General features: G+C 68.9%; 53 protein-coding genes and 1 pseudogene (2 of these 54 only partly in view). 22 read left to right on the top strand and 32 right to left on the bottom strand.

The features are described from left to right. Together C3B61_RS17795 and C3B61_RS17790 are read left to right on the top strand one after the other, a co-directional pair. Nucleotides 1-34, top strand: the 3' end of a protein-coding gene (locus C3B61_RS17795; protein ID WP_103461801.1) for a flavin monoamine oxidase family protein. Its footprint begins 1,403 nt before the window's first position; 34 of the gene's 1,437 nt are visible here — the last part of the coding sequence; the start codon falls outside the window, past its left edge; its stop codon occupies nt 32-34. Between the two features lie 277 nt (nt 35-311). Beyond that, a complete protein-coding gene (locus tag C3B61_RS17790; protein WP_104162633.1) occupies nt 312-581 on the top strand; it encodes a hypothetical protein in 270 nt (89 codons plus the stop codon). Between the two features lie 25 nt (nt 582-606). Here C3B61_RS17790 and C3B61_RS17785 read toward each other — a convergent pair whose 3' ends face one another. From C3B61_RS17785 to C3B61_RS17775, 3 genes are all read right to left on the bottom strand, one after another. Beyond that, complete coding sequence (locus tag C3B61_RS17785; RefSeq protein WP_088456952.1) at nt 607-1,377, bottom strand: Pr6Pr family membrane protein; 771 nt, start codon at nt 1,375-1,377, stop codon at nt 607-609. A 61-nt stretch (nt 1,378-1,438) separates the two neighbouring features. Next, nucleotides 1,439-1,708 carry an acylphosphatase gene (locus tag C3B61_RS17780; RefSeq protein ID WP_370290109.1) on the bottom strand — a complete coding sequence of 90 codons (270 nt, stop codon included), beginning with the start codon at nt 1,706-1,708 and terminating at the stop codon, nt 1,439-1,441. A 187-nt stretch (nt 1,709-1,895) separates the two neighbouring features. After that, the gene (locus C3B61_RS17775) at nt 1,896-2,918 is read right to left on the bottom strand and encodes a LacI family DNA-binding transcriptional regulator (RefSeq protein ID WP_103461799.1); all 1,023 of its coding nucleotides are present in this window, start codon (nt 2,916-2,918) and stop codon (nt 1,896-1,898) included. 138 nt (nt 2,919-3,056) lie between these two features. On the opposite strand from C3B61_RS17775, the gene C3B61_RS17770 reads away from it, so the two are divergent. From C3B61_RS17770 to C3B61_RS17745, 6 genes are all read left to right on the top strand, one after another. Continuing rightward, complete coding sequence (locus C3B61_RS17770; RefSeq protein ID WP_103461879.1) at nt 3,057-5,120, top strand: beta-galactosidase; 2,064 nt, start codon at nt 3,057-3,059, stop codon at nt 5,118-5,120. Further along, complete coding sequence (locus tag C3B61_RS17765; RefSeq protein WP_088456948.1) at nt 5,117-6,058, top strand: carbohydrate ABC transporter permease; 942 nt, start codon at nt 5,117-5,119, stop codon at nt 6,056-6,058. Before C3B61_RS17770 ends, C3B61_RS17765 begins: the two co-directional genes overlap by 4 nt. A gap of 41 nt (nt 6,059-6,099) precedes the next feature. After that, a complete protein-coding gene (locus tag C3B61_RS17760; RefSeq protein WP_198415085.1) occupies nt 6,100-6,969 on the top strand; it encodes a carbohydrate ABC transporter permease in 870 nt (289 codons plus the stop codon). 100 nt (nt 6,970-7,069) lie between these two features. After that, on the top strand, nt 7,070-8,401 hold the full coding sequence (locus C3B61_RS17755) for an ABC transporter substrate-binding protein (RefSeq protein ID WP_088456947.1): 1,332 nt from the start codon (nt 7,070-7,072) through the stop codon (nt 8,399-8,401). Nucleotides 8,402-8,576: 175 nt separating this feature from the next. Continuing rightward, the gene (locus C3B61_RS17750) at nt 8,577-10,676 is read left to right on the top strand and encodes an alpha-galactosidase (protein WP_103461798.1); all 2,100 of its coding nucleotides are present in this window, start codon (nt 8,577-8,579) and stop codon (nt 10,674-10,676) included. A gap of 208 nt (nt 10,677-10,884) precedes the next feature. After that, nucleotides 10,885-12,000, top strand: a complete 1,116-nt coding sequence (locus tag C3B61_RS17745; protein ID WP_165791215.1) for an NmrA family NAD(P)-binding protein — start codon at nt 10,885-10,887, stop codon at nt 11,998-12,000. A 19-nt stretch (nt 12,001-12,019) separates the two neighbouring features. Here the strand turns inward: C3B61_RS17745 and C3B61_RS19975 are convergent, their stop codons facing one another. The 5 genes from C3B61_RS19975 to C3B61_RS17720 all read right to left on the bottom strand — a co-directional run bounded on the left by C3B61_RS19975 (nt 12,020) and on the right by C3B61_RS17720 (nt 16,622). After that, nucleotides 12,020-12,688, bottom strand: coding sequence for a PepSY domain-containing protein (locus C3B61_RS19975; RefSeq protein ID WP_208858855.1), 669 nt, complete (start codon nt 12,686-12,688; stop codon nt 12,020-12,022). 111 nt (nt 12,689-12,799) lie between these two features. Beyond that, nucleotides 12,800-14,140 carry a sensor histidine kinase gene (locus C3B61_RS17735; RefSeq protein WP_244285991.1) on the bottom strand — a complete coding sequence of 447 codons (1,341 nt, stop codon included), beginning with the start codon at nt 14,138-14,140 and terminating at the stop codon, nt 12,800-12,802. Next, nucleotides 14,133-14,810, bottom strand: a complete 678-nt coding sequence (locus C3B61_RS17730; RefSeq protein ID WP_088456943.1) for a response regulator transcription factor — start codon at nt 14,808-14,810, stop codon at nt 14,133-14,135. The genes C3B61_RS17735 and C3B61_RS17730 overlap by 8 nt, the downstream gene beginning before the upstream one ends. A gap of 94 nt (nt 14,811-14,904) precedes the next feature. After that, nucleotides 14,905-15,729: an ABC transporter permease gene (locus C3B61_RS17725; RefSeq protein WP_103461796.1), complete on the bottom strand. Its 825-nt coding sequence runs from the start codon at nt 15,727-15,729 to the stop codon at nt 14,905-14,907. Then, complete coding sequence (locus C3B61_RS17720) at nt 15,726-16,622, bottom strand: ABC transporter ATP-binding protein (RefSeq protein WP_208858854.1); 897 nt, start codon at nt 16,620-16,622, stop codon at nt 15,726-15,728. Before C3B61_RS17720 ends, C3B61_RS17725 begins: the two co-directional genes overlap by 4 nt. A 129-nt stretch (nt 16,623-16,751) precedes the next feature. On the opposite strand from C3B61_RS17720, the gene C3B61_RS17715 reads away from it, so the two are divergent. The 4 genes from C3B61_RS17715 (at nt 16,752) to C3B61_RS17700 (ending at nt 20,995) form a co-directional block, all read left to right on the top strand. Then, the gene (locus tag C3B61_RS17715; RefSeq protein ID WP_208858853.1) at nt 16,752-18,086 is read left to right on the top strand and encodes a sensor histidine kinase; all 1,335 of its coding nucleotides are present in this window, start codon (nt 16,752-16,754) and stop codon (nt 18,084-18,086) included. Further along, entirely contained in the window at nt 18,077-18,739 is a 663-nt protein-coding gene (locus C3B61_RS17710) for a response regulator transcription factor (RefSeq protein ID WP_103461794.1), read from the top strand. The genes C3B61_RS17715 and C3B61_RS17710 overlap by 10 nt, the downstream gene beginning before the upstream one ends. A gap of 89 nt (nt 18,740-18,828) precedes the next feature. Beyond that, nucleotides 18,829-19,752: an ABC transporter ATP-binding protein gene (locus C3B61_RS17705; protein ID WP_244285990.1), complete on the top strand. Its 924-nt coding sequence runs from the start codon at nt 18,829-18,831 to the stop codon at nt 19,750-19,752. Between the two features lies 1 nt (nt 19,753). Next, on the top strand, nt 19,754-20,995 hold the full coding sequence (locus C3B61_RS17700; RefSeq protein ID WP_103461792.1) for an ABC transporter permease: 1,242 nt from the start codon (nt 19,754-19,756) through the stop codon (nt 20,993-20,995). 77 nt (nt 20,996-21,072) lie between these two features. On the opposite strand, the gene pdxR is transcribed toward C3B61_RS17700, so the two are convergent. Then, complete coding sequence (gene pdxR / locus C3B61_RS17695; RefSeq protein ID WP_241990431.1) at nt 21,073-22,509, bottom strand: MocR-like pyridoxine biosynthesis transcription factor PdxR; 1,437 nt, start codon at nt 22,507-22,509, stop codon at nt 21,073-21,075. Nucleotides 22,510-22,620: 111 nt separating this feature from the next. Between pdxR and C3B61_RS17690 the strand changes: the two genes are divergently transcribed. Both C3B61_RS17690 and arsM read left to right on the top strand, forming a co-directional pair. Further along, complete coding sequence (locus C3B61_RS17690; RefSeq protein ID WP_208858852.1) at nt 22,621-23,460, top strand: pyridoxamine 5'-phosphate oxidase family protein; 840 nt, start codon at nt 22,621-22,623, stop codon at nt 23,458-23,460. A 226-nt stretch (nt 23,461-23,686) separates the two neighbouring features. Continuing rightward, entirely contained in the window at nt 23,687-24,451 is a 765-nt protein-coding gene (gene arsM, locus C3B61_RS17685; protein WP_103461791.1) for an arsenite methyltransferase, read from the top strand. A gap of 56 nt (nt 24,452-24,507) precedes the next feature. Here the strand turns inward: arsM and C3B61_RS17680 are convergent, their stop codons facing one another. The 9 genes and pseudogenes from C3B61_RS17680 to C3B61_RS17640 all read right to left on the bottom strand — a co-directional run. Continuing rightward, on the bottom strand, nt 24,508-25,410 hold the full coding sequence (locus C3B61_RS17680; protein WP_244285989.1) for a carbohydrate ABC transporter permease: 903 nt from the start codon (nt 25,408-25,410) through the stop codon (nt 24,508-24,510). Then, entirely contained in the window at nt 25,407-26,378 is a 972-nt protein-coding gene (locus C3B61_RS17675) for a carbohydrate ABC transporter permease (protein ID WP_103461790.1), read from the bottom strand. The genes C3B61_RS17680 and C3B61_RS17675 overlap by 4 nt, the downstream gene beginning before the upstream one ends. A 133-nt stretch (nt 26,379-26,511) precedes the next feature. After that, nucleotides 26,512-27,882, bottom strand: a complete 1,371-nt coding sequence (locus C3B61_RS17670; protein ID WP_103461789.1) for an ABC transporter substrate-binding protein — start codon at nt 27,880-27,882, stop codon at nt 26,512-26,514. Between the two features lie 42 nt (nt 27,883-27,924). Continuing rightward, nucleotides 27,925-29,631: a glycoside hydrolase family 13 protein gene (locus C3B61_RS17665; protein ID WP_103461788.1), complete on the bottom strand. Its 1,707-nt coding sequence runs from the start codon at nt 29,629-29,631 to the stop codon at nt 27,925-27,927. 157 nt (nt 29,632-29,788) lie between these two features. Further along, the gene (locus tag C3B61_RS17660) at nt 29,789-30,802 is read right to left on the bottom strand and encodes a LacI family DNA-binding transcriptional regulator (RefSeq protein WP_103461787.1); all 1,014 of its coding nucleotides are present in this window, start codon (nt 30,800-30,802) and stop codon (nt 29,789-29,791) included. Between the two features lie 79 nt (nt 30,803-30,881). After that, nucleotides 30,882-31,670, bottom strand: coding sequence for an alpha/beta fold hydrolase (locus C3B61_RS17655; RefSeq protein ID WP_103461786.1), 789 nt, complete (start codon nt 31,668-31,670; stop codon nt 30,882-30,884). A gap of 32 nt (nt 31,671-31,702) precedes the next feature. Continuing rightward, on the bottom strand, nt 31,703-33,397 hold the full coding sequence (locus C3B61_RS17650; protein ID WP_103461785.1) for an alpha-amylase family protein: 1,695 nt from the start codon (nt 33,395-33,397) through the stop codon (nt 31,703-31,705). Further along, complete coding sequence (locus C3B61_RS17645; RefSeq protein ID WP_103461784.1) at nt 33,394-34,374, bottom strand: TIGR03885 family FMN-dependent LLM class oxidoreductase; 981 nt, start codon at nt 34,372-34,374, stop codon at nt 33,394-33,396. Before C3B61_RS17645 ends, C3B61_RS17650 begins: the two co-directional genes overlap by 4 nt. 240 nt (nt 34,375-34,614) lie before the next feature. Next, nucleotides 34,615-35,844: pseudogene (locus tag C3B61_RS17640) on the bottom strand (MFS transporter); the annotation flags it as partial. Nucleotides 35,845-36,245: 401 nt separating this feature from the next. Between C3B61_RS17640 and C3B61_RS17635 the strand changes: the two are divergent. Further along, a complete protein-coding gene (locus C3B61_RS17635; protein ID WP_208858851.1) occupies nt 36,246-37,046 on the top strand; it encodes a nuclease-related domain-containing protein in 801 nt (266 codons plus the stop codon). Nucleotides 37,047-37,105: 59 nt separating this feature from the next. Here the strand turns inward: C3B61_RS17635 and C3B61_RS17630 are convergent, their stop codons facing one another. After that, on the bottom strand, nt 37,106-37,591 hold the full coding sequence (locus tag C3B61_RS17630; RefSeq protein WP_103461782.1) for a ribosomal maturation YjgA family protein: 486 nt from the start codon (nt 37,589-37,591) through the stop codon (nt 37,106-37,108). Nucleotides 37,592-37,712: 121 nt separating this feature from the next. On the opposite strand from C3B61_RS17630, the gene C3B61_RS17625 reads away from it, so the two are divergent. Further along, entirely contained in the window at nt 37,713-38,288 is a 576-nt protein-coding gene (locus C3B61_RS17625; protein WP_088456934.1) for a dihydrofolate reductase family protein, read from the top strand. 127 nt (nt 38,289-38,415) lie between these two features. Here C3B61_RS17625 and C3B61_RS17620 read toward each other — a convergent pair whose 3' ends face one another. The 5 genes from C3B61_RS17620 to C3B61_RS17600 all read right to left on the bottom strand — a co-directional run bounded on the left by C3B61_RS17620 (nt 38,416) and on the right by C3B61_RS17600 (nt 43,688). Further along, nucleotides 38,416-40,728 (bottom strand): putative bifunctional diguanylate cyclase/phosphodiesterase, encoded by a 2,313-nt coding sequence (locus C3B61_RS17620; protein WP_165791214.1) that lies wholly within the window; start codon nt 40,726-40,728, stop codon nt 38,416-38,418. A gap of 155 nt (nt 40,729-40,883) precedes the next feature. After that, entirely contained in the window at nt 40,884-41,864 is a 981-nt protein-coding gene (locus C3B61_RS17615; protein ID WP_103461780.1) for a hypothetical protein, read from the bottom strand. A 3-nt stretch (nt 41,865-41,867) separates the two neighbouring features. Continuing rightward, entirely contained in the window at nt 41,868-42,218 is a 351-nt protein-coding gene (locus tag C3B61_RS17610) for a GntR family transcriptional regulator (RefSeq protein ID WP_103461779.1), read from the bottom strand. A gap of 130 nt (nt 42,219-42,348) precedes the next feature. After that, nucleotides 42,349-42,648 (bottom strand): CDGSH iron-sulfur domain-containing protein, encoded by a 300-nt coding sequence (locus tag C3B61_RS17605; protein WP_103461778.1) that lies wholly within the window; start codon nt 42,646-42,648, stop codon nt 42,349-42,351. Beyond that, nucleotides 42,645-43,688, bottom strand: a complete 1,044-nt coding sequence (locus C3B61_RS17600) for an iron-containing redox enzyme family protein (RefSeq protein WP_244285988.1) — start codon at nt 43,686-43,688, stop codon at nt 42,645-42,647. The genes C3B61_RS17605 and C3B61_RS17600 overlap by 4 nt, the downstream gene beginning before the upstream one ends. 280 nt (nt 43,689-43,968) lie before the next feature. Here C3B61_RS17600 and C3B61_RS17595 point away from each other — a divergent pair, with 280 nt between their 5' ends. Next, nucleotides 43,969-44,856, top strand: a complete 888-nt coding sequence (locus tag C3B61_RS17595; protein WP_103461776.1) for a MerR family transcriptional regulator — start codon at nt 43,969-43,971, stop codon at nt 44,854-44,856. A 163-nt stretch (nt 44,857-45,019) separates the two neighbouring features. Here C3B61_RS17595 and C3B61_RS17590 read toward each other — a convergent pair whose 3' ends face one another. The 4 genes from C3B61_RS17590 to C3B61_RS17575 are packed head-to-tail and all read right to left on the bottom strand — an operon-like array spanning nt 45,020 to nt 48,952. Then, nucleotides 45,020-45,829, bottom strand: a complete 810-nt coding sequence (locus C3B61_RS17590; RefSeq protein WP_103461775.1) for an ABC transporter ATP-binding protein — start codon at nt 45,827-45,829, stop codon at nt 45,020-45,022. Next, complete coding sequence (locus C3B61_RS17585; protein ID WP_103461774.1) at nt 45,826-46,881, bottom strand: FecCD family ABC transporter permease; 1,056 nt, start codon at nt 46,879-46,881, stop codon at nt 45,826-45,828. Before C3B61_RS17585 ends, C3B61_RS17590 begins: the two co-directional genes overlap by 4 nt. Then, on the bottom strand, nt 46,878-47,879 hold the full coding sequence (locus tag C3B61_RS17580) for a FecCD family ABC transporter permease (protein WP_244285987.1): 1,002 nt from the start codon (nt 47,877-47,879) through the stop codon (nt 46,878-46,880). The genes C3B61_RS17585 and C3B61_RS17580 overlap by 4 nt, the downstream gene beginning before the upstream one ends. A 44-nt stretch (nt 47,880-47,923) precedes the next feature. Further along, nucleotides 47,924-48,952, bottom strand: a complete 1,029-nt coding sequence (locus C3B61_RS17575) for an iron-siderophore ABC transporter substrate-binding protein (RefSeq protein ID WP_103461772.1) — start codon at nt 48,950-48,952, stop codon at nt 47,924-47,926. A gap of 244 nt (nt 48,953-49,196) precedes the next feature. Between C3B61_RS17575 and C3B61_RS17570 the strand changes: the two genes are divergently transcribed. Genes C3B61_RS17570 through C3B61_RS17550 form a run of 5 tightly spaced genes read left to right on the top strand, consistent with a single transcriptional unit; the run spans nt 49,197 to nt 52,184 of the window. Beyond that, on the top strand, nt 49,197-49,952 hold the full coding sequence (locus C3B61_RS17570) for a hypothetical protein (RefSeq protein ID WP_103461771.1): 756 nt from the start codon (nt 49,197-49,199) through the stop codon (nt 49,950-49,952). Next, nucleotides 49,949-50,164, top strand: a complete 216-nt coding sequence (locus C3B61_RS17565) for a hypothetical protein (protein WP_103461770.1) — start codon at nt 49,949-49,951, stop codon at nt 50,162-50,164. Before C3B61_RS17570 ends, C3B61_RS17565 begins: the two co-directional genes overlap by 4 nt. After that, nucleotides 50,161-50,544 carry a GntR family transcriptional regulator gene (locus C3B61_RS17560; RefSeq protein WP_103430130.1) on the top strand — a complete coding sequence of 128 codons (384 nt, stop codon included), beginning with the start codon at nt 50,161-50,163 and terminating at the stop codon, nt 50,542-50,544. Before C3B61_RS17565 ends, C3B61_RS17560 begins: the two co-directional genes overlap by 4 nt. A 9-nt stretch (nt 50,545-50,553) precedes the next feature. Continuing rightward, nucleotides 50,554-51,519 carry a TIGR03557 family F420-dependent LLM class oxidoreductase gene (locus C3B61_RS17555; RefSeq protein WP_103461769.1) on the top strand — a complete coding sequence of 322 codons (966 nt, stop codon included), beginning with the start codon at nt 50,554-50,556 and terminating at the stop codon, nt 51,517-51,519. Further along, nucleotides 51,516-52,184 carry an HAD family hydrolase gene (locus C3B61_RS17550; RefSeq protein WP_103461768.1) on the top strand — a complete coding sequence of 223 codons (669 nt, stop codon included), beginning with the start codon at nt 51,516-51,518 and terminating at the stop codon, nt 52,182-52,184. Before C3B61_RS17555 ends, C3B61_RS17550 begins: the two co-directional genes overlap by 4 nt. A 106-nt stretch (nt 52,185-52,290) precedes the next feature. Here the strand turns inward: C3B61_RS17550 and C3B61_RS17545 are convergent, their stop codons facing one another. The 4 genes from C3B61_RS17545 to C3B61_RS17530 form a co-directional block, all read right to left on the bottom strand. Continuing rightward, a complete protein-coding gene (locus tag C3B61_RS17545; protein WP_208858849.1) occupies nt 52,291-52,788 on the bottom strand; it encodes a hypothetical protein in 498 nt (165 codons plus the stop codon). Between the two features lie 207 nt (nt 52,789-52,995). Further along, on the bottom strand, nt 52,996-54,129 hold the full coding sequence (locus tag C3B61_RS17540) for a hypothetical protein (protein WP_103461767.1): 1,134 nt from the start codon (nt 54,127-54,129) through the stop codon (nt 52,996-52,998). Nucleotides 54,130-54,214: 85 nt separating this feature from the next. Continuing rightward, a complete protein-coding gene (locus C3B61_RS17535; RefSeq protein ID WP_103461766.1) occupies nt 54,215-55,363 on the bottom strand; it encodes a hypothetical protein in 1,149 nt (382 codons plus the stop codon). Between the two features lie 84 nt (nt 55,364-55,447). Further along, on the bottom strand, nt 55,448-55,937 hold the 3' portion of the coding sequence (locus C3B61_RS17530; protein ID WP_133160356.1) for a hypothetical protein. The gene runs 32 nt beyond the window's last position; 490 of the gene's 522 nt are visible here — the last part of the coding sequence; the start codon falls outside the window, past its right edge; the stop codon is at nt 55,448-55,450.

Below are 55,937 nucleotides of genomic sequence, written 5' to 3'. Positions count from 1 at the left end.
CGCGGTCGTCGCCACGGCCACCCCGGCGCCCTGACCGGCCCTTCTGTTTGGGGCTCCGGGCGGAGTGATTCGCCGTCGGAACATTAACGAGCAAAGCTCAGAGTTCCGGTGTAAGCTCCACGAAACGTCTAGTCGGTGAAGGGGCCGCCCATCTCAGGGACACCCCCACGGGGAGATCCAGTCGTTTCCCGACTGGACGTGCCGACGGAGTCCGGGTGGGTGCTTTTCGCCGTCGGTCATCGGGTGCGGTCGCGATCCTGGTGTCCCACCTGCACCGCGGCCAATGCCAATTCTGATTGACCGTGTGAAACATGTATATTCTGACAAGTCTTGATTCAGTGTCGCTGCTCGACTTCGACACCAACCTGCCCTGCGAGGGCAGCCACCACCACCGGAGCCTGAGCGGCCACGCCGCCGCCGAGCCCGGCGCTTACATGGTGATCTCCCCGTGCTGCGGTCCCAAGGTGATCCAGTGTTCGCCGCGGGTCTCGGCGATGCAGGCCTCCGGCGTGCTCTACTGCGGTACCTGCGAGTCCGAGCACCTCACCAGCCAGTACACCTTTCTCCCCGTCGAGCAGTAGCGGGTCGGGCGCGGCCGGGCCGGTTCTAGTTGGGCACCGATGACGCGCGGTCGCCGCGCGGGCGGGGACGCCAACTGAGCCGCGACGTGGCCACGAGCACTGCCGCGATGCCGAGGAACAGCAGTACGGCGATCAGGCAGTAGAACGCGGTCTCGAGCGGGCCGCTGACCTGGGCCGGGTCGAGGAAGAAGTACGGGTACCAGCCCACGAACGAGCCTCGCACGAACGTGAAGATGCCCCAGGCGATCGGGTACGGCAGGATCCAGCGCAGAAAACGCCAGGACAGCCGGGCCTTGCCGGTGTCGGTCAGCCAGTCCAGCAGCGCCAGGGTGGGGATGTAGAAGTGCAGCACCTGGCTCGGCCAGGGCACCTCGATCGAGTAGTCGCGCGATGACGACTGGATGACGATGGTGAGGAACACGATTCCGGAAACCAGGATGTACGTGGTCACGAGCGCCCGGAACACGTCCAGCCACTGTGGGTCCTTCGGCTGCCGGAACGCCACGATCGCGCCGAGCACGAACGCGATCACCGCCGCGATCGCACTCTGCACCGTGAAATAGGTGAACACGTTGTACGCGGCGAAGGTGGGGAACAGCAACACGTACTCGTAGTTGCCGATCAGCCCCGCAATCCCGGCGACGGCCAACAGCAGCCGGCCGATACCGTAACTGGACCGCATGGACAGGCGTTTGCGCGCGCGGAACGGCTCGCGCGCCTGTGGTTCCTCCCGTTGCGGGGAGGATTCGCGCACCGTCGGTCCCGTCCGGCCGGGACCGGATGCCTGCGCGCCCATACTCCCACGGTACGCCAGAGTGCCGGTCGCCCGCGGCCATCACCGGCATCGCGGTGGGTCGCTACAGGCGGATGCTGAAACTCGCCTCGCCGTGTTCGGCCAGGTCGGTCACCTGCACCGATTCCACGCTCGCCGAACGCGGTCCGGTGTGCAGCCAGGCCAGCATCCGTTCGACCGCGTCGTCGTCACCCTCGATCTCGGCTTCGACGGCGCCGTCGGACCGGTTGCGCACGAAACCGCCCAGGCCGAGGGTGCCGGCCTGCGCCTCGGTGTAATACCGAAACCCCACGCCCTGAACCATCCCGTTGACGATCACTCGCTTGCGACTCACGCTCCCCATTCTGGGCGCACGCCACCGCCCCGACAACCCCGCCCGCCCGTCAGGTCTGCGGTTCGTTCCCATCCCATTGGTTGGGCTTGTCGAGACCGGGGGACATGCGTTGAAAAGTCGGCTCGCGGAGTCTCGACAAGCTCGACCGACGAATAGGGTTGGCTTCTCGAGATCGACCCGCCGGCGGTCAGGCGGAGTCGCGCCAGACTATTTGGGTGTCGAGCAGGATGCCGCCGAGCTCCGGCGCCTCACCGCGCAGCTGGCTGAGCACCGACTCGGCCGCGCGCTGGCCGAGGCCGTTGGCGGGCTGGCGCACCGTGGAGAGCAACGGCTGGCACCGGAGTGCCCAGGCGCTGTCGTCGAAGCCGACGATGCCCACGTCGCCCGGCACGCTGCGGCCGTCCTCACGCAGAGCGTTCAGGGCGCCGGCGGCGATCACGTCGGAGGCCGCGAAGACCCCGTCGATCAGCGGTTCGCGGGCCAGTAGGGCGCGCATGCCGTCGCGGCCGTCGGCGTAGGTGTACAGCGGCACCGGGGCCACCAGCGCGGGGTCGAACCGGTCGCCCAGGGCATCCGTGAAGCCGGCCAGCCGGTCGGCGCCGGAGTCCCGGTCCAGGGCCGCGGCGATCATGCCGATGCGGCGGCGGCCGGTGCCGATCAGGCGCTCGGTGATGGCGCGGGCCGCGGCGCGGTTGTTGATACCCACGTACGGCAGGTCGCGCAGGTCCTGCGGATGCCCGACAAACGCCGCCGGCAGGTCGAGCCGTTCGATTACCCGGGTGATCGGGTCTTGTTCCCGGGCCGACACGACGACGACACCGTCGACGAAGCCACCGCTGAGGTACCGCGCCACCCTCTCGGTGTCGCGCTCGGACTCGATGACCAGGCTGACCATCTGGTAGTCGGCCAGGGAGAGCGCCGAGTTGGCGCCGAGCAGGATCTCGCCGATGTTGGGGTCTTCGAGGAACAAAGAATGCGGTTCGTGCACGATCAGGCCCACGGCCTGGGAGCGCTGCATGACGAGGTTGCGGGCGGCGGTGTTCGGCACGTAGCCGACCTTCGCGATGGCCGCCTCGATGGCCAGACGAGCCTCGGCCGACACGTAGGGTTCGTTGTTCACCACCCGGCTCACGGTGCCGCGAGACACGCCGGCCTCCGCGGCGACGTCGTGGATCGTCGCACGCTTGCGCCGCCCCGGAATTGTCACCATTCGATAACTGTACCCGTCCCCGAGCTTGACATCGTGGGCAGGCTGTACTTACTCTGTGTACGTTCACAGACACTCAACGGGGAGTCATTTGCTCCTCGATCTGTGCACGTTCACAGACGTAGCATGAAGCAGGAGCAGATGACCACGCCAGTAGCCACCCCGGCCGTGACCCGTCAGGTCACCCCGACGACACCGTTCGTGCAGAACGGCATCGCCTACGGCTGTGACTACAACCCCGAGCAATGGGGTCCGGAAGTCTGGGCCGAGGACGTGCTCCTCATGCAGCAGGCCGGCGTCGACCTCGTCGCGATCAACATCTTCGGCTGGTCCGCCCTGGAGCCGGCCCCGGGGGAGTACGACTTCACCCTGCTCGACACCATCGTGGACCTGCTGCACGCCCACGGTATCCGGGTGAACCTGGGTACCGGCACGTCGTCGCCGCCGCCGTGGTTGACCACCCTGCACCCCGAGATCCTGCCGCAGACCGAAGACGGCACCACCCGCTACCCCGGCGGCCGCCAGGCCTGGTGCCCCAGCTCGCCGGTGTTCCGCGAGCACGCGCTGCGCCTGGTGGAGCAGGTCGCCACACGCTTCGGCGACCATCCCGCCGTGGCCCTCTGGCACGTCTCCAACGAACTCGGCTGCCACAACGCGCTCTGCTACGACGACGACACCGCCGCCGCGTTCCGGCTCTGGCTCGAGGCCAAGTACGGCAGCATCGCCGCCCTCAACGCCGCCTGGGGCACCAGCTTCTGGAGCCAGCGTTACACCGACTGGGCCGAGGTGCACACCCCCAGGCTCACCCTCTCCAGCCGCAACCCCGGCCAGGTGCTCGACTTCCAGCGGTTCAGCTCCGACGAGCTGCTGGGTTACTACAAGGCCGAAGAAGCCGTCATCCGCCGGCACAGCAGCCTGCCCGTCACGACGAACTTCATGGTCGCCGCGCACATTCGCAACCTCGACTACTGGTCCTGGGCATCCGCCGTTGACGTGATCGCCAACGACCACTACCTCGACCACCGCCTCGCCGACCCCACCACCGAGCTGGCCTTCGCCGCCGACCTCACCCGCGGCCTGGCCGGCGGCGGCGCGTGGCTGCTGATGGAACAGGCCACCAGCGCCGTCAACTGGCAGCCGCTGAACCTGGCCAAGACGCCGGGGGAGCTGACCCGCAACTCGCTGGCCCACGTGGCCCGCGGCGCCGAGGCGATCTGCTTCTTCCAGTGGCGCGCCTCCCAGCAGGGCTCGGAGAAGTTCCACTCCGCACTGGTGCCGCACGCCGGCACCGACACCGTGCTCTGGCGTGAGGTCGTTGAGTTGGGCGCCACCCTCGACAGGCTCGACGAGATCATCGGCACGCGCGTCGTCGCGGATGCCGCGATCCTGTTCAGCTGGGAGGCCTGGTGGGCCGGCGACGGCGAATCCCGGCCGTCGCAGTCGGTGACCTACCTCGAGCAGGTGCACGCCGCGTACACCGCGCTGCACAGGCTCGGCGTCACCGTCGACATCGTCTCCCCGGATGCCGACCTGGCCGGCTACAACCTCGTCGTGGTGCCCGCTCTCTACCTGGTCACCGACGCCCAGGCCGACAACCTGGCCGGTTACGTCGCCGCCGGTGGCCACACCCTGGTCACGTTCTACAGCGGCATCGTCGACGAAGACGACAGGGTGCGCCTCGGTGGCTACCCCGGCGCGTTCCGCGACGTGCTCGGCGTGCGCGTCGAAGAGTTCGTGCCGCTCCGCCCCGGCACCACCGTGGGCCTGGGCGCCCCGATCGGTCTGGCGGCCGGTGCCGCCGGGACCCTGTGGACCGAACGCCTGCAGCTGACCGGCGCGGAGGCCGTGGTGCACTACACCGACGGCGCCCTGCCCGGTGTGCCCGCGCTCACCCGCAACCGGCACGGCGCCGGCACCGCCTGGTACCTGGCCACCGCGCCAGACGCCGACACCTACCGCGACGTGCTCCGCACCATCGCCGGGCACGCTCACGTCACCGCGGTCGGTCCGGAGGGCGACGGCCTCATCGAGGTCATCCGCCGCGCCGCGCCCGGCCGCTCCTACCGCTTCATCATCAACCACGGCGACACCGACCTGGAGGTGAGCGCGGCGGGGGTCGAGCTCGTCACCGGCGCCGACATCGCCCGCACCCTGCGCGTACCGGCCGGAGCCGTACGCGTTCTCAGAGAGGACACCGCATCATGAGCGCACCAGCCCTTCCGGCCGCGGATGCCCGGCGTGCGGGTTCCCGCAGCCCGGCGCCCCGGCCCCGCAAGATCAAGGTCTCGCACCCGGGCGCGATCGCGATTTTCATCGTGCCGTTCGCCATCCTGTTCACCCTGTTCTACCTGCTGCCGATCGGCTACGCGATCTACCAGTCGCTGCTCGTGGTGGAGCGCGACGGCACCTTCGGCAAGGCCACCGAGGTGTTCGGCGGCCTGACCCAGTACATCCTGGTGTTCCAGAACGGACCGTTCTGGGAGTCGATCACCCGGGTGCTCGCCTTCGGTGTGGTGCAGGTTCCGGTGATGCTCGGCCTGGCGCTGCTGTTCGCGCTGCTGCTGGACAGCCCGCTGCTGCGCGGCAAGCGCTTCTTCAGGCTCGCCTTCTTCGTGCCGTACGCCGTGCCCGGCGTCATCGCCGCGATCATGTGGGGCTTCCTCTACTCACCCAACCTGTCGCCGTTCACGGCACTGACCAGCAACGTCAGCTTCCTCTCCGCCGACCTGGTGCTCTGGGCCATCGCGAACGTCGTCACCTGGGTCTACGTGGGCTACAACATGCTCATCATCTACTCGGCACTGTTGGCCATCCCCACCGAGATCTACGAGGCCGCCCGCCTCGACGGCGCAGGGCAGTTGCGCATCGCCTGGTCGATCAAGATCCCGCTGATCATGCCCGCGATCGTGCTCACCGGCATCTTCTCCATCATCGGCACCCTGCAGCTGCTCGCCGAGCCGCAGGTGTTCCGCTCCTTCAGCTCCGCGGTGACCAGCACCTTCACCCCGAACCTGATGGTCTACTCCACCTCCTCGATCCCCAACGTGAACCTCGCCGCCGCGTTCAGCGTGGTGCTGGCCCTGGCCACCTTCGTGCTCTCGTTCTCGTTCCTCAAGTTCACCCAGCGGAAGGAAGGCAAATGAGCGCCCTCACCGAGCCCGTCGCCGTCCCGACCAAGCGCGCGATGCGCCGCGCCGAGAACACGCCGAAGGGACCCAAGGAGAGCCCGCTCTCCCGCGTCGGCGCGATGACCGTGATGCTGGTCTTCACGCTCTACTTCCTCATCCCGATCTGGTGGCTGTTCGTCGCCGGCACCAAGAGCAGCTCCCAGTTCACCAGCACCAACCCGCTCTGGTTCGCCGACTTCAACCTGTTCGCCAACATCGGCAACCTGATCGCCTACCGTGACGGCGTCTTCCTCAAGTGGATGCTCAACAGCGCCCTCTACGCCGGCGCCGGCGCCCTGCTGGCCACCCTGTTCGCCGCCATGTGCGGTTACGCCCTGGCGAAGTACCGCTTCCCGGGCCGGGAACTCCTGTTCAACATCGTCCTCGGCGGGGTCCTCGTGCCCGCCACCGCGCTGGCGCTGCCGCTGTTCCTGATCTTCAGCCAGGTCAGTCTCACCAACACCTTCTGGGCGGTGTTCCTGCCCAGCCTGGTCAGCCCGTTCGGCGTGTACCTCACCCGCATCTTCGCCTCGGCCAGCGTGCCGGACGAACTGATCGAGGCCGCCCGCCTGGACGGCGCCGGCGAGGTGCGCACCTTCTTCACCGTCTCGGTGAAGCTGATGTTCCCCGCCCTGGTCACGGTGTTCCTCTTCCAGTTCGTGGCCATCTGGAACAACTTCTTCCTGCCGCTGATCATGCTCCGCGACGAGACCCTGTTCCCGGTCACCCTCGGCCTCTACGCCTGGAACTCGCAGGTCAACCAGATCCCCGAACTCCGCGGCTACGTGCTGATCGGCGCGCTGCTGTCGATCATCCCGCTGATCATCCTGTTCCTGCTGCTGCAGCGCTTCTGGCGCAACGGCCTCGGTGCGGGCAGCGTCAAGTAACCCCCTCGATTCCTTCCGACTGTTCACCCGGCTCAACCCCGCACCATCCGTGTCACCCTGCACCACTCCTTTTCAGCGAACACCCCAACAAAGGAAAACAATGCGAATCACCAAGAGAGCGGCCACCGTTGCCCTGCTCACCGCAGCCACGGTCGCCATGACCGGCTGCTCAGCCTCCGGCACCTCCAGCGACAGCGCCGACGCTGCTGCCTGCGAGCCCGCCGAGGGCAAGGTCGATCTGACCTTCACGTCCTGGATCCCCGGCATCGAAGAGGTCGTCGACGTCTGGAACGAGGCCAACCCCGACATCCAGGTGGCCGTGCAGACCGGCCCGAACGGCAACGGCGGCACCTACGCCAACTTCTTCAACCAGCTCGAGGCCGGCAATGCGCCCGACCTCGGCCAGATTGAATACGACGCGCTGCCCAACTTCCGCGTGCAGGACGGCCTGGTCAACCTCGCATCCTGCGACGGTGTGATGGACGCCAAGGCCGACTTCGTCGACTGGACCTGGGGCCAGGTCAGCTTCAACGAGGACGACGCCGTCTACGCCATCCCGCAGGACTCCGGCCCGATGGCCATGTTCTACCGGGCCGACCTCTTCGAGGCCAACGGCATCGCGATCCCCACCACCTGGGAAGAGTACGCCACCGCCGCCGAGCAGGTGCGGGCCACCGGCGCGTACATCACCAACTTCTCGCAGAGCGACATCAACCAGTTCGCCGGGCTCGTCTGGCAGGCCGGCGGAACCTGGTTCGGCAACGACGGCGAGAACTGGAACGTCGACCTCACCGGGGACGAGTCGATCATGGTGGCCGACTACTGGCAGGACCTGATCGACCGGGACCTCGTCTCGACGCAGCCGCCGTGGACCACCGAGTGGGACAACGCCTACAACACCGGCGCGGCCTGGACCTGGAACTCCGCAGCCTGGGGTGCGAACTCCATCGCCAGCGGTGCGCCCGACACCGCCGGCAAGTGGGCCGTGGCCCAGTCCCCGCAGTGGGAAGCCGGCGATGAGGCCAGCGGCAACTGGGGTGGCTCGTCCACCGCAGTGTTCACCGGCTCAGAGCACCCGTACGAAGCCGCGCAGTTCGCCCTGTGGCTGAACAGCTCGAGCGAGTCGCTGACCATGCTCAACGAGGCAGCCAACCTGTACCCGGCCGCCAAGGCCGGCCTGGACCTGCCCGTGCTCAAGGAAGGCGTGGAGTTCTACGGCAACCAGCCCATCTACGACGAGTTCGCCGCCGCCTCCGGCCAGGTGTCGAGCGACTTCGTCTGGGGTCCGACCATGACCCAGACGTACAACGACGTCTCGGATGGCTTCAAGGCAGCCGTCAGCGGCAACGGCACCCTCGCGGAGGCCCTGACCACCGGTCAGAGCGCCACCGTCGACGCGCTCAAGGCGCAGTCGATCCCCGTCAAGGAGTAGCTGACCCGCTTTGCCCGTTACCCCGTACCGCCCGGTGCCTCCTCGCGCCGGGCGGTACGGTCGTGTGTGACGCGTGCGGATGCCTCGGCGTCGTGCCCGACGCACGGGTCGCGGTCCGCAGGTCCGCGTGCGATGTGCTCAAACTCCTCCTTCATCCAACGAAGAAAGCAGTGTCATGATCCACCACCTCCGTGCCGCGGGCACCAGCCTTGTTCTCGACGCGTCCGGCAGCGGCACGCCGGTGATCGTGCACTGGGGCGCCGACCTCGGCGAGCTGCCGGCGGCGGACCTCGCCGCGCTGGCCGCCGCGAGTGTGCCGCCCGTCGGCCCCAGTTCCCTCGACGTGCCGCTCCGCCTCAGCCTGCTGCCCGCCCTCGCCGAGGGCTGGAGCGGCCGGCCCGCGCTCGGCGGGTTCCGCACCGGCACGGGCACCCTCGACCCGGCGCTGGCTCTGGTGGCTGTGCACGAGCGCGGCGACAACACGCTGGTCATCGAGCTGGCGGATGCTGACGCATCCGTCACCGTCTCGACCGAGCTTGAACTCACCGTGCAGGGTGTGCTGCGCCTGCGGCACACCCTCACCAACAGCGGCGCCGGCACCCTCGAACTCGCCGGCCTCGACGCGATCCTGCCGGTACCCGACCGGGCGGCCGAGCTGCTCGACTTCACCGGACTGTGGAGCCACGAACGGCGGCCGCAGCGCAGCATCCTCGGCCAGGGCGTCTGGAGCCGCGAGTCCCGGCACGGCCGGCCCGGCCACGACGACTCCTACCTCACCGTGGCCGGCACCCCCGGTTTCGGCTTCCGCCGTGGTGAGGTGTGGGCGGTGCACCTGGCGCACAGCGGCGACAAGCTGGTCTGGGCCGAACGCAGCACGCTGGGCTACGCCGCCCTCGGCGCGGGTGAACTGCTCGCGCCCGGCGAGCTGAGCCTGGCTGCGGGAGCGAGCTACACCAGCCCGTGGACCGTGGCGGTGTACTCCGACGCGGGCCTGGACGGCCTCAGCGCCCGGCTGCACCCGTGGATCCGATCCTGGTCGACGATCACCGGCCCGCGCCCGGTGCTTCTGAACACCTGGGAGGCCGTGTACTTCGACCACGATCTGCCCACCCTGAGCCGTCTCGTCGACGCCGCCGCGAAGGTCGGCGTGGAACGGTTTGTACTCGACGACGGCTGGTTCTCCGGCCGTACCGACGACCAGCGCGCCCTCGGCGACTGGTTCGTCGACGCCGACAAGTGGCCCGAGGGCCTCCACCCGCTGATCGAGCGGGTGCACGCGGCCGGCCTGGACTTCGGCCTCTGGGTGGAGCCGGAGATGGTCAACCCCGACTCCGACCTGGCCCGGGCGCACCCGGACTGGCTGCTCGGCTCGGCATCCGCCCCCACCTGGCGCGGCCAGCGGGTGCTCGACCTGGCCAACCCGGATGCCTTCGCCTGGTTGCTCGAGCGCCTCACCGCGCTGTTGGCCGAATACCCCATCGCGTACCTCAAGTGGGACCACAACCGGGACCTGCTCGGCGGCTCCGTGCACCGGCAGACCGCCGCGCTGTACCGGCTGATCGACGCCGTGCGCGCCGCGCAGCCGGGCCTGGAGATCGAGTCCTGCGCGTCCGGCGGCGGCCGCATCGACCTGGGCATCCTCGAACGGGTAGATCGGGTCTGGACCAGCGACACCAACGACCCGCTGGAACGCCAGCAGATCCAGCGCTACACGAGCGTGCTGGTGCCGCCGGAATACCTCGGCGGCCACCTCGGCGCCGCCACCGCACACACCACCGGGCGTACCTCGGCGCTGGGCTTCCGGCTGGCCACCGCACTGTTCGGCAGCGCCGGCATCGAGTGGGACCTCACCCAGGCATCCGCCGTCGAGCTCGACCAGATCGCGGCCTGGATCGCGATATACAAGGAGCACCGGGCGCTGCTGCACAGCGGCAACGTCGTGCACGCCGACGGGTCGGACCCGGCGATCGAACTGCACGGCGTGGTGGCCACGGATGGCTCCGCCGCCGTGTTCGCGCAGGTCGCGCTGGCCGCGCCGCGCACCGCGCTACCCGCCCCGATTCGGTTTCCCGGCCTGGACCCCGCCCGACGCTACCGGGTGCGACCGTTGCTCGTAGGACCGGTGCCGCGCACCGTGCAGACCGTGCCGCCGGCGTGGCTGGCTGTCGACGCGGGGGAGCTGGTGCTTACCGGCGCCGTGCTCGCCGAGGTGGGCCTGCCCGCCCCGCTCCTCACCCCCGAGCAGGCGGCCCTGTTCACCCTCGACGCGGTCTGACCGCGCCCTGAGCATCCGCGAAAGCGGCCATGTGGTCGCTTCGTGGGTGTCGTGGCAGCCACATGCCCGCTTTCGCGTGGGGGTGGATGTGCGAGAGCGTGAGGGTGGATCCGCGAGAGCGGTTATGTGGTTGCTTCGAGGGGGTCGTGGCAGCCACACGCCCGCTTTCGCGGAGGATGTGGGGCTGGGCGGCACTAACGTAAGGGGCATGACCGAGCAGACCTCGTCGCCGCGGCGCACAGTGCTGTCGGGCGGGATCCTGGTCACCGGGGCCTCCGGCACCGTGGGGCGGGCCGTCGTGGATGCCCTGGCCGAGGCGGGCCAAACCGTGATCGCCGGCATGCGGGACCCCCGCGGGTGGATCGCCGAGGGCGCCCGGCGCGCCAGCGGCACCGCGGCCGGCCAGCAGCCCGCCGGGCCCGGCACTGCACGGATCGGCACAGCCCGACCCGGCAGTAAGCCGCTGCGGGCGCCCAACCAGAAGCCGGCACGCAACCCGGCCCACAAGCCGGGCGGCCTTCCCACCTCGCCGCCGCCAGGACGCACTGTCGGCGCGGCCGACGCATCCGCGGCCGCAACCGGCACAACCGGCGGCGGCGGGGCCATCGTGCGCGCCTTCGACTTCGCCGACCGCAGCACCTGGGCGCGCGCCCTCGCCGGCGTCGACAGGGTGTTCCTGCTCGTGCCGCCCACGATCGGCACCGTGGGGCGCACCCTCATCCCGTTCATCGACCAGGCGATGGAGGAGAGCGGAGTGCGGCAGATCGTGTTCCTGTCGGCGCCCGGTGTGCGGTTCGACACCCGGTCGCCGCATCACGTGGTGGAGCAGTACCTCAAGCGCACCCGCACGCCGCACACCATCCTGCGGCCGAACGTGCTGATGCAGACCCTGTCCACCCTGTACCGCGACGACATTCGCCTGCGCAGTGAAATCGTGCTGCCGGCCGGCGGGGCCAGGGTCGCGTTCGTCGACGCGGCCGACGTGGGCCGCTGCGCCGCCCGGGTGCTCACCGAACCCGGTCATCTGGGCAAGTCATACTCCCTGGCGGGGGAGGAGTCGCTGAGCTTCCCGCAGGTGGCGGAGAGTCTCACCGAGGTGCTCGGTCGGCCCATCCGGTACACCGCCACGACCGAGGCCGAGTTCGCCGAGCTGGCGGCGAAACAGGGTGTGACCGGACCGGACATCGCTGCGCAGGCGAGTTGGTATCGGGCGGCGCGCCGGCGGCTGACCGCACTGCCGAATCGCGGCATCCGCCGGCTCACCGGTCGGCCGGCGACCACGCTGCGCGGTTTCATCGAGGACCACCGCCAGACCTGGCTCTGAAACGCCAGGACCGCCGGGGCTATGCGGTCGGCGCGCCGTCGACCTTGAGCACCGCGAAGGCCGCATCGAGCTCGACGTCGACGTCCTGACCGTTTTCGAGGGTGATCTCGACCTCGTAGGCGTGGTCGAAGTCGTCACTGCGCTCGACCTCGGTGACGGTGCCGACGGTGCCGACGGTGCCGGCGGGCAGGGTGGCGAGCGCCGCGGCCGAGGCGGCGTCGCGGTCGGCGTCGGTGAGCGGGGTCATGGTGGCCGAGTCGTCAGTGCCGGTGTCGTCGGTGGCCGAGTCGTCGCTGCCGGTGTCGTCGCTGCGGCCGTCACCGTCGTCTGAGCCGGAGCCGGAGTTCGAGCCGCTGCCGGTTCCCGGCACCGAGGTTGCGCCATCCGCGGGCAGGCCGTCGACCCAGAGCACGGCGAACTTCTCATCCAGTGCCACGTCGACATCGGTCCCATCGGCGAGGGTCACCTCCACCTCGTAGGCGTGCGCGTCGTTGTCGTCGCCGGACTCGGTATCGGTGACCGTGCCGCTGCCCACGGCATCCAGCGCGGCGGCACTGGCCTTGTCGAGGGCGCTGCCGGTGAGCGGGCCGTCAGATTCGAACGGGTCGGCGATGGCCAGGCCGGCGCCGCCCACCACGAGAACGGCGGCAACGGCTGCACCGGTGATCCAGATGGTTTTCTTCTTCATGGTGTGTCCCTTGTTCGTGAGTGCCACGGCTGCCGTGGCTGATAAGCCCACTGTGCCAAGCCACCGCTGAAGCCAGGCTGAAGCCCGCTGAAGGCCGCTTCAGAAACGAGGTCAGGCCTCGGCAACAGCGGGCAGGCGCACCTCGAACCGGGCGCCGCCCAGAGCGCTGTCGACGATGCGCACGGTGCCGCCGTGCGCCTGCACGCTCTCCCGAACGATGGCCAGGCCCAGCCCGGTGCCGCCGGATGCCCGTGCCCGGGATTCGTCCAGCCGCACGAAGCGCTCGAACACGCGGTCGCGCTCGCCGGGCGGCACCCCGTGGCCGTCGTCCTCCACGGTCAGCAGCGCCTGCCCGTCGACCAGGCCGAGCGACAGGCTCACCCGCCCGGAGGCGTGCTGGGCGGCGTTGTCGACGAGGTTCCGCACCACCTGGCCGAGCAGGTTCTGGTCACCGTGCACCCGGGCCGCACCCACCCCGGTGCTGTCGATGCTGAGCGCCATGGTGTCGCGCAGCCGGCGGGCCTCGGCGAGCATCAGGTCGTCCAGGTCCACGGCCGTGCCGGTCGTCGTGGCACTGCGCTCGGACACCCGCGCCAGCAGCAGCATCCCCGCCACCAGCCGCTCCAGCCGGTCGCCCTCGTCGAGAACGGCCTCGGACAGGTCACCGAGGTTGACCCTGTCGGGATGCGCCTGGGCGACCTCGGCGTACTGGCGCAGCGACGCGAGCGGGGAGCGGAGCTCGTGCGAGGCATCCGAGACGAACTGCCGTTGGGCGCGCTGGGAGGTGTCGAGCCTGTCGAGCATGCTGTTCATGGTGTGCGCGAGCCGGCCGATCTCGTCGTCGCGGCCGGGGTCGTTGATGCGGCGCTCGAGGTTGGTGGCGGTGACGGCGTCGACCTCCCGGCGCATCCGTTCGACAGGGGCCAGCGCCCGGCCCACCACGATCCAGGTGAGCAGCGCGACGATCCCGGTCAGCAGCGGCACGGCTCCGGCCAGCAGCACGCCGACCGTGGCGACGGCCTCGTCGACGTTCTCCAGCGAGCGGCCGGCGACGACGGTGGCGTCGTCGTGGCCTTCGGCCACGACCAGGTAGTCGGTGTCCTCGTCTGGTACCCGGATGGTCTGCGCGTCGTCGTCGCCGTCGATGCCCAGCTGCCGGCCCTCGAGCGCCTCGCTGGCGGCGAGGAGCGTGCCGGAGCGGTCGGTGATCTGGAAGATCACGTCGTCATCGTCGGCGTCAAGGCCGCTCAGACCGCTGCCGCTGCCGGTGTCGAGCTCGGTCTCGATCTGCTCGAGGTCGCGTTCCACGGCCGTGTGCAATTCGTCCAGCAGCACACCGCGGAGCACCAGCGCGAACACGACCGCACCGCCGACCAGCGTTGCGGCAACGATCGCGGTGGACACCAGGGTGATCCGGCCGCGCAACGACCGGCTGCGGGCCCGCTTAGCCACCGTTGGCCGCCAACCGGTAGCCGGCACCGCGCAGGGTCTCGATCGCGGCCCGGTCGAACGGCCGGTCCACCTTGTTGCGCAGGTGCCGCACGTACACCTCCACGATGTTGGGGTCACCCTCGAAGTCGAAGTCCCAGACGTTGTCGAGCACGTCACGCTTGCTCACGACGGTGCCCCGGTTGCGCATCAGGTATTCGAGCACCGCGAATTCCCGGGCGGTGACGTCAACGGATGCGTCGCCCCGGCTGACCCGGCGGGTGGCGGGGTCGAGGTGCAGGTCGCCGGCGCGCAGCACGGTGGGCCTGGCGCTGGTGCCGCGGCGGATCAGGGCGCGCATCCGGGCCAGCAGCACGGCGGAGGAGAACGGTTTGGTGAGGTAGTCGTCGGCGCCGGTGTCGAGGGCCTCGACCTGGTCCCACTCGCCGTCCTTGGCGGTGAGCATCAGGATCGGGGTCCAGTTCTGCTCGGCCCGCAGGGTCTCGCAGACCCTGTAGCCGCTCTGGCCCGGCAGCATGATGTCGAGCAGGATGACCGCATACTCGTTCTCGCGGGCCAGCCAGAGCCCATCCGGACCGGTGCCGGCGATATCGACCGCGAACCCCTCGGCCTCGAGGCCGCGCTTCAACCCGGTCGCGAGCCGCACCTCGTCCTCCACCACCAGCACGCGCATCCGGCCCCCTCGTCAGTAGGTCGGCCGCACGGCCGCCGCTGCCAGTGTGGCCGATGCCGCTGAAGGCAAGCTGAAACCGCCGTGACCGGCTCGGCTACGGCTCCCGGCGCGCCGTGCGCCAGAGTCCGAATGCGAGCGGCACCCCGAGCCACACCACCAGCGACACGGCCAGGCGGGGCCAGTCATCCGCGGTCATCGCCCCCGTCATCAGCACGCTGAGCGTCGTGTTGACGTCGAGCCACTCCGCCGGGCCGCGCAGCGACTCGATCGTGAGGGTCAGCACCGTCCACAGCGTCGGCAGGCCGAGGTAGGCCACGATCGCCACGGGGGTGCTCAGAAACGCGAGCCCGAACGCCACGCCCTGCCACACCAGCAACACGAGTGCGAGCGCGGTTCCGCCCACGAGGCCCCAGTTCAGCGCCCACGACCCGTCGGCGCCCTGCCAGAGGATGCCCGCGAGGTTCAGCGCCGCGCTGACCAGGAGCGTCACCACCATCACGATGAGACCCAGCGAACCTGCTGACACGAGTTTGGCGAGATTCACCCGGGTGCGGCGGGGCTCGAGGGTGAACGTTGAGAGCGCCGTGCGTGCCGACCACTCACTCGTTGCGGCCATCACCCCGATCAGCGGCAGCAGCAGCAACTGCCCCAGCGACGCCGATTCAGCCAGTGACGTCCAGGTGAGGCTCGCCGCATCCGCGGTGAAGAAGGTGAGCGCGATGAACCCCGTGTTCACGAGGGCGATCGCCACGAGCAGCCACAGGCCTGCTCGGGTGTCGAGCTGCTTGCGCAACTCCACGGCGCACAGTCGGAGAAACGGGATGCCACCGACAGCGGGTCGGATGCCCGTCGCCAGACCCGAGGGCGATCGGTCGGTGTCGGAACCGACGGCCTGGTGCGTGCTGCGATACGTGCTCATGCGGATACATCCTCTCGTCCGTCTGAGGCGGTCATGGTGAAGAACAGTTCTTCCAGCCCGGCCTTGGCGGCCGGACGCAGGTCGGTCACGACGATCGCGCAGCCGAGGGCAATCCGCCCGACGTCGGCGACCGTCGCGGATGTGGTGAGCCCGGCGGCCGTGGCCGTCACCTCGAACCCCGCCGTGATCAGCGCCGCACCGAGACGATCATCGTCGAGGCTCTGCACCTGGGTGCCCACCACGGCGAGCAGCTCGGCGGCACTGCCCTGGGCAAGGAGCCGGCCCTGGCCGATGATGATGAGATCGTCGGCCACCGCCTCTACCTCGAGCAGCAGATGGGACGACAGCAGCACGGTGCCGCCGGCGGCGGCGAACGAGGTGAGAAGCCCACGCATCCAGCGAATACCGGCCGGGTCGAGGCCGTTGGCCGGTTCGTCGAGAATGAGCACTTGCGGGTCGCCGAGCAGCGCGCCGGCCAGTCCCAGTCGCTGCCGCATGCCCAGCGAGTAGCCGCGGATGCGAGCGCTGCCCTCTGCCGGGGTGAGGCCGACGAGCTCGAGCACCTCGTCGACCCGGCGGGCGGGCAGCTGCATCAGCTGTGCGGAGATCGCCAGGGATTCCCGACCCGTGCGACCGTTGTGTTGGGCGGAGGCGTCCAGCAGCACGCCCACATGCCGGCCCGGATTCTCGAGCGCCCGGAACGGCACGCCCAGCACGGTGCTGCTGCCGGAGCTCGGCGCGGCCAGGCCGCACAGCATGCGCATGGTGGTCGATTTGCCGGCACCGTTCGGGCCCAGAAACCCGGTGATGCGGCCGGGCAGGGCGGTGAACGACACATCGTCGACGGCGACCCGGGTGCGGTAGCGCTTGGTGAGTTTCTCTGCGGTGATCATGGTCTCCATGGTTCCGGCGTGCCGGTGAGGGCGAATCGGACTCGGGTCTCGGCTGCCTCCACCGTTAGTAGGAGAGCACAGAGACGAAGGGGTGAGCGGATGCCGGAGCGGGCCGCCTACTCTGGACATATGACCGCCAGCCTGCGCACCGCGCCAGCCGACCGGGCCGTGCCGCTGCCGGCCGCCCGGCGCCCGGCGCCGATGCCGGCACCCGGGTTGCGGCTCTGGTCGAGGATCTGGCGCTACCTGGTGGCGGTGGGCCTCGGGCTGCTGCTGATGATCATCAACCTGGCGGACGTGTTGGGGCAGGATCCCAGCACTCTCTCGGACGCCGCGAATGCCGCCATTTTCGGCTTCCTGCTGCTCGATCTCCTGTTCGGCGTGATCGCCGTGGGCCTGTTGCCGCTGCGCCGTCGGCTGCCGGTGCTGACGGCGGTGCTCACGGCCGGCCTGTCGGCGGTGTCGGTGTTCGCGGTGGGGCCGGCGGCGCTGGCCATCGTGTCGATGAGCACGCGGCGCCGCTGGAAACCTGTCGTTGCAGTCGGGTTCACCTGGGTGGCCGCCGGCATGTTCTACGAGCTGGTGTTGCGGCCCAGTGTGCCCGGCGCGACGATCGATGCGGGCCTGACCTGGGCATCCGGCGGGTTGGCCATTGCGATCTACGCGATCTGCGCCACCGCCGGTTTCTACATCGGGGCGCGCCGTGATCTGCTGGCGTCGCTCCGCGAACGCGCCGAGAACGCCGAACGCGAGCAGGCGCTCCGTGAGGACTCCGCGCGGGAAGCCGAGCGCACCCGGATCGCCCGCGAAATGCACGATGTGCTGGCCCACCACATCTCGCTGGTGTCGCTGCACGCCGGCGTGCTCACCTTCCGCACCGATCTGACCCGGCAGGAGACGGTGGATGCGGCCACGATCATCCAGGGCAACGCGCAACTGGCTCTCACCGAACTGCGGCAGATTCTGGGGGTGCTCCGCAGCCGCGACGGCGGCGCGGACGGTGCCGGCTCCGGCATCGCCGAGCCTCCGCAGCCGACGCTCGCGGAGCTGCCCGCTCTGCTGGCCGACTCACGGGAGGGCGGAGTGCAGGTGTCGGTGGATGTGAGCGGGCTGGGTAATCGGGTGGACCCGGTTACCGGTGCTTCCTCGTTGGGTCAGGTCGAGCTTGACGGGCTTTCCGAGTCGGTCTCCCGCGCCGCGTATCGCATCGTTCAGGAGGCGCTCACGAACGCACGCAAACACGCTGCCGGTGCCGCCGTCACCGTGCAGCTCGAGAAACTGGGCGACGAGTTGGTGGTGTCGGTGCGGAACCCGACTGCGCCGGCATCGGTTCTTTCGACCCATGGCGCCGGCATGGGCCTGACCGGCCTGCAGGAGCGTGCCGAGCTCGCCGGGGGCAGCCTCGAGCACGGCACCGACGTCCACGGCCGCTTCGTTCTGACGGCGAGGCTGCCGTGGCAGTGAGCATCCGCGTGGTGATCGTTGACGACGACGCTCTCGTTCGGGCGGGCCTGCGCATGATTCTCGGCGGCGACCCATCGATCGAGATCGTCGGTGAAGCCGCCGACGGCCTCGCAGCCCTCGATCTGATCGCGCGGGTGGGCCCGCACGTGGTGCTGATGGACATTCGGATGCCGCGGCTCGACGGCCTCGAAACTACCCGGGCGCTCACGGCGCGCGGCGATCGCACCCGGGTGATCGTGCTGACGACGTTCGACACCGACGAGTTGGTGCTCACCGCACTGCGGCACGGTGCGGTGGGATTCCTGCTGAAGGACACCCCGCCGGCCGACCTCGTCGATGCGGTGCGCCGGGTCGCAGGCGGCGAGTCGACCCTCTCGCCCAGCGTGACGGCGCAGCTGATCGCCACCGTGACCAGCGGCACCGACGTGCGCCGGCAGCGGGCCGGCACGCTGCTCGACCGGCTGACCGAGAGGGAACTCGAAGTGGCCATCTCGGTCGGGCACGGACTGTCAAATGCAGAGATCGCAGCACGGCTGTTCATGGGGGTCGCGACGGTCAAGACGCACATCGGCCACGTGTTCGCGAAGCTCGAGGCCACGAACCGGGTGCAGGTGGCGCGCACCGTGCACGACGCGGGTCTTACCGGGGAGTAAGCGGGAGAGTCCGCGGCGGCCCAGATGAAATCTGCTGGTCAAAAGGTGGTTACCTGCGGCGAAGCCCAGCCCGGCGCTAGGGTGTTGGCATGACGTCTGCAGCAGAGTCTCTGGTTCACATCGACCATTTCCGGATGGATTTCGCCGGCACCACGGTCATCGGGGACCTCTCCTTCGATGTGCAGCGCGGCGAGACGTTCGGGTTCCTCGGGTCCAACGGCTCCGGCAAGACCACCACGCTGCGGGCGCTGCTGGGCATCTACATCCCGACTGCCGGCATCCTGCATATCGATGGGCGCCCGTTCACGCCGGAGTCCGGCATCCGGCTGGGCTATCTCCCGGAAGAACGCGGACTCTATAAGAAGGAATCCGTTCTCGCCGTGATGACGTACTTCGGCCAGCTCAAGGGTCTGAGTAAGAAAGCCGCGGTGGCCTGGTCGACGAACTATCTCGAGAGGGTGGGGCTGGGGGATAAGGCGAAGGTCCGGGTGGACAAGCTCTCCGGCGGTCAGCAGCAGAAGGTTCAGCTCGGTGTCACGATCATGAACGACCCGGAGCTGCTGATCCTGGACGAGCCCACGAAGGGGTTCGACCCGGTGAACCGGCGACTGCTGATGGACATCATCGAGGACCAGAAGAAGGCCGGTGCCACGGTGCTGATGGTCACTCACCAGATGGAGGAAGTCGAGCGGCTGTGCGACCGGGTGATCCTGTTGAAGGGCGGCCGGGCGGAGGCCTACGGCACAATCCCTGAGGTGCAGAACCAGTACGGCGGCACGATGATCCGGGTCGGCTACTCCGGCGAGATACCCGCATCTGGGCACTACGAGATCAGCCTCCGCGACCGCAACTACGCCGAACTCACCCTCATCGGCACCGTAGATGAGGCCTTGATCTTGCGCGACCTGGTCGATGCCGGCGTTCTGATCCGGAGTTTCACCACGAGCAAGCTCTCGCTCGAGGAGATCTTCGTCAGCGTCTATGGCGACCAGAACGAAATGGCAGGTGCCTGAGATGGGTCAGCACAATCTCCGTACGGTCATCGGGTTCGAAGTGGGCCGTACCCTGGGCAAAAAGAAGTTCTGGGTCATCACCCTGCTGGTGCCGATTGCGATCGGCATCGTGGTGGGCCTGGTGACCCTGGGCAACACGTCGTCGATGAGTAACATCGATGCCCAGTCAGACGCGAAGCTCACCTTCACCTACAGCGACGCATCCGGTTATGTCGACCCGGCCGTGGCGGCAGCCTTGGGCGGTACGCCGGTCACGGATGACGCATCCGCGATCGCCGACGTGAAGGCGGGCGAGGAGGACGCCCATTTTGTGTACCCGGCGGACCCGGCCACAACCCCGACCCAGGTGTATGGGATCGACAAGGGCCTGTTCGGCAACGGCGAGTATGAGGGTGTCGCGACCCAGGTGCTGATCACCAGCGCCCAGGACCAGATCGGGGATCCGGCGCTGACAACGATGGCGCAGGGCGACGTGTCGGTGACCTCCACCACCTACACAGGCGGGGAGGAAGCGGCCGGGTTCATGGGCGTGATCCCGCCGCTGATCTTCCTGGCGATGTTCTTCCTGACCTTCACCCTGCTCTCCAACCAGATGCTCACCAGCACCCTGGAAGAGAAGGAGAACCGAGTCACGGAGATGATCCTCACCACCCTGAACCCCACCGCCCTGATCAGCGGGAAGATCATCTCGGTCTTCATCGTCGGCTTCGTGCAGGTGCTGGTATTCCTCGTGCCGGTGGCGGTCGGCTACCTGTTCTTCCGCACCTCGTTGAACCTGCCGGAGGTGGATCTCGCCAGTTTCACCTTTGATCCCGGCCAGATGATCGTCGGCGCGCTGCTGGCCCTGGGCGGTTTCGCCCTGTTCACGGGCACCGCGGTCGCGATCGGGGCGGTGATGCCCAACGCGAAGGATGCCGGCGGCTGGTTCACCGCGCTGATCATCCTCATGATCGTGCCGCTCTACTCGGTATCGCTGGTGCTCTCGGATCCGCACAGCGCCGTCGTGCAGGTGTTCACCTACTTCCCCTATTCGGCGCCGATCACCGCGATGCTCCGCAACGCGTTCGGCTCCCTCGCGGGCTGGGAAGCGGCCATCGTCATCACGGAACTGTTCCTCCTCAGCGCTGTCGTGCTGCAGCTCGCGGTGCGTCTGTTTCGGTACGGGTCCATCGAGTACACGAACAGGGTGTCGTTCAAAACCGTGTTCGCCGGGCGCACGGCCAGGAGCCTCGCTCGGGGCTGAGTTCCTCGTGGCCGCACCACTCAGTTGCGGACTTCCCCCCCCCTTCGTTGCGCTGACGAAGGCGTGAAGTCCGCACATCAACTCGCGGTCGGCGCGGTGAGGAGCCCCACGAGCACGTCGAGCGCGCTCCCGAGCTCGAGATCCGTCGGGGTGCCGTAGCCGAGCACCAGGCCGTGCTGCCCTCGGGCTAGAACCGCGTAGTCGGCCAGCGACGCGACCCGCACCCCGCGCGCGGCGGCGAGCGTGACGAGAGCGGACGCATCCGCCCCGGTGTGCACCACCACATGCAGCCCGCCGTCGAGGCCGGTGAGCCGCACGCCGGGCAGCGCGCCGAGCCTGCCGATCACCAGGGCGCGGCGGTGGGCGTACTCGCGGCGCACCCTGGTGACATTGCGGGCCAGGCCGCCGCTGTCGAGGTAGCGGGCGAGGGCCGCCTGCTGCACCCCGGAGACCGACGGGCCGAGGTCGTCCCGCACCTCCTGCAGCGCCGCACCGAGGGGTCCGGTGGCCACGATGTAGCCGCAACGGATCCACGGGGTGACGGTCTTGGAGAAGCTGCCGACCAGCGCGACTCGGCCCGACCCGTCGAGGGTGGCGAGGGCGGGCAGCGGCATCGCGTCGAAGCGGAACTCGCTGTCGTAGTCGTCCTCGATGATCACGGCATCCGTGGCCCGCGCCCAGTCGAGCAGATCGAGGCGACCCTGCACCGAGAGGCTGCTGCCCAGGGGGTACTGGTGGCTCGGGGTCACCAGCACCGCGTGCGGCCTCGGCGCGAGGGCGGCGAGCTCGGCCAGGTTGATGCCGTTCTCGTCGGTGTGCACCGGCCGGATGAGGGCGCCCACCCGGCGCAGCACCCGCCGGGCGGTGGGGTAGCCCGGGTCCTCGACGGCGATGTGTGGGGTGAACCTGGGTGCGTCGGCCGGCGCGGCATCCGCGGGGGTGGCGAGAGCGAGTCCGATGCCGGCGAGGGCGTCGCTGGTGCCGGCCGTGACGATCACGTCAGCCGGCTGGCAGGCCAGGCCGCGGGTTCGCCGCACGTGCTCGGCGATCGCGGTGCGCAGCTCGAGGGTGCCGTTCGCGGGCGGTGAGTCACTGCGGCCGGACGCCGACACGGCGGCCCGCCAGGCGGCGGTCCAGGCCGGGTCGACGAGGGTGCGGGTCGACGGATGCCCGGGGGTCAGGTCGAGGAGCGGCCGCGCGCTGGGTAGGCCGGTCAGTGGGGTCGCCGGCGGTTTTGGCGATGGGGTCCCGGTTGGGGGACGCTCCACCATCACCCGGGTCGCCGAGCCGGGTCGGGCCAACAGGTAGCCCTCGCCGGCGAGCTGGTCGTATGCGGCGACGACGGTGCCGCGCGACACCCGCACCGAGGCGGCGAGGGCGCGCGTCGAGGGTAGGGCCTCATCGTGGCGCAGCGTTCCGTCGAGGATGGCCCGCCGGAGGGCCGTGGCCAGCTGCGCCGCGAGGGGGAGCGCGGCCCCGCGGTCGAGCAGGATCGGCAGCTCGTGTGCGTTCATGATCGGTCCTCGTTCTTGTGGTGCTCCGGGGCGCCGCGGCGCCAACTGGTCTACTCGTCGGCGCGATAGGTGGCTCTGTCGTTGATCCACTGTGTCCCCGATCCTAGTAGCATGCCCCACACCAGCCAGCCCCACGAAGACTCGAAAACCGACTCGTCACCGGCGGGCCTCGCCGCCGTCGCGCTGCCGGGAGCCCGGCCCGACGCCACGTTGCCGGCGCCAGACGTGCCTTCGGCGGACCTGCCCATCACCGACCGCACCCGCGTCACCCGTTCCCCGGAGCGCCAGCGCACCGACCGCGCCGAGCTGTACCGCATCCTGGACGACGCCCTGGTCGCCCACGTGGCGATCGTGCGCGACGGCCTGCCGCGGGTGCTGCCGATGGGTTTCGGCCGCGGCGGCGATGCCATCTATCTGCACGGCTCCACCGGCAGCGGAATCTTCCGAATGATGGCATCCGGCAGCCCGATCTCGGTCACGGTGACCCACCTCGACGGCCTCGTATACGCCCGGTCCCTGTTCGACAGCTCGATGAACTACCGCAGTGCCGTGGTGTTCGGCACGGCCACGATCGTCGCCGACCCGGCCGAGAAGACCGAGGCGATGCGCATCGTCTCCGAACACCTGATGCCCGGCCGCACGGCCGAGGTACGCCCGATGACAAAACGCGAACTGGCCGCCACGCTCGTGCTGCGCCTGCCGCTGGACGAGGTCAGCGTGAAGGTGCGCGCGCACGGCGCCTCCGAGGAGCCCGACGACGGCGAGGACCGCTCCGTCTGGGCCGGCGTGCTGCCGCTGCGGCTGACCGCCCTGGCGCCGGAGACCTCGCCGCTCACCGCACCGGGCACGTCGGTCTCGGCCTCGGCGACCGCGTACGCCGCTCGCATTGCTGGCGCGGCCGATGCCGCTGCCGCCCAAGCGGAGCCGGCCGTGGCTGCTCGGATGCCATAGCCGGTGAGCGGCGCCGGCGGCGCGCATCCGGCTCAACTGTGCCCCGTGCGGACAATTGCTACCGGCGCACCGGGTGCAATTGTCCGCACCGGCAACAGTTGCGCGGCGGTGTCAGCTGGCGCCCGCGCCCGGGCCGCTGCGGCGCGGTCGGATTGACGCGCGTCGATCCTCCCTCCATACTGGCTATATCGACATCCGTCTATATCAACCAGGGCTGGGACCACGTATGACCGAGAAGACCGCGACCGAGAAGTCCGCCATCACCGAGCAGGTACGAGAGCGCTACGCCGCGCAGGCCCTGCAGGTCACCGACGTGAGCAACAGCGGCTCCTGCTGCAGCACGCCGCTGGAGACCAGCGCCGTTTTCGGCTCGGTGCTGTACACCGGCGCGGAGTCCACCGAGGTGCCCGACGAGGCGATGCTGGCCAGCATCGGCTGTGGCAACCCGACCGCGGTGGCCGACCTGCGCGAAGGCGAGACGGTGCTCGACCTCGGCTCCGGCGGTGGCATCGACGTGCTGCTCTCCGCCCGCCGGGTGGGCCCCACGGGGTTCGCCTACGGCCTCGACATGACCGACGAGATGCTGGCCCTGGCCCGCGCGAACGCCGCCAAGGCCGGCGCCACGAACGTCGAGTTCCTCAAGGGTTTCATCGAAGAGATCCCGCTGGCGGATGCGGCGGTCAACGTGATCATCTCCAATTGTGTGATCAACCTCTCGGCCGACAAGAACGCCGTCGTGGGCGAGATGTTCCGGGTGCTCACGCCCGGCGGCCGGCTCGGGCTCTCCGATGTGGTCGCCGAGAACCAGCTCAGCGAGAGCGAACGCATCGAGCGCGGCTCCTACGCGGGGTGCATCGCTGGGGCGCTGTCCGACGAGGAGTACCGTGTGGCGCTGGCGGCGGCGGGCTTCACCGACATCAGCGTGGACTTCACCCACGAGGTGGCCCCGCAGATGCACGGTGCCATCATCAAGGCCGTCAAGCCGAGTTAGCCGGCTGGGGGTCTCGGCCGACATCATGCCGTGATCTGCCGCCGACCTGATTCCACCTACCCCTTGACGGCACCGCCCAGGCCGGCACCCCGCAGGAACATTCGCTGGAACACCAGGAACAGCAGAATCGGGATGATGCTGGAGATGGCCAGCGCTGCGAGATAGACGCCCAGTTCGATGCTCTGCTGCAGGGCGGGCAACCGCACCGAGAGCGGCTGCACCATCGGGTCAATGAGCACGAGCGAGGGCCAGAGGAAGTCCTTCCAGGCCGCGATGATCGCGAAAACCGACACGACTCCCACGATGGGCTTGGACATGGGCAGCACGATCGACCAGAACAACCGGAAGGAACTCGCGCCGTCCGTTCGTGCGGCCTCGAAGACCTCACGCGGCAGGTTGTCGAAGAAGCGCTTGACGAGCAGCACGTTGAAGGCACTGGCACCGGCTGGGAGCCAGACCGCCCAGAAGGTGTTGATGAGCGAGATTCCCACGAATGGCACGTCGAGCACCGTGAGGTAGAGCGGCACCAGCAGCACGACGCTCGGAACGAAGAGTGTGCCGAGCACCAGGGCGTTCAGCACTCCGGCGTACTTGGGGCGCAGGATCGAGAGAGCATAGCCGGCCGTTGTGGCCACGACGATCTGCACCGCCCACGACCCGGCTGCCACCCACAGTGTGTTGGCGAATTGCACGTCGAGGTGAATCGTGGACCACGCGGTGACTACGTTCTGCCACTCGATGCCATTGGGGAAGATCGCCAAGGGCGTGCGCAGGGTGTCCTGGGTGGGCGTCAGCGCGGCTTTGCCGAGCCAGAGCAGCGGCCCCAGCCCGGATACGGCGAGCACGACGAGAAGCACGGCGTGGCTGGCGCGCATCGTGCGGCGGATGCGCGGCTTGGTCCAGTCGGCGACGGAGACGATACCGCGGTCTTCGGCATCCGGGATCTTTGTCTTGCTCAATTCTGGCTCCAGGATTTGGTGAGGCGGAAGTAGACCACGGAAAGGACGGCGAGGAACATCGCCAACATCAGGCTCAACGCCGTGGCGGCGCCGTAATCGCCGCCGAGACTGTTCTGGAAGGCGTAACGGTAGATCAGCAGCAGCACGGTGATCGTGGAGTTCGCCGGACCGCCCGCGGTGAAGAGGAAGGGTTCGAGGAACACCTGAGCGGTACCGATCACCTGAAGGATCAGGGTGATGAGCAGGATGCCGCGCAGTTGCGGCAGGGTGATGTGCCAGATCTTCCGCCAGATGGAGGCACCGTCGACCTCGGCGGCGTCGTAGAGTTCGGGGGCAACCCCGGTCAGCGCGGCGAGGTAGATGATGATTGTGCCGCCGGCGCCCGCCCAGGTGGCTTCGAGCACCAGCGACGGCATTGCCGCTGTGATGCTCTGGATCCAGGGCTGCGGGCCGATCCCGACCATGGCGAGAATGCTATTGAAGACACCGGTGGGGCTGGCATCGTAGAAGAACTTCCACAGGAGAACGGCGACCACCGGGGGAACCACGACGGGCAGGTAGGCCAGGGCGCTGAACAGGCCCTTGGCCCGGCGCACTTCACTCATCAGCACGGCAGCGATGAGCGGGATCGGGTAGCCGAACAGCAGGGCAAGCACGGCAAACCAGACAGTGTTCTGCACAGCGGTCAGAAACAGCGGGTCCTGCAACACCTTGACGAAGTTGTCCAGCCCCACAAAAGTCGGCGCCGTGACCAGGTTGGTCTTCTGGAAGCTCATCACGAACGACTGCACGATGGGGTACCAGGAGAAGATCCCGAAGATCAGCAGCATCGGAACAAGGAACAAAAGGTTGCTGAGCCCGCCGTTCCGTACCCACGTGCGCGGGTTGGCCGGCCGACGTCGCTGGGGAGTGGCCGCAGCTGGTTGGGGCGGATCCACTACGGAGGGGCGTTCATCCAGTGCGGTCATCGTCGTCTTTCGTGAGCGGGGGTGAGCCGAGGCGGGCTGGGGGAGCGGGGCAGTGCTCGGAAGGAATGGGGGCCGATCCGACCGGCGGGGATGCGACATCCCCGCCGGTTGTTCGGGTCTGACCGGGAAGGGGTCAGTCGGCGTCGATCAGGGGCTGGATCGTCTTGTTGACGGTGTCCAGCAGGGCGTCGATGTCGGCGTTCTTGTCGGTCAGCACGGACTGCACGGCGGTGTCGAGTGCGCCGTACAGTTCCTGGGTGTGCGCGGACGGTTCTCCCACGATGGTGCGGCCGACGTTGCCCTCGGCGAAGAAGGCAACCTGCTCCTGGGGCACGTTGATGTACTCCTTCACCCACTCACGGGACTGGTCCAGGGTCGCCTGATCGAAGACCGGAAGGGCGGGCGTCCCGACGGCCTGGTCGGTCTCGGCGAGCGTCTGAGCGTCCTGCAGGGCAGCGTCCTTGTCGACCAGCTTGTTCAGGTCGTAGAAAGCGATCCACTTCATGGCCGCATCCTTCACGGTGTCGTCGGCCTTCACATTGACGACGTTGAGCGTGCCGCCACCCAGAACGCCGGCATCCTTCGCATCCGTCAGCGGGATCGCGGTGAGCCCGTAGTCGGCCGCATCCATGTTGCTCTCGCGGGTGAGCGAGGTGAACAGGTCAGATCCGCCGGTGTACATGCCGATCTGACCGGCGGCGAACGCCTGGTTGATGGTGCCCCAGTCGTAGAGGAAGTTGCTGCCCATGGAGTTGTCGGTCCAGCGCAGTTCCTTGAGGTACTCGAGGGCTTCCTTCGTGGCCGGGTTGTCGGCCGTCACGGTGACGGAACCGTCCGACGCGACCTCCTCCATGCTGCCACCGCGGGCCACAGTGGCCGCGGTCAGCTGCCAACCGCCCGTGTTGCTCTGGGTCATCTGCATGTAGCCGGCTTGGCCGGTCTTGTCGGCGATGACCTTGGCGTACTCACGTACCTCGTCCCAGGTGGTCGGCGGTGCGTTCGGGTCGAGGCCGGCCTCTTCGAAGAGCGCCCGGTTGTACTGCAGGCCCATTCCGTAGGCTTCGCGCGGCACTCCGAAGATGTTGCCGTCGGCATCCTGGGCGTTGCTGAGCACGCTCGGGTTGAAGGTGTCGAAGTAGGGCAGGGCTTCAACCTGTGCGGTCATGTCCGCGAGCTGCCCGTTGGCGATGAGCGTCTTGGCGTCGGTGAGCGGGATGCGGAAGACGTCGGGAAGGGTACCGCCCGCCAGCTGCGCGGCGAAGGTGGGCGCGCTCCACTCGTATTCGACACCCTCGACGTTGATGTCGGGGTTGGCTTTCTCGAACTGGGCTACCTGGGCGTCGAACGCGTCGAACGCGGCCTGCTCGGTTCCGGGGATGAGGCTGACCACTTTGATGGTTGTCGTGCCATCGCTGTCGGCGGCGTTCGCGGTGCAGCCGGAAAGCAGCCCGACTCCCGCGAGCGTGGCCGCCACGAGGGTGACGATCTTTGCTGGTGACTTCATTGTCTGTTCCTTTCGTAATGTGACTGGGGACATGCAGGTGGCTCAGCCCGGGAGGTGCGCCCGGTCGGAGTTTTCGTTGGCGCCGGCGGAAAGCTGGAGCCAGGCTGTGGAGTCGGAGGGGAGCAGTCCGCCGACGAGCGGCTCGCTCGTGAGCAGCACGCGCTCGTGGTCGGGTAGCGCGATGGGCTCCGTCGACAGGTTCGAGAGCAGGAGGAATCTCTTGCCTCGAGTGAAGGTGAGTACGTCGGTTGCAGCGGGAAGCCAGGCGAACCCGCCGTCCCCCAGGTCGGGATCCTCAGCCCGGATGCGCAGGGAGCTTTGGTACAGCCGCAGCATGGACGACGGATCGGACTGCTGGGCTTCGGCGGTCAGGCCGCGCCACTCGGCCGGCTGCGGGAGCCAGGGAGCAATCTGTGCGCTGTCGGGGCTGAATCCGAAGGGTGCGTCGGCACCTGACCACGGCAACGGTACCCGGCAGCCATCGCGGCCGGGATCCACGCCGCGTGAACGGAAATGCATCGGGTCCTGAAGCATGGTGGCGGGGATGTCCTCAACCTCGGGCAGTCCGAGTTCGTCGCCCTGGTAGATGTAGAGCGAGCCCGGCAGGGCGGCCGTGATCAACGCCGCAGCCCGCGACCGGCGGAGACCGAGAGTCAGGTCGGTGGGTGTGTTGGCCCGCTTGGTGGCGAAGGCGAAAGTCGTGTCCTCGCGCCCGTACCGGGTGACCGGCCGGGTGACATCGTGGTTGGACAGCACCCAGGTGCTCGGTGCGCCGACGGGGGCGTGCGCGGTCAGGGTGGTATCGATCGATTCGCGAAGTTCGGCTGCGTTCCAGGCGCGGGCGAGGAAGTCGAAGTTGAAGGCGGTGTGCAGCTCATCGGGACGCAGATAGCGGGCGAAGCGTTCAACGTCGGGCAGCCAGATCTCGCCGACGAGCACTCGGGTTCCCTCGTACGAGTCCGCGATGGCGCGCCAGCTGCGGTAGATGTCGTGCAATTCGTCGCGGTCGGTGTTCGGGTGTTCCCCGGCCGCGGGGTTCTGCGGAACCTCGGGCAGCGTGTCGTCCTTCACCAGCAAAGCGGCTGAGTCGATGCGCACCCCGGCCACACCCCGGTCGAACCAGAACTTGAGGATGTCCTCGTGCTCGCGGTGAACATCCGGATGGGTCCAGTTGAGGTCGGGCTGTTCGGGAGTGAACAGGTGCAGGTACCACTCGCCGGGGGTGCCGTCGGGGTTCACCGTTCGGGTCCAGGTGTCGCCGGCGAAGTTCGAGGGCCAGCGAGTGGGCGGTTCGCTTCCGTCGGGGCCGCGCCCGGGACGGAACCAGAACCGCTCGCGTTCGGGGGAGCCAGGGCCGGCTGCCAGAGCCGCCTGGAACCAGGGGTGCTGATCGGAGACGTGATTGGGAACGACGTCGATGATGGTGCGGATGCCGAGGGCGAGCGCGTCCTGGATGAGTTCTTCGGCCTCATTCAACGTGCCGAACGACGGGTGGATGTCGCGGTAATCGGAGACATCGTAGCCGCCGTCGGCGAGGGGCGACGGGTACCAGGGATTGAACCAGAGGGCGTCGACACCAAGCTGCTTGAGATAGCCGAGTCGGCTGCGAACGCCGGCGAGATCGCCTGTGCCGTCACCGTTGGCGTCGCTGAAGCTGCGCACGTAGACCTGATAAATGACCGCGCTCCGCCACCAGAGATCGTCGGAGACGACGGTGTTGCGGTCGGGGGATGCGGCGGGAAGTGTCACTGCTCGTACTCGTCTCGATAGGCCGACTCTGCGGCAACCTTGGTTACCGGCGTTGGCAACTACTGAAACGTAGCTTTCTTGACAAGATGATGCAATATTTCTACAAACGGCAAGTCGCTTGCGTGATTCTTGCGCCGATTGCGTATTTCGTCGGAGGTTAGATCGGCGCGTGCGGGCGGCTTGTCGACGCACGCACCACGAGTTCCGGTTCGAAGAAGAACTCCTCAGTGGATGCCGAGTCTCCCTTGATCTGGCGGATCAGCAGCTCCATGATCATGCGGCCCATATGTTCGATCGGCTGGCGGATCGTCGTGAGCGGCGGTTCCACGCAGGACATCAGTGCCGAGTCGTCGAAGCCGATGATCGACACGTCGCCGGGAACGCTCTGACCCGCCCGGCGTACGGCCCGGATCGCCCCGAGTGCCATCGGATCGCTGGCGCACACTATCGCGCTCACACCTGCTCGAAGCAAGCGGGTTGCCCCCGCTTGCCCGGCCTCCAGGGAATACAGGGAATGGACGACCTGATCGTCGTCGAGCTGTCCGCCGGTTCTGGCCATGGCACGCTTCGCCGCGGCCAGTTTGCGCTGAGACGGTACATGGTCCCGCGGGCCCAGGAGCAGGCCGATCCGGGTGTGCCCCAGTTCGGTCAGATGCGCGAATGACTGGTCGATTGCGGCCGTGTCGTCGCAGGAGACCGTGGCGAAACCGAAGTTGTCGATGGGTGCGTTGACGAGCACCGTGGGGAGGTTGAGGTCTCGAAGGCGTCGGTAGTGCTCATGCGAGCCATCCTGTTGCATGTAGGCGCCGCCGACGAAGATCACCCCTGACACCTGTTGCTGCAGGAGAAGTTCGACGTAGTCGGCTTCAGTGATGCCTCCGGCGGTCTGCGTGCATAAGACCGGGGTATACCCGTTCTGGGCGAGGGCGCCTCCGATGATCTCGGCGAAGGCCGGGAAGATGGGGTTCTGCAATTCCGGCAGCACCAGGCCCACGAGGCGGGCGCGCTCGCCGCGAAGCTTGGTGGGACGTTCGTAGCCGAGCACATCGAGGGCGGAGAGCACGGCCTGCCGGGTCGCTACGGACACGCCTGGTTTCTCGTTGAGAACCCGGCTGACGGTGGCCTCGCTGACGCCGACCTTGCGAGCTACTTCGGCGAGTCGTCTGGACATGCGCCCGAGCTTACGCAATTACTTGCAGAAACACCGCATATTTCTCACAGGGCACAGGGTGCTCCTCCGACAGGCGCGCTCAGTCGGAGCCGGGCAGCCCCAGGAACTCGATCGCGGCATCCCGGAACGCCCGGGAGGTCGGCGCATTGAAGTGGTTGCGGCCGGGGATCTCGAAGAACGCGGCCCGCGGGGTCGCCTCGGCCAGGGCGCGGGACGCCTCCAGGATGCGGTCCTCACTGCCGGTGGCGAAGAGCACCCGCTGCTCGGGCGCATTAGCCGCGTGCGGCTGGGGGCCGTCGCGCATCCCCTCGACCAGCGCGATGAGCGCTTCGAGGTCGTTGTCGCGGATGGCGCCGGCCATCTTCAGGTAGGCGGCGGTGAGTTCATCCGTCACCGGCACGCCGTCGCGCACCAGAGCCCGCGCCTGGTCGACCCGGAACCGGGTGAGCGGGTCACCGTCGGGGATGCCGCCGAAGACGGCACGGTTGATGCGAGTGGGCATGAAACGGGCGGCGTGCCAGCCGACCCGGGCGCCCAGCGAGTAGCCCACGTAGTCGACCTCGTCGAGCATGAAGGTGTCGAGCACGGTGAGCACGTCGGTGACGAGCAGGTCCATCGAGTAGCCCTCGGCGGAGTGCGGCTTGTCGCTCTGCCCGTGGCCGCGCTGGTCGATCGCGATCACGTGGTAGCCCTCGCGCACCAGGTCGCGGATCCAGCCGGTGGCGTGGAAGTTCGCCAGCGCGCTGGAGGCGAAGCCGTGCACCGCGAGCACGGTGGGGGCATCGGGGTCGCCGAATTCGTAGGTGGCGATCTGCACGTTGTCGGGGGCGATGACGGTGCGGGCGGGCGGGGCTGGGGGAGTATGCATCGGTTCTATTCGACCACACGACCGGGGGCGGGTCAGCCGAGTCGGGTGTCGGCGTCGCTGGTGATGCGCAACCACCGGTACCCGTACGGGTCGAGTCGCAGCGTTACCTCGCCGTCGTCGATTGGCGTGACGCCGTTGTGCAGCATGTCCACCAGCCGGGAACCCGGAGCGACGTCGGGCAGAGTGAGGGCGAGCTCCACGGGTGCGTTCGCGAAGTTGTGCACCGCCAGCATCGAGCCGATGTCCGCCCGCACAAGGTGGGCGAACACCCGGTCGTCGCCGTGCTTGAGGATGGTCAGGTCGCCCCAGCCGATCTCGGGGGAGTTGCGGTAAGCCTGAATCAGGGTGCGCATGAAGTGCGCGAGCGAGTCCGGATCGCGGCGTTGAGCGGCGGCGTTCACCCACTCCGGGCCGAACGCTCCGGTGACAACCGGCGTCACGAGCTGATCGGCGGGCGCTCGCGAGAACCCGGCGTTGGGCCCGTCGGTCCATTGCATCGGTGTGCGCACCGCGTACCGGTCTTTCACCGCCAGGTTCTCGCCCATGCCGATCTCCTCACCGTAGAACAGCACCGGCGCGCCCGGCAGCGAGAACATCAGGCTGTACGCCATACGGATGCGCCGCGCATCCCCGCCCAGCATCGTCGGCAGCCGGCGCCGGATTCCCCGGTCGTACAGCCGCATGTCGGGGTCGGGCGCGAACGCGTCGAACACCTCCTGCCGCTCGGCGTCGCCGAGCTTGTCGAGGGTGAGCTCGTCGTGATTGCGCACGAAATTACCCCACTGGCAGTCGGCGGGCAGCTCCGGCCGATCGGCCAGCGCTGTGGCCAGCGGCCGGGAGTCCTCCCGCACCATGGACAGGTAGATGCTCTGCATCACGACGAAGTCGAACTGCATCTGCAGTTCCCGCCGCTCGCCCGCACCGAAGTAGGCGAGCTGCTCCTCGTGGCTGAGATTCACCTCGCCGAGCAACATGGCCTCGCTGTTGCGCCGGGCGAGGAACCCGGAGATATCGGCGAGGTAGTCGTGCGGGTCGGGCAGCGGTTCGTCCGAGGCGTCCGCGTCGGAGTCCTCGCCGCCGGCCTCGGACTTGGCCTCGATAAGGAACGGCACCGCATCTACCCGGAAGCCGGACACGCCCAGCTCGGTCCAAAAACCCACGATGCGGGCGATCTCGTCGCGCACCGGAGGGTGCGCGATGTTGAGGTCAGGCTGGTGCTTATAGAAGTTGTGCAGGTAATACTGCTTGGTCTTCTTGTCGAACTCCCAGATGCTCTTCGCATCATTCGGGAACGCGGAGGGCTGGTCCTTGGTAGGCGGGTCGTCGCGCCACACGTAGTAATCCCGGTACGGCGACTCCGTGCTCGAGCGGGACGCGAGGAACCACGGATGCTGGTCGGACGTGTGGTTGATCACCAGGTCCATCACCACCCGGATGCCGCGGTCGCGGGCGGTGCGGATGACCTCGACGAATTCGCCGAAGTTGCCCAGCCGCGAATCGATCGCGTAGAAATCGGTGATGTCGTAGCCGTCGTCCCGGCCCGGGCTGGAGTTGAGCGGCATCAGCCACAGGCAGGTGATGCCGAGCTCGGCGAGATAGTCGATGCGCTGGGCCAGGCCGCGCATATCGCCGCAGCCGTCGTCGTTGCTGTCGAGGTAGCGTTCGACGTCGAGGCAGTAGATCACCGCGTTCTTCCACCAGCGGTCACTGGTGTCCGAGATCCTCATGCCCCCACCGCCTTCGCCGTGAGCGCACTGGTGAGTTGGGGCAGCACCCGTTCGCCGAACGCATCCAGGAATCTCTGTTGCTTCCGGCCCACGTGGTGCAGGTAGATGTCATCGAAACCCAGGCCGGCCAGCTCGGCCAGCTTGTCGGCGTGCCAACCCAGGTCGCTGTTGATCAGCACGGATGCCCGCAGATCCTCCGCGGCGACGTGCTTGGAGATCTCGTCGAAGTTCTCCGGGGTGTCGATGTCCCACGGCACGGGTGGGTCGAAGGCGTTGGTGCGCCATTGGTCGTGCGCGATGGCGAGGGCTTCTTCGTCGGTGCTCGCCCAGCTCAGGTGAATTTGCAGGGCCCGTCGGCCGGTGCCGCCGGCCTGCTCGTACGCATCCAGCACCCGCCGGAGTTTCTCGGGCGGCTGGGCCACGGTGACCAAGCCGTCGGCCCAGGAGGCCGCCCAGCCGGCGGTCTCCGCCGACACGGCCGCGGCCACCAGCGGCGGCGGGGTGTCCGGCCGGCTCCACACCCGGGCCCTGTCGACGCTGACGTGGTGATCCAGGCTGACCTCCTCGCCGTTCAGCAGAGCCCGCATCACCTTTACGCACTCCTCCAGGCGGGCATTGCGCAGGTCCTTACGCGGCCAGTGTTCGCCGGTGATGTGCTCGTTCACGTTCTCGCCCGAGCCCAGCGCTGCCCAGAACCGGCCGGGGTACATCTGGCCGAGCGTGCCGATCGCCTGCGCGATCACGGCCGGGTGATACCGCTGCCCGGGGGCGTTCACCACCCCGAACGGCAGGTCGGTCGCTTCCAGGGCTGCGCCCAACCACGACCAGGCGAAACCGGACTGGCCCTGCCGCACGCTCCACGGCGCGATGTGATCCGAGCACATCGCCGCGGTGAAGCCCACCTCTTCGGCATGTTTCACCGCGGCCAGCAGTGCGCGCGGGTCGATCTGCTCGTGGGATGCGTGAAATCCGATCACGGCCGTGCCCTTCTCTGGGGAACTGCCCGCGGCGCCGACGGCTCGGGACTGGTTGCACCATGCAAGCAGACCTCGTCGGCCGGTTCAAGCCCCCGGCTTCGTGGCCCGCCCGGAGCTCACTGCCACACAGGGCGAAGTATCCCCGTCGTCGGTTGCCGGCCGAGTTGCCGCATACTGCCCCTTCCGGCCCGCTGAATGGGCACCTTCCGGCACGTCGCGGGTGCCGGTGCCAGGCGGGCGCTACAGGTGGTCGTGCTCGGCGTGCGCGCGGGGCACGACGGGCACCGCCAGTGCCGGGAAGACCGCCGCCACCGCGAACGTCAGCGGATAGCCGACCACCCCGATCAGGGCGCCCATCAGCGGTCCGACCAGGGACGCGGCGACGAACTGGCCGGTGTTCTGCACCCCGAGGGCCTTGCCCGACCAGCCCGGCCCGGCCATTTCCGCCACCGATGTGAACGCCAGCCCGTTCGGCGCCACAGTGCAGGTGGTCGCGAGCACGAACACCACGGCGGCGGCGCCCCAGTGCGCGGCATCCACCGCGGCCAGCACCAGCAGCACGCTCGCCACACTCACCGCCACCCAGCGCAGCGGCCGCACCCGGCTGCCGACCCTGTCGCTGACCACACCGATCACGATGCGCCCGATCGCGCCCACGAACTGCGCGGCGCCCACCAGCACGCCGGCGGCGAGCGCATCCCAACCCTGGTCACTGACCAGCCAGACCAACCCGAACGTCGAGATGGTGAACTGCGGCACTACCAGCAGAACGGATGCCGCGTGGATCCGCCAGAGGAACCCGCTGGACCGGTACGGGTTGCCGGCTCGCATGGACGGGGTGCCGGCGCGGGGGGCCGGCCGGGGCGGGTTGGCCAGGCCGATCGCGCACGCCACGGCCAACACCGCGGTGAGCACGAACGGCACGAACAGGGCCGCACCCACCCCGGCATCCGCAGCGATCACCGGGATGGTCACGGCGGCGATCGTCACGCCCAGTGGCTGCGACATCTGCCGGATGCCCATGGCCAGGCCGCGCTTGTGCTTGGGGAACCAGCCCACCACGATGCGTCCGCTGGCGGAGTTGGTGCTCGCCGACGCCATGCCGCCCAGCAGCAGGAACACGCCCAGCGCGAGGTATCCGTCGGCGAGGATCGCGCCGCCGGCCGCGAGGGCGGTGAGGATCAGGCCGCCGGTGATGACCCATTTCTCGCCGATGCGGTCGGCCAGGGCGCCCCAGAGGATGAGGGTGAGCACCATGCCGAAGGTGGGGATCGCGGCGAGCAGCCCGGCCTGGGCCAAGGAGAGGCCCCGCTCGGTGTGCAGCAGGGGGATGAGGAACGCGGGGGCGCTGACGAAGACGGTGCCCGCCGTCTGTGCGGCAACGCCGAGGGCGAGCACGACCCAGGCGCGGGCGCTGATGGTCGGTGTCGCGGCGGTGGCGGTGGCCATGGGGTCTCCTCGGTGTTCCTGCCATTTTGCCGGATGCCGCGCTCGCCGCTCGCCGCTCGCCGCTGCCCGCCGCTAGCCGCTGCACCGGGCCAACTGTTGCCGAACCGGACTTCTGCACCCGGTGCGCCGGACGCAAATGTCCGCACGGGCAACAGTTGTGCGCGCCGGCGCGGGTTTGCCGCGCGGCGGGCCGGGCGCACGCTCATCCGCTGTGCGCCGCCACCCACAATGGGGGTGCCGCCGGGGCCTGTCCGGTCGCTAACCTCGAACCACCGAACGTGGTGGGTGCCCCGCCCGCACCGCTCCCTGGATGGTCTGCACGCCCCGAAGCGGCGCACATCCGTGTGGTGGTCCCGGCGCGACCGCCCGGCCCACGCGGTCTCCCTGGCGCAGCCGCGTCCGGGCGCGTCCAAAGGAGCAACGTGACCCTGCACCCACCCGCGATGCGCAACCGCATCGCTGCTCAGCTGGTCATCGAACACCTCCTGTCCCGCCAATCCGCGGTGCCGCCGCGCACCAGGGTGGCCCGGCTGTTCGGCCAGTCGCCGCTCTGCCCGGAGAGCGTGAGCTGGTACCTGGGCGCGCAGGGCGAGATCACCGTCGGCAAGATGCTCGCCTCACTGCCCCCCGACTGGACTGCCTTTCACGCCGTGCCGATCGGTAAGAACGACACCGACATCGACCACATCCTGGTGGGCCCCGGCGGCATCTTCACCATCAACACCAAGCACCACTGCGGCAAACACATCTGGGTGGGCACCCGCACCGTCACCGTCTCCGGCCACAAGAAGGCCTACCTGCCCGCCGCCGAGCACGAGGCCGAACGGGTCACCACGGTGCTGCGTGAGCGGATGCCGCTGGTCGCACCGGTGCAACCGGTGATCGCTCTCGTCGACCCCAAGCAGATCACCTTCCGCGACAAACCCGTGCAGGTGAAGGTGCTCGATGCCCGCACCCTACGCCGGTGGCTGCTCAAGCTGCAGCCGGTGCTCAGCGATGAGGAGATCGCCGAGGCCGTGGTGATCCTGGACAGCCCGGCCACTTGGCGCCAGCATCCGACCCCGGCCCCGGCGGATGTGATGACCCGATTCGCGGCGCTCGACGGGCAGGTGCGTCGGGCCCGGGTCCGCCGGGTGTTCTGGGCCGCCACCGGAACGACGGCGCTGTGCGCGGGCTCGGTGGGCGGAGCGCTGCTCGCGGCGCAGGCCCTGCTGGCCGGCTGAGGCGGCGCGAGACCGCGAATGCGGCGTCAGACCGGCTGCTAGCGGATAGTCAGCCGGCGTCAGCCCGGCCGTCGCCAGGTGCTCACGGCCGTGGCGGCGAGCACGCCGACGACGTAGGCGACCAGGTCGAGGGCGTTGAACGTGGTGCCGAGCAGGTACCGCACCGGCGCGAAGAGCTCGGCGAGGCTACTGGGCACGCCGGTGAGCTGTAAGAGCTCCACGGCCACGCAGATCAGGATCGCGACGGCCGCCACCTGCCGGCTGGGCGTACGGACCGCGACAATCGACACGATCAGGTACACCAGGACCGCGTAGAGCGCGTCGCCGACGAAGTCGCCGACGATGCCCTCGGTCAAGAAGTGCACGACCAGACCGGTGGGCACTATCAGCCCGCCGATCGCGGCCAGCTTCAGCCGGCGGTTGCGGAAGCCCAGGTTCCGGGCGCCCTGGGCGGCCTCGGAGTCGCCCATCGCCTGCGGGTGCTCGTCGTCCAGGAATTCCGGCTGCAGGTCACCCCCGTGCGACATGTGGTGCGTCCGATCCATATGCTGACCGTACCGTGTGCCGAAGCGTCGACGAAAGCAGGATGCGTTCGAATGGTTTGCGGGCGGACCGGTAGCCGCCGCACCCCTCGCCTGTGTCGGCGGCCACTGCTACCGTGCTGGCATGACCCCCACCTCTGAGTCGGGCGGCGCCGTCCCGCCCCTGATCGGCTGCGTGTTCGTGGGCACCAGCCTCGACGGCTTCATCGCCCGCGAGAACGGCGACTTCGACTGGCTCGTCGCCGCCGGGGACGCCCTGGGCGAGACCGGCTACGACGAGTTCTTTGCCAGCGTCGACGCCCTCGTCGTGGGCCGTGCCACCTTCGACACCGTGCGCGGCTTCGTCGACTGGCCCTATACCGGCAAGCGGGTGCTCGTGCTCAGCCGCACCCTGCTGCGCAGCTTCGACGCCGAGGACGAGCCGGACACCACCGCACACGCCACGCTCGATGACGTGATCGCCACCCTCGTCGCAGAGGGCCGCCGCCGGGTATACGTCGACGGTGGCCGCACCATCCAGAGCTTTCTGCGGGCCGGGCTGATCCGCGAAATCACCATCACCCGCGCCCCGGTGCTGCTCGGCACGGGCATCCCGCTGTTCGGCCCGCTAGACGGCGACGTGCACCTGCGGCACGTGGGCTCCCGCGAGCTCGGCGCGGGCTTCACCCAGTCCAGCTACGAGGTGCTGCCCAGCAGCTAGCGGATGCCTGGTCGGTCGAGCTTGTCGAGACCTGGTGACCGGATCTGCGGGCCACAGCCTCGCGTGGGGCTGTCGGCTTGCGGGGTCTCGACAAGCTCGACCAACGGGGGCGCGCCTTGAGGTTGGCTTACGGGGTCTCGACGGGCGCGATGGGCTCCACCAGCGGGGGAGTGCCGGTGCGGGCCAGCCACTCGCGCAGCTCCGCAAGCGGCACAGCCGAGCAATACAGGTGCCCCTGCACCGCGTCGGTGCCGATCTGCGCCAGCAGCTCCTGCTGGTCCAACCGCTCCACACCCTCGGCGATGGTGTCGATGCCCAGCTTCGCGCTCATCTGCACGATGGCCTCCACCACCGTGCGGTCCACCGAGTTGCTCAGCGCACCGGACACAAAACTCGCGTCGAGCTTGACCACCGAGATCGGCAGCGACCGCAGCGTCGCCAGGGACGAGTACCCGGTACCGAAGTCGTCGATCGCCACGCGGATGCCGTGGGCGGCGAGGGCTTTCAGCCGCTCCACCGCCGCGGCCGACTCCAGCACCACGGTTTCGGTGAGCTCGAGCACCAGACGTTGGGCGGGCAGCCCGCTGTCGGCCAGGCACCAGAGCACCGAATCCACGAAATGATCGCTCTCGAGCTCCCGCGCGGAGATGTTCACGTTCACCGTCATCGGCACGCCCGGCCGGACCTCCGGCCAGGTCACGGCATCCGTGCAGGAGCGACGCAACACAAACGCGCCGATGCCCAGGATGGCACCGGAGGTTTCGGCCAGCGGGATGAAGTCGCACGGCATCAGGAGGCCCCGCTCCGGATGCCGCCACCGCACGAGCGCCTCGACTCCCGTGCAGTGCAGCTCGGGCAGGGACACGATCGGCTGGTAATGCACCTCGAGCTGGCCGCCGCCGGCGGCCCGGCCCAGCTGCCGCTCGAACGACACCAGCGCCGACTCTCCCTGCAGAAGGCCCGGCCGGTACAGCTGTACCTGGCCCTTACCGTGGGCTTTGGCAGCGTACATCGCCACGTCGGCCTGATGCACGAGCTCATCGAGATTCGTGCCGGGGGTAGCGGTGGCCACCCCCACGCTGGCGCCCACCCGGCAGGGCCGCCCGTCCACGATGATGGGCGCGGCCAGCGACCCCACCATGCGCTGCGCGATCGCCTCGGCGGCGGCAACCGTGGTGCCGGTGAGCACCACCGCGAACTCGTCTCCGCCCAGCCGGGAGCAGATGTCTTGCGGCCGGGTGCAATGCCGCAGGCGTTCGGCCACCTCGGTGAGCACGGCGTCGCCGGCACGGTGCCCCATGTGGTCGTTGACGTCCTTGAAGTCGTCCAGGTCGAGGAACAACACGTGCAGACCCGCGGTGGTGTCGGTGCGCGCGAGGAGGGCACCCAGCTGGGAGGTGAAGGAGAGCCGGTTGTCGAGTCCGGTGAGGGTGTCGTGCTGCGCCTGCGCGGTGAGCTGATGGTGCGAGCGGCTATTGCGCAGTGCCAGGTTCACCTGGTTCACCAGGCTGCGCACCGACAGGAGGGTGCCTTCGGGGATCCGCTTCGGCGCCCCGACGAGCAGCCAGGCGTCCTCCTCCTGCTCGGTGAGCGACACGCACTCCCAGAGCAAAGGCAGGCCTGCCGCATCGTCGAGCGGACCGGTTCGCATGATTTGCGCGTCGCCGTTGGTCCCGATGGTCCGCAGCACGTCGCCGGGAAATGACGTTGGCGGCGGCACGATGAAGTCGCCGGTGTGGGCTCCGACCAGTAAGAGTTCCTCGTGGCGCACGACCTTGACCACCCGCAATCCGGGGGTGGTGGCACCCAGCTCGCCGGCGGTGGTCCAGGAGAGAAGGCGGATGGCGTTGGCATCGGTCATGCCGAGCAGCCTGGAGCCGGTCTCGGTGAGTGCCTTGTCGCGTTCGATGGCCCAGTCGTTGGCCTGCAGCACGGTTCGCAGCTGTTCCGCCACCACGATGATGAGCAGCATGATGGAGATAGTGGCGGCCTGGCGGGCCATGTCGGGGGCGGTGGGGTGCCCAGGCGTCAGCGGCCAGAGCACCGTGGTGGTGAGCACCGCAACCGTGTAGAGCGCGCCGCGTATCGCTGACCGCCACGGTGTGCTGTAGAGGGTGCGCAGCCAGGCGGCGGCGAAAAAGACCGGGACTGCCGCCAGAGGCACCGGCCCGGCCAGGGCGAACGCCGTCAGGGCGAGGGCATCGAGCACCTCGAGGACGAACGGCACCCGCTGGCGCAGGAGGCTGAAGATCCACGAGCCGATCAGGGCAACCGAGGAGACGGACGCCAGCAGCAGGTCGAGCCGACTGGCGGTGACGTTGGGGATGATGCCCGGCAGGCTGAACATCAGCGACAGCAGCGCCAGCCAGGTGAAGAGCCACCGAGTGCCCTCGAGCACGCCCGAGGGTCGGTCCAGCAGCGCGGATCCGAACGTGGTCATCCTGTGACCGGTTCTGTTCAACGTGGATCGTTCCCCGACTGCGACCATCTGACTGCTTTCTTTGGATCGTGTCGGAGCAGCACCTGGTGGCGGCGGCGACACATACCTTGAACGTACCAGTGAGCCGCTCTCACTCTTGACGAATGCAGACGTGGTCAGCGCGCCGCGAGGGTGGTCAGCAGCGCGACCGGCAGCTCGGGGTCGGGCACGGTCACGGCGAACAGAGTGCCGTTGTGCCGCTCGACGACGATGCCAGGTCCGCCAGTGAGCACCACGGCCGATCGGCCGGGCAGGATCCGGTAACCCCAGCCGCCCCACTCGAGCGGGCGGATGGTCTCGGCCCGCGCCGAGGCGACCTGGTCGAGGGCGATCTGCTTGATCGGCAGCCGCAACAGACTCGAGACCACCCGCAGCCCCCGACGGTCCACGCTGACTCGCAGCCGGGCGAAGGTGAGGCAGATGCCGGCCGCCAGCAGCAACGTGAGGACCCCGCCCGTGCCGGCGCCGTCCTCGAGGATGCTGAAGACTGTCAGTCCGACCGCGCCGAGTGCCAGCCCGCCGGCCAGCCAGAGGAACATCGGCACGGTCACGGTGGTGAACCAGGCGCCGGACTCGGTCGCGCCCAACGGCACCGTAGTCGGGCCGGCGGTTGCCGCGAGCTCGCGGCGGTGCGGGCGGCGCGGTGACAGCGCGAAGGGGATCAGCCCGTAGCCGAGGGCCAGCACCGCGAACAGCGGCCAGGCGCCCGCCTCCGGTTCGGCTGAGCCGGTGGCGATGACTAGGCCGGCGACCACCAACCAGACGCCGGCGGCCAGACCCGCGGCGCAGCCGGCCGCGAGCACCAGGCCACGACGGATGTCGGCCGCGGCGTCGGAAAGGGCGACCAGCCCCGCCAGAGCGGCGAGGAGCGCGATGGTGCCCGTGATGCCGATCATGACCTCGGTGCCGGCGGTCGAGGTGATCTCCGCGCCGTTCCACTGCTTGGGCAGCACGGCCGGCAGCCGGTCGTACCAGAGCGTGGCCGTCAACGAGATGGCGACCACCGGCAGCCAGAGCGTGGCGGCGGCGAACCGTTCTCGCCCTGTGGCGTGCGGGGTGAGCGCGGGTGGGGCCTCGGGGATGGTTCGGGTGGGCATGGCTCAGCCTCTCGTCTGGATCAGGGTGAGGACGTCCGGCAGGGCGACCCCCATTTTGCGCGCCTCGGCGAGCAGCGCGTCGGCGAGTTCGACGAGGCGCACGGTGCCGGCGCCCGCATCCGCTCGCACAGAGGCGCCACGGCCCTGGCGCATCTCGAGGATCCCGTCGTCGCGCAGCTGGGCGTAGGCGCGCAGCACCGTGTGCATGTTGATGTCGAGCGCGCTGGCCAGCTCCCGGGCCGGCGGCAGCCGGGTGCCCGGCGCGAGCGTGCCGTCGGCGACCCCGGCTCGCACCTGCACGGCGAGCTGCTCGGCAAGCGAGACCGTCGAGGCCGGATCCACACGAAACAACATGTTTGCAATGTTAGTAGAACAATGCCGTTGTGTCGAGGGCTGCGGCGGCTGGCGCGCCCCTCAGGAGGTCTCGACAGGCTCGACCGACGAGCAGGCGATCAGACGATCGGCCGAGCCGACGATGGGCCGACTAGGCGGACAGTGGCGGCTGCGGAGCCGGCGGTTCCTGCTCGGTCTTGAACCCGATCGCCTTGTGGCTGCCGTCGCAGAAGGGCTTGAGCGTCGACACCCCGCAGCGGCACAGCGCCACGGTCTTGCGCCGCGGCGGGATCACCTCGCCCGACGGGGTGAGGATCTCGAAGGTGCCGCGCACCAGCAGCGGACCATTCGGGTACGCGGTGATGCTCACGGGCTCGTCCGCACCGGCAGCGGGCTGATCGGCCCACTGGTCGTCCCACCGCTGGGCGGGCTGCTCGTCGGGCTCGGTCATGCCGGCAGGCTCGCGGTGTCCGCAACGCGCAGCGCCGACGTGCCGGCGGTCCAGGCGTCGAGCTGCTGGGTGCCGGCCAGGCCGTCCACGAAGAGGCCGGACGCCGCCCCGAAGAACACGTCCTCGAGCAGCTCGGGTTCGTCGGTGGCCAGGGAGCCGGCCAGGTCGCGGGCCGCGATCTGCTCGTGCACAGCATCCGCTTCGACGTGCTCGTCGAAGTAGAAGGTGACGTCCTTGTCGTAGCCGAGCCGGCGGAAACCGTTGCCGTAAAGCCGGTTGGGCTGGGACGAGGTCATCTCGAACGCGGCGAGGTGCCCGGCGATGGCGCCACGCAACCGCCGGTGGGAGCCGAACATCGTCATCATGTTGCTGGAGGCCAGGGTGATCGCCGGCACCACGTCGACGTAGTGACCGTTGGTGGCGTCCAGGCCCACGCCGCGCATCGTGCGGGCGAACAGCTCAGAGTGCATGCGGTCGAACCGGCCGCCGCCGTACTCGTCGGCCTGAATCTCCACCAGTGCGGCCTTGGCCCGGCTGCGCAGGCGCGGGATCGCCCAGCTGTGCGGGTCGGCCTCCTTGAGCTGGTAGATCGAGCGCAGGATGAGGAACTCGTGCGCCTGCTCGTCGGTGGCCTTCTTCGCCATGTACCGCGAGACGCTCGGCCCGGTGTCCGACCCGGTGAGCTCGAACAGGGCGGCGGCGACACTCTCCACGCCGGGTGCGGGCAGCTCGGGCATCGGGGCGCGTTCGCGCAGGGCCTTCTCAAACTCGAGTTCGATGCCGGCACACAGCGCGAGCACCTCGGGGTGCCATTCCCAGTCGTCGTCGACGCCGCGCAGGCCGCTGTAGCGCAGCTCGTAGGCCAGGAACAGGGCGGTCTGCAGGTCATCATCCTGCAGAATGTCGGCGGTTTCGCCCAGGGCTCTGGCGGTGAGCTCGCGCAGTGTTGTGGCGAGGTCAGTCTCGGCCGCAGTAGGAGAAGTTTTGAGGAGTTCAAGCAGGGCGGCGCTCACCGGACCTCGGGACTGGGGGATTCTCACGTGCCTTACCTCGCTCTTGTTGACCGGCTCGCACGCCCGAGTGGCGGCGCGGCCAGGCAGCGACCTTAGCAGGGGAGGTTGGGAAGGACCCGAGGCCGAAACTGGTTTCGGGGTCCTCCAGCGCCTCGTCGCCCGTGCTCGTCGAGACCGCGCGACCCGACCTCGGGAACGTCCCCCTTGCGTCGGTCGAGCTTGTCGAGACCCCGCCGCCGGCTTGACCTCGCCCCAGGGGCGACGCCCATGATGGGGAGACACCCATCCACCCAAAGCCAGGAGCACCATGACCGATGACCTGACCGCCGGCGAATTCCAGGCGATGACCGGACTCACCGCCAAGGCACTCCGGCTCTACGCCGAACGGGGGATCGTGACGCCGGCGTGGGTCGACCCCGGGTCGGGGTACCGCTACTACGCCCGGCAGCAGCTCCAGCACGGCGCGACCGTCGATCTCCTGCGCCGCGCCCAGGTGCCGCTGGCTGAACTGGCCTCGGCACCGGACTTCCCCTTCGACCGGTGGCGGCAGACCGTGGCGCTGCGGCGGCACCTGGAGGACTTCTCCCTCGCCGTGGCCGAGAAGATCAGCATCTTCGACGCCGACGACTTCATCGCCCACAGCACTCCCGCCGCCGCCCAAGACTGGGTCGGCATCATCGTCGATCTCGACCTCCCCGAGAATGCCGAGGGCCGCGTCGAGACCTTCACCGGGCTGGCCGTGGACATGCCCGCCATCGAGGGGGCCCTGCGCGACGCACTGACTGACCTCGGGGCAGAGCCGGCCACCGTGTGCTGGACCGCGGTGCCCGACACCGGAGTTCGGAACGCCAGCGGGCAGATGCTCCTGGCCCGCTCCGGCGGGGCCGGCCTCGACTCGGCCGCCCTCGCGCGCATCGAGAAGGTGGTGCACGCGAGCACCGGGAGCACCGTCACCGCGGTGGCCGGCACTCTGCCGCGCCGCGTCGAGGTCACGTTCGCCGCTGCATCCGCCACCGAGCCGACCCCGGTCGACGAGGCCGCCGCCGGATACTTGCACCTGCTCGCCTTCGAGGAGCACCGCGCCCGGCACCGCCTGACCGCGATCCGGCCCACGGCCCGGCAGGTTGTGCGCGGGCCGTCGTTGTTCACCGGCGACGGTGCTCCGGTGAGCGTCTTTGACGTGCAGCCGGGGTGAGTGCGGGGGCATCCGTGCCGGCTGGCCTGGCGCAACGGATGCCCGATTCGCGTTATGCGGGCACGGCGCCGCTGTGCGCGTGGCGCGCCACCCGCACAACGGCGCGCTACCCGCATACCTCGGGCCGACCGTGGCCTCGACGAGCTCGACCCCGAGACGAGCGCTAGACCGGCACCACCACGTTGTGCCGCCCGATCGGCAGCATCATCGGGCGGCCCGAGGTGGGATCGACAAGCACCCGGCTCGACAGCCCGAAGACCGCCTGCACGGTCTCCTCGGTGAGCACCTCGTGCGGCTCGCCCACCGCGTGCACCCGGCCATCCGCGAGGGCGATGAGGTGGTCGGCGTACCGGGCGGCGAGGTTGAGGTCGTGCAACACCATCACGATGGTGGTGCCGCGGGCCCGGTTGAGGTCGGTGAGCAGGTCGAGCACCTCTACCTGGTGACTCACGTCGAGGAACGTCGTCGGCTCGTCGAGCAACAGCAGGTCGGTCTGCTGGGCCAGCGCCATCGCGATCCACACCCGCTGGCGCTGCCCGCCGGAGAGTTCGTCGACGGACCGGTCGGCCAACGACGCGGTGTCGGTGGCGTCCAGCGCCGCGGCGACGGCCTCGTCATCGAGAGCGCTCCAGCGGGAGAACATCCGCTGGTGCGGGTTGCGGCCCCGGCCGACCAGGTCGGCCACGGTGATGCCCTCGGGCGCGATCGGCGACTGGGGCAGCAGCCCCATCGTGCGGGCCAGCTCCTTGGCGGGCATCCGGTGCACCTGGGTGCCGTCGAGCAGCACCTGGCCACCCCGCGGCACGAGCAGCCGCGACATCGAGCGCAGCAGGGTGGACTTGCCGCAGGCGTTCGCGCCAACGATCGCGGTGATCCGGCCGGTCGGCACGACCAGGTCGAGGCCGTCGATCACGGTGCGGTCGCCGTAGCCGAGGGTGAGGTTCTCCACCGTGAGGGTATGAATGAGTGTCACAGGGAGCCTCCGGCGCGGTTGGTGCGGATGATGAGGTAGATCAGGTACGGCGCCCCGAGCACGCCGGTGACGACGCCCACCGGGAACCGGGTGCCGAACGCGTACTGACCGGCGAAGTCCCCCACCAGCACGAGCAGTGCGCCCACCATCCCGGCCGGCACGAGCAGCGAGACGCCCGGCCCCACGATGCGCGACGCGATCGGCCCGGCCAGGAACGCCACGAACGCGATCGGCCCGGCCGCCGCGGTCGCGAACGCGATCAGTCCCACCGCGGCGACGATCAGAATCACCCGAGACCGCTCTACCCGCACCCCCAGAGCGGATGCGGTGTCGTCACCGAGCTGGCTCATCGACAGGTTGCGGGACTGCCCGAGCAACACCGGCGCGAGCACTACCAGCGCGGCCAGCACCGGCAGGGTCTGCGCCCAGGTGCTGCCGTTCAGGCTACCGGTGAGCCAGCGCATGGCCACCTGCAGATCCCACTCGGCGGCCTGGGAAAGCACGTACGCGGTCATGCTGTCGAGCATCGCGGCCACACCGATGCCGATCAGAATGAGCCGGGTGCCGGCCACGCCGCCCTTGTACGCGAGCGCGTAGACGGCCAGCGCCACGGCCAGCCCACACACGATCGCGACTACCGACACCGCGGTCGAACCCAGCCCCAGCACGATGATCGCGAACGCGGCCGCGGCGCTGGCGCCCGAGCTGATACCGATGATGTCGGGGCTGGCCAGGGGGTTGCGCAGCATGGTCTGGAAGGTCACGCCGCCCAGCCCGAAACACAGCCCGGCCAGCACGGCCAGGGTCGCCCGCGGCAGCCGCAGCCGGCCCACGGTGAAACCGGCGCCGGGCACGTCCTGGCCGAGCATCACGGCGAGCACCTCGGCGGGGGAGTAGATGGTCTGGCCGACCATGAGGCTGACGAGGTAGCCGACGGCGATACCCAGCGCCAGCACGGTGATCACCCGGCGACGACGGATGCCGCGGCGCGCGCGGCTGCGGGCCACGGCATCCGCTGTCGACAGCGGCTTCACGGCAACAGCGGCGCTCACAGCTCACGCACCTTGCGTCGGCGCACGATGTAGATGAAGAACGGGGCGCCGATCAGGGCGGTGATGATGCCAACGTCGATCTCGCTGGGCCGCGCCACGATGCGGCCGAGCACGTCGGCGCCGGTGAGCAGCGCGGCGCCGAGCACCGCGGAGAACGGCAGTAGCCAGCGGTGGTCAACGCCCACCAGCAGTCGGCAGGCGTGCGGCACGACGAGGCCGACGAAACCGATCGGCCCGGCCACGGCCGTGATCGAGCCGCACAGCACAACAGCGCCGAGCGCGGCGGCGCCGCGGGCCACGGCCACGCGTTCGCCCAGCCCCGCGGCGAGGTCGTCGCCGAGCGCGAGCGAGTTCAGCGCCCGGGCGGAAAGGAAGCAGAGCACGAAGCCCACCAGGAGAAACGGTGCCACCTGGCGGATGCTCTCCATCGTGGCGCCGCCGACGCCGCCGATCTGCCAGGACCGCACCCCGCCGGCGATGTCGTTGCGGGGCAGAACCACGGCGGTGACGAATGAGGCCAGCGCCGCGGAGGTGGCCGCACCCGCCAGTGCCAGTTTGAGCGGGGTGGAGCCGCCGCGGCCGAGCGACCCGATCGTATAGACGAACACGGCGGTGATGCCGGCGCCGACGATCGCGACCCAAATCATCGAGGAGGCGGAGGTGAGCCCGAAGTAGGCCATGCCGCTGACCACGGCCAGTGCCGCGCCCACGTTCACGCCCAGGATGCCCGGGTCGGCTAGCGGGTTGCGGGTCACGCCCTGCATCACCGCGCCGGACATGCCCAGGGCGGCCCCGGCGACCACGGCCAGCAGGGTGCGGGGGATGCGGGTGGCCACCGCGGCCCGGTCGAAGCCGTCGGTGGCGCCGCCGAGCGCGGCGAGGATGTCGTCCCAGCCCACCGCGCGGGAGCCGATGGTGATCGAGGTCAGCATCAGCAGGGCGAGTACCCCGAGCGCGGCGAGCAACCACAACGACCGCAGCCGCTTCGGGCGTCGCACGGTGGCGACGCTCGAAGCGGCTGATGAAGCAGTGGTTGTTGAGGTCACTTAGCGTTGTCGGCCGCCGCGGCGAGCAGGGCGGCGTAGTCGTCGAGGATGTACGAGATCGACAGCGGGGTGGGGTTCGCGGCGGTGCCCATGGGGCCGTCGCCGGAGAGGTTCACGATGGACTTGTTGGCCACCGCGGGAATCTGCGACAGCAGCGGGTCACCCTCGAGGGTGGCGACCAGGTCGGTGCCGCCGTAGGTGACGATGAGTTCCACGTCGCTGAATGCATCCGACTGCTCGGCGCTCACGGTGAGGGAGTACTTGTCGGTGGCGTCGGAGGCCTCGATGATGCTCGGTGCGCTCTCCATACCGAGGTCGTCGAAGAACATCGTGCGGGTGTCGTGGGTGGTGTAGAAGCTGACCTCGCTGAGGTCGGCCTCGTCCACGTGGGTGAGGAACATCGCGGTCTTGCCCTCGAGCGACGGGTACTTCGCTGCGGTGGCGGCGATCTCGGTCTCGAGTTCGGCGATGAGGTCGTCGCCCTCGGCGGCCATGCCCATGCCGGCGGCGTTCTGCGAGATCATGTCGCGCCAGGAGGTGCCCCAGGCGGTCTCCGGGTAGGCCACAACAGGTGCGATGGCGGTGAGGGTGTCGTAGTCCTCCTCGGTGAGGCCGGAGTACGCGGCCAGGATCACGTCGGGCTTGGTGTCGGCGACGGCTTCGAAGTCGATCCCGTCGGTTTCGTCGAACAGCACGGGGGTCTCTGCATCGAGCTCGTCGAGCTTCTCCTTCACCCAGGGCAGCATGCCGTCGGTGTCGTCGTCGCCCCAGGTGGCGGCGGCCATGCCCACCGGCACCACGCCGAGGGCCAGCGGCACCTCTTGGTTGGCCCAGTTGACGGTGGCGACGCGCTCGGGCTTGGCCTCGATGACGGTCTCGCCGAAGGCGTGCTCGATGGTGACCGGCGTGAAGTCGCCGGATGCGGCCTCGGCGGTGTCAGCGGCGGGGGAGGTGGAGCAGCCGGCCAGGCCCAGGGTGAGCACGGCGGCGGCCGAGAAGGCAATGAGAGTGGATGCGCGGGGCATGGTTTTCCTCGTGATCGTGATGCAGGGGTCAGGGACGGACCGGCGGCAGCTGTGATGCCGCACCCGTCGGCCGTGCGCAGAGGTCCAGTCCGGCGCGGTCGTAAGGGTTGCCTAACCTTACCAGTGCGTTCGCATGCAAAAGCAAGTCGCCTCAGCGTCCGTCGACTCGGCCGGCACGTCGCTGTATCAATCAACTGACACACTTGATACTGTATTGACCACTTGGTACAGAAGGGTGCCGCTCATGGGTCTCATCCCGCTCGTCGTCATCATCGCCGCGTTGGCCCTCGTCTGGCTGGCGGTCGCTCGGCTGCGTTCCACCGAGGCGTTCCGTCGCGTCACCGTGCCGGCCGGTTTGGCGCCCAGCCTGCACGCCGCGCGGCGCGCCTTCCGGCGTCGTGCAGCCCTCGCGACCACGGCGGCGGTTGTGGTGGGTGCCCTGGCCGTTGCGGTGGACCACGCGATGCCCGCCGGCTACGACTTGGTTTTTCTCCTGGTCCCCGCCCTGATGAGCCTGGCCGGCCTGCTCGTCATCGCCGCCCTGCCCGGGGTGCCGGTGGCGGAATCCGGTAGTCAACGCAGTGCCGACCTCGCGCCGCGGCACCCCTGGAGCTTCGCACCGGCCTGGGCACGGGTGCTGCCGGCCACCGCAGGGGTGCTGTTGCTCGGCGTGATCGTCGCCTTCGGTCTCACGTCGGAGGCGTCGGAGGACGGCCTGTTCCGCGCCATCCGCATCGACAGCGGCGCCTACAGCAGCACCGCGACCCCGTACCCCGGCTGGTACTACGGCGTGCCCGTGCTGCTCGTCACCGTTGCCCTCGCGATCGCGGCCGCGACGGCACTGGCGCGGGTCGCCGCATCCGCCCGCCCCACCCACACGACACTGCGCGAGGCCGACCAGGTGATGCGACTGCTGATCACCCGGGTGATCGTGAAGCTCACCACCGGCACGTTCATCGTTTATCTGGGCGGGCTGATGTTCATGGCGGCAGGGCGATGAGCGCGGCGAGCGGACAGTGGTTCGACGGCAGCTACGCCGAGATCCAACCGTGGTTCACGGTGGCGCTCACCCTCTTCTGCATTGGGCTCATCGTGGTGGGCATCGGTGTGGCTCTGCTGTTGCTGGCCGTACTGGATGCCGTGACGCCGCCGTTCACCGTGCGCCCTGTGCCCAGCACCCTCCAGCCCGCCGAGCCGACCACGCGCGCATGATCACCATCGACGAGGCCAGCCCCACCCCGCCGTTCGAGCAGATCAGGCAGCAGCTCGCCGACGAGATCCTCTCCGGCAACCTCGCGCCCGGCGACAAGCTCGCCTCCGTGCGCCAACTGGCCGGCGACCTGCGGCTCGCCCCCGGAACCGTGGCGCGCGCCTACTCGGAGCTGGAATCCGATGGTCTGCTCGTCTCCAACCGCTCGGGAACCCGGGTGCGCGATGTGACGCCCCTGCCCGCCGAGGCCCGAGCGGCCGCGCGTGAGTACATCGCCGCGCTCGGCGGGCTCACCCTCGCCGACGCCATCCGTGCCGTGCGGGTGGAGTGGACCGAGCCGATGCCGCCGCAAAGGCTTGCACCGGCGCATCCGTCTGCGTAGCGTCGAAGGATGAAAATCGGATACAAGCTGATCGCTGAGAGCTTCGGACCCCAAGAACTCGTTCGCCAAGCCGTGCGCGCCGAACAGGCCGGCTTCGATTTTGTGGAGATGAGCGATCACTTCCACCCCTGGGTGGAGGCCCAGGGCCATTCACCCTTCGTCTGGAATGTGCTCAGCTTCATCGCCGCGAAGACCACCACCCTCGAACTCGCCACGGGTGTCACCTGCCCGAGCGTGCGGTACCACCCGGCCATCATCGCGCAGGCCGCCGCCACCCTGGCCTTGCTCTCCGACGGCCGGTTCACCCTCGGTGTTGGCTCGGGCGAGCGCCTGAACGAGCACATCGTCGGCCGCGGCTTCCCCGGCATCCACGAGCGGCACGCCACCTTCAACGAGGCGCTGGACATCATCCGGCTGCTCTGGAAGGGCGGCTTCCAAAACTATGACGGCAAGTACCTCAAGCTCGAAGACGCCCGCATCTACGACCTGCCCGACGTGCTGCCCACCCTGGCCGTCGCGGTGAGCGGGCCCAAGTCCGTGGCGCTCGCCGCCGAGCACGGCGACGGCCTGTTCGCCACCGAGCCCAAGGCCGACCTGGTCACCGGCTACCGCGAGGCCGGCGGCACCGGCCCGCTCTACGCCGAGGCGCCGCTCGCCTGGGCGCGCACCGAGCAAGAAGCCGTCACGGCCGCCCACCGCACCAATGCCTGGGCTCTGAGCGGCTGGAAGGTGATGAGCGAGCTGCCGAACCCGGTGAACTTCGAGGCCGCGGCCGCCACCGTGCGCGAGGACGACATCCGCGAGCAGTTCGCCTGCGGCCCCGACGTGGAGCGACACCTCGAGGTGATCGGTGAATTCACCGAGGCCGGCTTCGACCACATCGCCCTCATGAACGCCGGCCCCGACCAAGACGGCTTCTTCGACTTTTTCGAAAACGACCTCCGCCCCCGACTGCTCGACGAAAGCACCCGATGACCACACATGCGCCCCAGGCCGTGCTCTTCGACATCGACGGCACCCTGGTCGACTCCAACTACCTGCACGTCGACGCCTGGCATCAGGCCTTCCAGACTCTCGGCGTCGACGTCGAGGCCTGGCTCATCCACCGCTCCATCGGGCAGGATGCCGGTGAGCTGTTGACCTCGCTGGTGGGGGAGAGGGACGAGGCCTGGATCACCCGCGCCAAAGACCTGCACGCCGAGAACTACAAGGCTCTCGCCCCGCGGCTCAGGCTGCTGCCGGAGGCCCGGTCACTGCTCGAAGCCCTGAACGACGAGGGCATCATCGTGGTGCTCGCCACCTCCGCGCCCGAGGATGAGCTGGACATCCTGCTTGATCTCATCAACGCCGACGACGCCATCCATGCCACCACCAGCTCCGACGACGTGGATGTGGCCAAGCCCAACCCCGACATCGTGCGAGTGGCTCTCGACCGTGCCGGTGTCGAAGCCCACGAGGCCGTCTTCGTCGGCGACTCGGAGTGGGACATCAAAGCCGCATCCAGCGCGGGTGTGCGCTCGTTCGGGGTGCTCACCGGAGGCATCGCCGGAGACCTGCTCATGCAGGCCGGTGCCGAGAGGGTCTTCGCCGGTCCGGCCGAGTTCCTCGACCGGCTCGACGAGATGGGCTGGCTCGAATAGGCGGGCTGAACCGATCAAGATGCAACGCCCCTCTCCGTTGATCGAGCTTGTCGAGATCCCGCGGGCCGACCGCGTTCGCAACCGACGGCCGCCCCGGGCCTGACGGTTATGCGCGCCGAAACGTCATTCGCCAATTCGTCTCCCACGACAGGCCCGCATCGTTCGAAAACGCCTGCTCCCACGTGGGCTGAAACCCGGTCGCATCCCAGATGAAGCGCACGCGGATGGGCACTCCCTCCAACACGTCCTCCGCCAGGAAGGTACCGATACCCTCCCTGAACGCCCCGCGCACGGGCGTATCGAGGTGCGTGGGGTTACGCCCGTCGAGCCACCAGATGCTCCACTCGCCATCGGCGACGGAGTAGGAGCGCAGCGCCACCGCATGAAAGTCGCCCGACGGATGCCTAAGGAGGTTGTCCTCGAGGTTGCCGTGGCCACCGAGGATCTTGCGCGTGGAGGAGAGCCCCTCGAACGCCGTCCAGGTGTCGGCGCCGACGAAGATCCCGTCCAAGCGTTCGTGATGAACGGTCCAGTCGCCGATGACGAAGTCGAAGTCGGTCGGCGCGGGGTGGGAAGCGGTGGAGGAGATGAGCGGTCCGTTCAATCGGTGGCGCAGAACTCGGGCAGTGCGACTGCACTATCGCCGGCTGCGACGAGCGGATGCTCGATGGAAACAACCCTTCCAGCAGCGATGGTCCTTTGCTATGGCCAGTTGTGTCAAGGACCGCCGGACCGGTTCCGGTCGAGCCATCGACCGTCCCGTTCTCGTGCCGTTCTGGGGGCGCCAGCCCCGGCCAGGCCCGGGCGCGGGTCAGGGCGAGTAGAAGAGCGACACCACGCCGCCGACGAGCAGCGATCCGAGCGCGATCAGCCCGATCGCCTCACCCCAGCCCAGGCGCATCCGCAGTCGTCGCCCGCGCCTAGCCACCCGGCCCGCGGAAGCGGCCGGCTTCGGCCCGACCGCCACCGCACCGGCATCCGTGCCCGTTGCGACCCGCGGCACCGCCGGCAGCCGGTCGTCGCGCCAGCGCTCCCAGCGGCCGATCTTGTCGCTCAGGGCCCCCACGGCGTCGTAGAGTCCCTGCCAAGATTCCGGGTCGAGGGTCACCACGTCGCGGCTGCTCACCAAGAGCAGCCAGTCGTCGATGATCTCCACATCGAATCCGCGCACCCGATCGATCAGGCGGGCCATCACATCCGGAGTAAAGAGGTACAGCGCGTCTCGCTCGTACTCCTCCGGGCAGTACAGGGTGAAGTGGTCGTTGAAGTCGCCCTCGAGAGAGAGCCGCTGGGCACTGTCGGGCAGTGCCGCCAGGGCGAACTTTCCGGCCTTTCCGGCCTGGGCGCGCAACAGGATGTGCGGCAGGGGCGTGCTCAGCCGCACGGCGCAGAATCCGCCGAACTGGGCGTTGCTGCTGCCCAGCGTGTCAACCCGCAGCTCGTAGTTGGCGAACTCGATCGTGCGTTCCGACGCGGGCCGCATCACCCGCGTGAGCGTGAGAACGCCTCGCGAGGCCCACGGTTTCAGGTGCTTGCCGGAGACCGGCCCGGGCAGGTAACTCAGGCTATTGGCGGTGGCAAACCGGGCCAACCGGTAGTGCCGCTTGGGGGTGTCCCGGCGCTTGAACGTGCGCACGAAGAACCGCGCCATCATGATTCCCACGCTCAGCAGCAGAGCGCCGACGACGACCGGCGCGACGACATCGGCGACGGGTGCGCCTCCGCTGACCACCTCCGTTATGCCGTAGGCCAGGGCGAGGGCTCCGATGGGGACGCAGCCGGTACCGATGAACATGCACACCCGCCGCATGAGCATGAGCGGGTTGCGCACCGACGGGTACCGCGTCGCAAACGTCCGGTAGAACTTTCGCACGTCCCCGCGCTTCACCCGGTCGGTGAGCGCTGCGGTGTGCAGGCTCGTCGTGCTGTATTCCGTTGTGTGCATCCGTCCACCCCACGTGTGCTTCGCTCGGCCACAATCGGCCTACCCGAGACTAGCGCTCAGGCAACGGATGCGGCCGCCCGCCTAGTTATCCGCCCTGGTGGAACATCGAGACCACGCCACCGACCATCAGCAGTGCGAATGCGATCAGCCCGATCCACGTACCCACGCCCAGGCGCATCCGCAGCCGTCGGCCGCGCTTGGCCACCCGCCCGGATCTCGGGGCAGGCTTCAGCTCGACCGCGGCAGTACCGGCATCCGTGCCCGTTGTCACCCGCGGCACCGCGGGCATCCGGTCGTCCCGCCAGCGCTCCCAGCGGCCGATCTTGTCGCTCAGAGCGCCGACCGCGTCGTAGAGTGCCTGCCAGGCGTCCGGGTCGAGGGTCACCACGTCGCGGCTGCTCACCAGGAACAGCCAGTCGTCGATGATCTCTACATCGAAGCCGCGCACCCGATCAATCAGACGTGCCATCACATCCGGCGTAAAGAGGTAGAGCGCATCCCGCTCGTACTTTTCGGGGCAGTACAGGGTGTAGTAGTCGTTGAAGTCTCCCTCGAGGGAGAGTCGTTGGCTGCTGGCGGGCAGGTCCACCAGTGTGAACCGATCGCCCGGACCGTCCTGGGCGCGCAACAGAATGTGCGGTAGGCGCGTGCTCAGCCGCACAGCGCAGAAGCCGCCGAACTGGGCCGTGCCGGTGCCGGCAACTCCATACCGCAGTTCGTGGTTGGCGAACTCGATCGAGCGCTCCGATACCTCCGATACCGGCCGCATCACCCGGGTGAGCGTGAGAAGGCCGCGCGACGCCCACGGTGTCACGTGCGCGCCGGTGATCGGCCCGGGCTCATAACTCAGTCCGTTGTCGGTCGCGAACCGGGAGAGCCGGTAGTGCCGCTTCGGGGTGCCCCGACGCGTCGAAAAGCGCAAAAAGAACCACCCGAAAAACACGCCTCCACCGATCATGACCAGACCAGTGATGACCATAGATAGGTCGCCTACGACTCGGTCAGCCCTCGCGTTGCTCACCACGAGGACCACGCCCACCGCCAGGAGGGGCACGCCCAAAAAGCCCAGCGCGGCACCGATGAACATGACCGCCCGCTGCACCTTCAGGAACCGGTTTCGCACCGACGGGTACCGCTCCGCGAACGGCCGGTAAAACGCTCGCACGTCCCCGCGCTTCACCCGGTCGGTGAGCGCTGCGGTGTGCAGGCTCGTCGTGCTGTCTATCGTTCGCATCCGTCCACCCCACGCGTGCCCTGTCCGCCAACACTCGGCTCCTACAGAGGGTAGCGGTCGGGCGACGGCGGCAAACTCACGCCGTCAGTCGAGCGCGACAGAACCCAGTGCCGGGAAGTTGGGCGGGGTGTAGTCCATGACGGTGAGCGAACGGATCTCCGGCATGTCCCACGCGCCGGGAACCTCTATCTCTTGAGCCATCGCGTCCGGATCGATCACGGCAATTTCGTAACCGCCCTCGGCGGATCCCCAGTACCCGTCCGCATCCTGAACCAGCGCGTCTTCCTTCAGGTACAGACGCAGGTCTGACGCGTCCCCGGTGTGGAAGTCGTCCAGCAAGACCCAGACGGACCCGTCACTACGGCGCTCAATGTCGACGGTGCCTTCAGTGGCCGTTGCTTGCGAGACGAACTCCCCGCTGAGCGGTAGCTGCTGTTCGAACGCGCTCAGATCCGACGCCTGGTCATCTGCCGAATCTGTCGCAGAGTCGGAGGCGGTAGCCGGTGGCGGCGAGACCGCATCTGCCGTCGAGGTGCATCCGCTCAACACCAACGCGACCGGAAGCCCAACCACG

The sequence above is a fragment of the Cryobacterium zongtaii genome, assembly GCF_002909375.1.
GTDB classification, from domain to species: domain Bacteria; phylum Actinomycetota; class Actinomycetes; order Actinomycetales; family Microbacteriaceae; genus Cryobacterium; species Cryobacterium zongtaii.
Note: the sequence above shows the minus strand (reverse complement) of the source record. Positions and strands in the feature narration are given on the sequence as shown.

What these genes read in the sequence shown, in the direction of transcription:
- C3B61_RS17785 (WP_088456952.1), bottom strand. Translation starts at nt 1,377, where the DNA reads ATGGGCGCGCAGGCATCCGGTCCCGGCCGGACGGGACCGACGGTGCGC.
- C3B61_RS17610 (WP_103461779.1), bottom strand. Translation starts at nt 42,218, where the DNA reads ATGTTGTTTCGTGTGGATCCGGCCTCGACGGTCTCGCTTGCCGAGCAG.
- pdxR (WP_241990431.1), bottom strand. Translation starts at nt 22,509, where the DNA reads ATGAACGCACACGAGCTGCCGATCCTGCTCGACCGCGGGGCCGCGCTC.
- C3B61_RS17715 (WP_208858853.1), top strand. Translation starts at nt 16,752, where the DNA reads ATGACCGCCAGCCTGCGCACCGCGCCAGCCGACCGGGCCGTGCCGCTG.
- C3B61_RS19975 (WP_208858855.1), bottom strand. Translation starts at nt 12,688, where the DNA reads ATGAAGAAGAAAACCATCTGGATCACCGGTGCAGCCGTTGCCGCCGTT.
- C3B61_RS17560 (WP_103430130.1), top strand. Translation starts at nt 50,161, where the DNA reads ATGATCACCATCGACGAGGCCAGCCCCACCCCGCCGTTCGAGCAGATC.
- C3B61_RS17750 (WP_103461798.1), top strand. Translation starts at nt 8,577, where the DNA reads ATGATCCACCACCTCCGTGCCGCGGGCACCAGCCTTGTTCTCGACGCG.
- C3B61_RS17765 (WP_088456948.1), top strand. Translation starts at nt 5,117, where the DNA reads ATGAGCGCACCAGCCCTTCCGGCCGCGGATGCCCGGCGTGCGGGTTCC.
- C3B61_RS17770 (WP_103461879.1), top strand. Translation starts at nt 3,057, where the DNA reads ATGACCACGCCAGTAGCCACCCCGGCCGTGACCCGTCAGGTCACCCCG.
- C3B61_RS17705 (WP_244285990.1), top strand. Translation starts at nt 18,829, where the DNA reads ATGACGTCTGCAGCAGAGTCTCTGGTTCACATCGACCATTTCCGGATG.
- C3B61_RS17565 (WP_103461770.1), top strand. Translation starts at nt 49,949, where the DNA reads ATGAGCGCGGCGAGCGGACAGTGGTTCGACGGCAGCTACGCCGAGATC.
- C3B61_RS17720 (WP_208858854.1), bottom strand. Translation starts at nt 16,622, where the DNA reads ATGATCACCGCAGAGAAACTCACCAAGCGCTACCGCACCCGGGTCGCC.
- arsM (WP_103461791.1), top strand. Translation starts at nt 23,687, where the DNA reads ATGACCGAGAAGACCGCGACCGAGAAGTCCGCCATCACCGAGCAGGTA.
- C3B61_RS17630 (WP_103461782.1), bottom strand. Translation starts at nt 37,591, where the DNA reads ATGGATCGGACGCACCACATGTCGCACGGGGGTGACCTGCAGCCGGAA.
- C3B61_RS17650 (WP_103461785.1), bottom strand. Translation starts at nt 33,397, where the DNA reads ATGAGGATCTCGGACACCAGTGACCGCTGGTGGAAGAACGCGGTGATC.
- C3B61_RS17660 (WP_103461787.1), bottom strand. Translation starts at nt 30,802, where the DNA reads ATGTCCAGACGACTCGCCGAAGTAGCTCGCAAGGTCGGCGTCAGCGAG.
- C3B61_RS17605 (WP_103461778.1), bottom strand. Translation starts at nt 42,648, where the DNA reads ATGACCGAGCCCGACGAGCAGCCCGCCCAGCGGTGGGACGACCAGTGG.
- C3B61_RS17745 (WP_165791215.1), top strand. Translation starts at nt 10,885, where the DNA reads ATGACCGAGCAGACCTCGTCGCCGCGGCGCACAGTGCTGTCGGGCGGG.
- C3B61_RS17655 (WP_103461786.1), bottom strand. Translation starts at nt 31,670, where the DNA reads ATGCATACTCCCCCAGCCCCGCCCGCCCGCACCGTCATCGCCCCCGAC.
- C3B61_RS17725 (WP_103461796.1), bottom strand. Translation starts at nt 15,729, where the DNA reads ATGAGCACGTATCGCAGCACGCACCAGGCCGTCGGTTCCGACACCGAC.
- C3B61_RS17775 (WP_103461799.1), bottom strand. Translation starts at nt 2,918, where the DNA reads ATGGTGACAATTCCGGGGCGGCGCAAGCGTGCGACGATCCACGACGTC.
- C3B61_RS17595 (WP_103461776.1), top strand. Translation starts at nt 43,969, where the DNA reads ATGACCGATGACCTGACCGCCGGCGAATTCCAGGCGATGACCGGACTC.
- C3B61_RS17540 (WP_103461767.1), bottom strand. Translation starts at nt 54,129, where the DNA reads ATGCACACAACGGAATACAGCACGACGAGCCTGCACACCGCAGCGCTC.
- C3B61_RS17550 (WP_103461768.1), top strand. Translation starts at nt 51,516, where the DNA reads ATGACCACACATGCGCCCCAGGCCGTGCTCTTCGACATCGACGGCACC.
- C3B61_RS17575 (WP_103461772.1), bottom strand. Translation starts at nt 48,952, where the DNA reads ATGCCCCGCGCATCCACTCTCATTGCCTTCTCGGCCGCCGCCGTGCTC.
- C3B61_RS17535 (WP_103461766.1), bottom strand. Translation starts at nt 55,363, where the DNA reads ATGCGAACGATAGACAGCACGACGAGCCTGCACACCGCAGCGCTCACC.
- C3B61_RS17620 (WP_165791214.1), bottom strand. Translation starts at nt 40,728, where the DNA reads ATGACCACGTTCGGATCCGCGCTGCTGGACCGACCCTCGGGCGTGCTC.
- C3B61_RS17790 (WP_104162633.1), top strand. Translation starts at nt 312, where the DNA reads ATGTATATTCTGACAAGTCTTGATTCAGTGTCGCTGCTCGACTTCGAC.
- C3B61_RS17730 (WP_088456943.1), bottom strand. Translation starts at nt 14,810, where the DNA reads ATGCGCGTGCTGGTGGTGGAGGACGAGGTGCGGCTCGCGACCGGGTTG.
- C3B61_RS17760 (WP_198415085.1), top strand. Translation starts at nt 6,100, where the DNA reads ATGCGCCGCGCCGAGAACACGCCGAAGGGACCCAAGGAGAGCCCGCTC.
- C3B61_RS17615 (WP_103461780.1), bottom strand. Translation starts at nt 41,864, where the DNA reads ATGCCCACCCGAACCATCCCCGAGGCCCCACCCGCGCTCACCCCGCAC.
- C3B61_RS17555 (WP_103461769.1), top strand. Translation starts at nt 50,554, where the DNA reads ATGAAAATCGGATACAAGCTGATCGCTGAGAGCTTCGGACCCCAAGAA.
- C3B61_RS17690 (WP_208858852.1), top strand. Translation starts at nt 22,621, where the DNA reads ATGCCCCACACCAGCCAGCCCCACGAAGACTCGAAAACCGACTCGTCA.
- C3B61_RS17755 (WP_088456947.1), top strand. Translation starts at nt 7,070, where the DNA reads ATGCGAATCACCAAGAGAGCGGCCACCGTTGCCCTGCTCACCGCAGCC.
- C3B61_RS17675 (WP_103461790.1), bottom strand. Translation starts at nt 26,378, where the DNA reads ATGACCGCACTGGATGAACGCCCCTCCGTAGTGGATCCGCCCCAACCA.
- C3B61_RS17570 (WP_103461771.1), top strand. Translation starts at nt 49,197, where the DNA reads ATGGGTCTCATCCCGCTCGTCGTCATCATCGCCGCGTTGGCCCTCGTC.
- C3B61_RS17700 (WP_103461792.1), top strand. Translation starts at nt 19,754, where the DNA reads ATGGGTCAGCACAATCTCCGTACGGTCATCGGGTTCGAAGTGGGCCGT.
- C3B61_RS17625 (WP_088456934.1), top strand. Translation starts at nt 37,713, where the DNA reads ATGACCCCCACCTCTGAGTCGGGCGGCGCCGTCCCGCCCCTGATCGGC.
- C3B61_RS17670 (WP_103461789.1), bottom strand. Translation starts at nt 27,882, where the DNA reads ATGAAGTCACCAGCAAAGATCGTCACCCTCGTGGCGGCCACGCTCGCG.